Source organism: Vibrio sp. YT-19(2023), assembly GCF_033337395.1.
In genome coordinates this window covers 1-48316 of record NZ_JAWOQN010000036.1, presented here as the reverse complement: position 1 = coordinate 48316, position 48316 = coordinate 1, and the positions used below count along the sequence as shown (strand labels likewise).

38 protein-coding genes and 5 pseudogenes are annotated in these 48316 nt (G+C 45.0%); 21 read left to right on the top strand and 22 right to left on the bottom strand.

Features of this window, described 5'->3' with window-relative positions; translation table 11 throughout:
• Positions 1-76: 76 nt before the first annotated feature.
• From R7E78_RS20490 to R7E78_RS20470, 5 genes and pseudogenes are all read left to right on the top strand, one after another.
• Positions 77-145: pseudogene (locus R7E78_RS20490) on the top strand (helix-turn-helix transcriptional regulator); the annotation flags it as partial.
• 210 nt (positions 146-355) lie between these two features.
• Positions 356-946, top strand: a complete 591-nt coding sequence (locus R7E78_RS20485) for a calcium-binding protein (RefSeq protein ID WP_005375168.1) — start codon at positions 356-358, stop codon at positions 944-946.
• A gap of 152 nt (positions 947-1098) precedes the next feature.
• Positions 1099-2816, top strand: a pseudogene (locus tag R7E78_RS20480) (type I secretion system permease/ATPase).
• Positions 2791-4131: an HlyD family type I secretion periplasmic adaptor subunit gene (locus R7E78_RS20475; protein ID WP_005375170.1), complete on the top strand. Its 1341-nt coding sequence runs from the start codon at positions 2791-2793 to the stop codon at positions 4129-4131. Before R7E78_RS20480 ends, R7E78_RS20475 begins: the two are co-directional and overlap by 26 nt.
• 95 nt (positions 4132-4226) lie before the next feature.
• The gene (locus tag R7E78_RS20470) at positions 4227-5075 is read left to right on the top strand and encodes a mechanosensitive ion channel family protein (RefSeq protein ID WP_005375171.1); all 849 of its coding nucleotides are present in this window, start codon (positions 4227-4229) and stop codon (positions 5073-5075) included.
• Between the two features lie 95 nt (positions 5076-5170).
• Here R7E78_RS20470 and fhuB read toward each other — a convergent pair whose 3' ends face one another.
• From fhuB to R7E78_RS20450, 4 genes are read right to left on the bottom strand one after another with little or no spacing between them, the layout of a single operon-like run.
• Positions 5171-7138, bottom strand: coding sequence for a Fe(3+)-hydroxamate ABC transporter permease FhuB (gene fhuB / locus R7E78_RS20465; protein ID WP_318058186.1), 1968 nt, complete (start codon positions 7136-7138; stop codon positions 5171-5173).
• The gene (locus R7E78_RS20460; RefSeq protein WP_318058185.1) at positions 7135-8064 is read right to left on the bottom strand and encodes an iron-siderophore ABC transporter substrate-binding protein; all 930 of its coding nucleotides are present in this window, start codon (positions 8062-8064) and stop codon (positions 7135-7137) included. Before R7E78_RS20460 ends, fhuB begins: the two co-directional genes overlap by 4 nt.
• Entirely contained in the window at positions 8055-8840 is a 786-nt protein-coding gene (locus R7E78_RS20455; RefSeq protein ID WP_005383893.1) for an ABC transporter ATP-binding protein, read from the bottom strand. The genes R7E78_RS20460 and R7E78_RS20455 overlap by 10 nt, the downstream gene beginning before the upstream one ends.
• 51 nt (positions 8841-8891) lie before the next feature.
• Positions 8892-10994 (bottom strand): TonB-dependent siderophore receptor, encoded by a 2103-nt coding sequence (locus R7E78_RS20450; protein ID WP_318058184.1) that lies wholly within the window; start codon positions 10992-10994, stop codon positions 8892-8894.
• A gap of 145 nt (positions 10995-11139) precedes the next feature.
• Here R7E78_RS20450 and R7E78_RS20445 point away from each other — a divergent pair, with 145 nt between their 5' ends.
• The 6 genes and pseudogenes from R7E78_RS20445 (at position 11140) to R7E78_RS20420 (ending at position 18305) form a co-directional block, all read left to right on the top strand.
• A complete protein-coding gene (locus R7E78_RS20445; protein WP_042521744.1) occupies positions 11140-12993 on the top strand; it encodes an ABC transporter ATP-binding protein in 1854 nt (617 codons plus the stop codon).
• Between the two features lie 237 nt (positions 12994-13230).
• A pseudogene (locus tag R7E78_RS20440) lies at positions 13231-14265 on the top strand (ATP-binding protein).
• Entirely contained in the window at positions 14262-14960 is a 699-nt protein-coding gene (locus R7E78_RS20435) for a response regulator transcription factor (protein WP_258484126.1), read from the top strand. Before R7E78_RS20440 ends, R7E78_RS20435 begins: the two are co-directional and overlap by 4 nt.
• Positions 14961-15111: 151 nt before the next feature.
• Positions 15112-15765, top strand: a complete 654-nt coding sequence (locus R7E78_RS20430) for a potassium channel family protein (RefSeq protein WP_005375180.1) — start codon at positions 15112-15114, stop codon at positions 15763-15765.
• Between the two features lies 1 nt (position 15766).
• The gene (locus R7E78_RS20425; RefSeq protein WP_318058183.1) at positions 15767-17131 is read left to right on the top strand and encodes a TrkH family potassium uptake protein; all 1365 of its coding nucleotides are present in this window, start codon (positions 15767-15769) and stop codon (positions 17129-17131) included.
• A 247-nt stretch (positions 17132-17378) separates the two neighbouring features.
• Positions 17379-18305: a LysR substrate-binding domain-containing protein gene (locus R7E78_RS20420; RefSeq protein WP_005385892.1), complete on the top strand. Its 927-nt coding sequence runs from the start codon at positions 17379-17381 to the stop codon at positions 18303-18305.
• Positions 18306-18399: 94 nt separating this feature from the next.
• Here the strand turns inward: R7E78_RS20420 and R7E78_RS20415 are convergent, their stop codons facing one another.
• A complete protein-coding gene (locus tag R7E78_RS20415; protein ID WP_138939664.1) occupies positions 18400-20136 on the bottom strand; it encodes a BCCT family transporter in 1737 nt (578 codons plus the stop codon).
• Between the two features lie 319 nt (positions 20137-20455).
• Here R7E78_RS20415 and R7E78_RS20410 point away from each other — a divergent pair, with 319 nt between their 5' ends.
• The 6 genes and pseudogenes from R7E78_RS20410 (at position 20456) to R7E78_RS20385 (ending at position 26333) form a co-directional block, all read left to right on the top strand.
• A complete protein-coding gene (locus tag R7E78_RS20410; protein ID WP_054577059.1) occupies positions 20456-21643 on the top strand; it encodes an aromatic ring-hydroxylating oxygenase subunit alpha in 1188 nt (395 codons plus the stop codon).
• Position 21644: 1 nt separating this feature from the next.
• Positions 21645-23081, top strand: coding sequence for an aldehyde dehydrogenase family protein (locus R7E78_RS20405; RefSeq protein ID WP_054577060.1), 1437 nt, complete (start codon positions 21645-21647; stop codon positions 23079-23081).
• 142 nt (positions 23082-23223) lie between these two features.
• Positions 23224-23385: pseudogene (locus R7E78_RS20400) on the top strand (rubredoxin); the annotation flags it as partial.
• Entirely contained in the window at positions 23374-24657 is a 1284-nt protein-coding gene (locus R7E78_RS20395; protein WP_318058187.1) for an NAD(P)/FAD-dependent oxidoreductase, read from the top strand. The pseudogene R7E78_RS20400 and the gene R7E78_RS20395, both read left to right, overlap by 12 nt.
• A gap of 12 nt (positions 24658-24669) precedes the next feature.
• Complete coding sequence (locus R7E78_RS20390; RefSeq protein WP_005385877.1) at positions 24670-25986, top strand: NAD(P)/FAD-dependent oxidoreductase; 1317 nt, start codon at positions 24670-24672, stop codon at positions 25984-25986.
• Positions 25983-26333 (top strand): ethanolamine utilization protein EutQ, encoded by a 351-nt coding sequence (locus tag R7E78_RS20385; protein ID WP_017635301.1) that lies wholly within the window; start codon positions 25983-25985, stop codon positions 26331-26333. Before R7E78_RS20390 ends, R7E78_RS20385 begins: the two co-directional genes overlap by 4 nt.
• A gap of 226 nt (positions 26334-26559) precedes the next feature.
• On the opposite strand, the gene azu is transcribed toward R7E78_RS20385, so the two are convergent.
• From azu to norR, 4 genes are all read right to left on the bottom strand, one after another.
• A complete protein-coding gene (gene azu, locus R7E78_RS20380; RefSeq protein WP_005375211.1) occupies positions 26560-27012 on the bottom strand; it encodes an azurin in 453 nt (150 codons plus the stop codon).
• A gap of 335 nt (positions 27013-27347) precedes the next feature.
• Positions 27348-27998 carry an HAD family hydrolase gene (locus R7E78_RS20375; protein ID WP_005385872.1) on the bottom strand — a complete coding sequence of 217 codons (651 nt, stop codon included), beginning with the start codon at positions 27996-27998 and terminating at the stop codon, positions 27348-27350.
• Positions 27999-28267: 269 nt separating this feature from the next.
• Positions 28268-28786, bottom strand: coding sequence for a hypothetical protein (locus R7E78_RS20370; RefSeq protein ID WP_053307894.1), 519 nt, complete (start codon positions 28784-28786; stop codon positions 28268-28270).
• Positions 28787-29183: 397 nt separating this feature from the next.
• Entirely contained in the window at positions 29184-30716 is a 1533-nt protein-coding gene (gene norR, locus R7E78_RS20365; protein WP_005375220.1) for a nitric oxide reductase transcriptional regulator NorR, read from the bottom strand.
• Between the two features lie 190 nt (positions 30717-30906).
• Between norR and norV the strand changes: the two genes are divergently transcribed.
• The 4 genes from norV (at position 30907) to R7E78_RS20345 (ending at position 35012) form a co-directional block, all read left to right on the top strand.
• Positions 30907-32409 (top strand): anaerobic nitric oxide reductase flavorubredoxin, encoded by a 1503-nt coding sequence (gene norV, locus R7E78_RS20360; RefSeq protein ID WP_005375223.1) that lies wholly within the window; start codon positions 30907-30909, stop codon positions 32407-32409.
• Between the two features lie 10 nt (positions 32410-32419).
• Positions 32420-33568, top strand: a complete 1149-nt coding sequence (norW, locus tag R7E78_RS20355; protein WP_054577063.1) for an NADH:flavorubredoxin reductase NorW — start codon at positions 32420-32422, stop codon at positions 33566-33568.
• 42 nt (positions 33569-33610) lie between these two features.
• The gene (locus R7E78_RS20350) at positions 33611-33949 is read left to right on the top strand and encodes a DUF1971 domain-containing protein (protein ID WP_005375231.1); all 339 of its coding nucleotides are present in this window, start codon (positions 33611-33613) and stop codon (positions 33947-33949) included.
• A 184-nt stretch (positions 33950-34133) separates the two neighbouring features.
• On the top strand, positions 34134-35012 hold the full coding sequence (locus R7E78_RS20345) for an NAD(P)-dependent oxidoreductase (RefSeq protein WP_005375233.1): 879 nt from the start codon (positions 34134-34136) through the stop codon (positions 35010-35012).
• Between the two features lie 195 nt (positions 35013-35207).
• Here the strand turns inward: R7E78_RS20345 and R7E78_RS20340 are convergent, their stop codons facing one another.
• The 13 genes and pseudogenes from R7E78_RS20340 to R7E78_RS20280 all read right to left on the bottom strand — a co-directional run.
• Positions 35208-36647, bottom strand: coding sequence for a catalase (locus R7E78_RS20340; protein ID WP_033906756.1), 1440 nt, complete (start codon positions 36645-36647; stop codon positions 35208-35210).
• A 281-nt stretch (positions 36648-36928) separates the two neighbouring features.
• Positions 36929-37546 carry a glutathione S-transferase family protein gene (locus R7E78_RS20335; protein ID WP_005375238.1) on the bottom strand — a complete coding sequence of 206 codons (618 nt, stop codon included), beginning with the start codon at positions 37544-37546 and terminating at the stop codon, positions 36929-36931.
• Positions 37547-37560: 14 nt separating this feature from the next.
• Complete coding sequence (locus tag R7E78_RS20330; RefSeq protein ID WP_005385860.1) at positions 37561-38595, bottom strand: NADP-dependent oxidoreductase; 1035 nt, start codon at positions 38593-38595, stop codon at positions 37561-37563.
• A 151-nt stretch (positions 38596-38746) separates the two neighbouring features.
• Positions 38747-39346: a TetR/AcrR family transcriptional regulator gene (locus R7E78_RS20325; protein ID WP_005385858.1), complete on the bottom strand. Its 600-nt coding sequence runs from the start codon at positions 39344-39346 to the stop codon at positions 38747-38749.
• A 50-nt stretch (positions 39347-39396) separates the two neighbouring features.
• A complete protein-coding gene (yqfB, locus tag R7E78_RS20320) occupies positions 39397-39717 on the bottom strand; it encodes a N(4)-acetylcytidine aminohydrolase (protein ID WP_005385855.1) in 321 nt (106 codons plus the stop codon).
• Positions 39718-39784: 67 nt separating this feature from the next.
• Entirely contained in the window at positions 39785-40180 is a 396-nt protein-coding gene (locus R7E78_RS20315) for a VanZ family protein (RefSeq protein WP_053350073.1), read from the bottom strand.
• A 2-nt stretch (positions 40181-40182) separates the two neighbouring features.
• A complete protein-coding gene (locus R7E78_RS20310; RefSeq protein ID WP_258481730.1) occupies positions 40183-41490 on the bottom strand; it encodes an oligosaccharide flippase family protein in 1308 nt (435 codons plus the stop codon).
• Between the two features lie 8 nt (positions 41491-41498).
• Positions 41499-42530, bottom strand: coding sequence for a glycosyltransferase (locus tag R7E78_RS20305; RefSeq protein ID WP_206953501.1), 1032 nt, complete (start codon positions 42528-42530; stop codon positions 41499-41501).
• Complete coding sequence (locus tag R7E78_RS20300) at positions 42527-43360, bottom strand: putative capsular polysaccharide synthesis family protein (RefSeq protein WP_005375258.1); 834 nt, start codon at positions 43358-43360, stop codon at positions 42527-42529. The genes R7E78_RS20305 and R7E78_RS20300 overlap by 4 nt, the downstream gene beginning before the upstream one ends.
• 15 nt (positions 43361-43375) lie before the next feature.
• Complete coding sequence (locus R7E78_RS20295; protein WP_104980115.1) at positions 43376-44623, bottom strand: O-antigen ligase family protein; 1248 nt, start codon at positions 44621-44623, stop codon at positions 43376-43378.
• Positions 44589-45641, bottom strand: coding sequence for a glycosyltransferase (locus tag R7E78_RS20290; RefSeq protein WP_005385849.1), 1053 nt, complete (start codon positions 45639-45641; stop codon positions 44589-44591). The genes R7E78_RS20295 and R7E78_RS20290 overlap by 35 nt, the downstream gene beginning before the upstream one ends.
• A gap of 2 nt (positions 45642-45643) precedes the next feature.
• Positions 45644-46453, bottom strand: coding sequence for a putative capsular polysaccharide synthesis family protein (locus tag R7E78_RS20285; RefSeq protein WP_005385848.1), 810 nt, complete (start codon positions 46451-46453; stop codon positions 45644-45646).
• A pseudogene (locus R7E78_RS20280) lies at positions 46431-48245 on the bottom strand (GumC family protein); the annotation flags it as partial. The pseudogene R7E78_RS20280 and the gene R7E78_RS20285, both read right to left, overlap by 23 nt.
• Positions 48246-48316 lie beyond the last annotated feature (71 nt).

Below are 48316 nucleotides of genomic sequence, written 5' to 3'. Positions count from 1 at the left end.
CTACGACGATTAATGGGTGTAGCCGATCAGATCGTAGCTTCTTGATTTAGTTCCATCGATTTAAGCAACAAAGCCCAATATTTTTAGAAAGTTAGAAGTAAAGAACCGTACGCAAGCTACAAGTTGGGCTAAGAGAAACCTGTAGTACTAGTATTAACTTGCTGTAATAAAAAGAAAATACTCTATAAAGTACTAAATTTTATATTTATTATTAAAATGTCAGTCTGAAATATCATGCCATATTCAAACTTATTCCTATTCAGTTGACTATTAGACTTCTCATGTCGTGACGAATCTAGTCAGACGTGGAACAGACAGAAGGTCTATTCAATTAATAAGCTAAGAGGGAATAAAAATGAGCGCAAGTGACAATGACACGTATTTAGGCGATGCAGGTGTAAATAACCAATTTGCTGATTTCGATGGCGGCGATGATTTGTTTATCGGTTTTGGTGGTAATGACTCGTTTGTTGGCGGTGGCGGTAATGATTATGTGATCGGCGGCGACGGCGACGATCGCCTAACTGGTGGTGCTGGAGATGACATCCTTAGGGCTGGTACAGGAAACGACTACCTCGGCGGTGGTACCGGTAATGACTTGCTGTTGGGTTTGCTGGGTGACAATAAATTAAATGGTGGTGTCGGTGAAGATATTCTTGTTGCTGGTTCTGGTGACAACGTTTTAGTTGGCGGCAGCAATGGCGATAAGTTTGTGTTCACGGATAAGTTTGGTGGCCATGGCGAAGCCAAAGTTGTTGATTTCACCATTGGTGAAGACTCTTTGCACATCATTAGCGACTCTGTCACTGACTTTGGTGATTTAAGCTTTAGCTACGATGCAGTTGGGAATGCAGTGTTTACCGATGGGGCTGATCTAACAGTGAAACTTATTGGCGTGACTGAAACTGACATCAACACCTATGGTGCAGATCTGTTCGTAATCTAAACGACTGAAAATAACTCTGGATGGGAATTAGTTTGCGTGGCTCTGCCATGCTGAGGTGAACTAATCGGACACTCTAGAGCGATTTGAGGTTACCTTAAGCTAGGCGCTAGTATTTCTGGCGCCTACAATTTTCACGTTAAACGGAAGTAGTCGTGCAAAAAACGGTTTTCAAAGAAGTGAAACAAAAACTATGCACGCTTGCGGGCTTGCTGATCGTTTTTAGCCTTTTTATCAACTTATTGGTTCTCTCGATTCCGTTGTACATGCTTCAAGTGTACAACCGAGTTATATCCTCCTACTCAACCGATACTTTATTCTTGCTCACTGTCATCGTAATTGTCGCGCTGTTAACCATGTCCATCATCGACATTGCACGAGCACAAATGAGTAAATCTTTTGGTTATTGGATGGACACAAAACTCTCCGCTTTCATGCTCAAGCGCACGATTCAATATCAATCACATACTGGGAAGAGTTATACCTCGCAAACTCTGAGAGACATTCAGAACATCAAAAGCTTTTTGAGCAGTCAAGCACCTTATCCACTGTTGGATGCGCCCTGGACACCGCTATTTATTTTATTTGTGTATTTATTGCACCCGATACTAGGTCACATCGCGTTACTTGGATCTATCGTATTGTTTAGCCTAGGTCTGCTTAATGAGCTAATGACGCGTAAAACAATGCAAGAGAGCGAAGTCAGAGCGATTTCTCATATCAACAACGCAGAATTAGCCACGCAAAACTCCAATTCAATTCTCGCAATGGGGATGATGAATGCATTTTTAGAGAAGTGGCAGTCGCGCGTGAGCGAAGTGAATGTGCTTGAAGAGCGAGTTGCAGGTAAGTCTATCTACATGGCTAACTTTTCTAAGTTTGTGCGTGGCTCATTACAGATATTTTTACTGGGAGGTGGTGCATGGTTAGTTATCCAACATGAGATAACGGCAGGGGCGATGATCGCGAGCTCCATATTAATGAGTCGGGCATTATCGCCGATGGAGCAGGCGATAGGCACGTGGCGAAGCGCGATGTCTGCTAAAGGCGCCTATAAAAGGTTGAAAGAAATCGATGCGATCGTGCGCCAAGATGAATCAGATATGCCACTGCCTAAACCAAAAGGACACTATGAGCTTACCGGACTGGCCTATCGCCATCCTGGAGCAACCGAACCAGTGCTCTCATCGCTCAGCTTATCGATTCCTCCGGGTGTTGCTGTTGGGGTGATTGGCCCTTCTGGTACGGGTAAATCGACGTTTGCTCGGCTGTTATTAGGTACGGTTAAGCCATTAGCGGGTAAAGTGACTCTTGATGGAATGGAAGTCTCCGTATGGGCATCTGAAGATCGCGGCGTGCATTTTGGGTATCTCGCTCAAGAGGTGGAGTTATTTCCTGGCACAATTCGAGAGAACATCGCGCGCTTTAAAGAAGAAGACCCCGCTAAAGTCATCAAGGCGGCTCAACTAGCAGGATGTCATGAATTAATACTCAAGAAAAACAAAGGCTATGATTGCATTATTGGTGAAAATGGCCGTGGTTTATCTGGGGGGAAAGGCAGAGAATCGCTCTTGCAAGAGCCGTTTATGGCGACCCTTCTATTGTGATTTTCGATGAAGCGAATGCCAACCTCGATGGTGAGGGAGAGGCTGCGTATCAACGTTTGATTGCCCATTTAAAAGCACAGAGTACAACGATTATCGTCATTGCTCACAATCCGAGCACGTTACGACAAATGGATAGGCTCTTGTATTTGGCTGACGGCCGAGTCAAGTTATACGGCGCTAAAGATGAAGTATTAAAACGTTTGATGGGCGAAGAAAGAACAGATATCCCAAGGGTAAGAAATGAGCAATCAACTGCCAACCGTTAATCAGAGTTCTACCGAGATCGTATATCGTTTTAGCCCCAAAGCGAGACTAAACTTTCGAAAACCAATTTTACTCGGTGTGGTGACCTTAAGTGTTTTTCTTGGAGGCCTTGGCTACTGGGCTGCAACAGCCAAATTAGAAAGTGCAGCGATTGCTTATGGTGATTTGTCAGTTCTCACTAAGCGACAAGAAATTCAGCATTTAGAAGGCGGTATTATTGAAAAGCTATATGTACAGGAAGGGGATTTAGTCGAAAAAGGTCAGTTATTAATTCAACTTTCTAAGCGTCAAGCTATGGCTAAGTTGGACTCGTTAAGTGGTCGTTTTATCCATACTCTAGCAAAGGAAAACCGTTTAAGTGCGGAGCTTGATGAGCTTCCAACGATTGTATGGTCTGATGATCTTGAAAGCATTCCCCGTGTCGATATCGTACAAGAAGCACAACTGGTTCAAAACAAGATCTTTGAAGCGAGAAAGCGATTCTTTGATAGTAAACTGAGTATCATTGAGCAGAGTATTTCTGGAGCAAATTTAGAGCTTGAAAACCTTCAGCAAACCAAAGTGATTGAGACGGAACGGCTCAACTTTATTGCTGAAGAAATAGACAGCAACCAAGCCTTGGTGCAAAAAGGTTTCTCGGGAAAATCTACTTTACTTCAACTCAAGCGCTTAGCAGCGGAGGTGAGAAGTACCTTAAGCCAGTTAGATAGGCAGTCGCTCACCGTTAGAAAAAGGTTAGATGAAAACCTAGCGCAAATTGAAGAGTTGAAGCTTGAAAGGCTGAATGAGATTGTCGAGGAACTACGAAATACCAAAACGGAAATTGTCGCAATTCGGGAAGAATATCGCTCCGCTCAAGATATTGTCGCAAGAACAACGATCAACGCACCTATTTCTGGTCGCGTAGTCAACATGCAAGTGTTTACCGAAAAAGGTGTGATTGGCTCGGGTGAAACGTTACTAGAACTGGTCCCGCAAGACGATAAGTTGTTAGTCGAGGCTCGTGTTAATCCTCAGGATATTGATTTAGTGAATCCAGGCCAGCAAGCGCATGTTCGTCTGACCGCTCTGAATGCACGGACGTTGGCACCTTTAGACGGTACTGTGCTGACGATTTCTGCCGATAAGCTCTCGCAAGAAAACCAAGAAGATTTTTATCTCGCTAGAATTGCAATTTCACCGGAAGATGTGACAAAACATCGTTTAACCTCAGGCATGAATGCCGAAGTGCTTATTTTATCTGAGCCACGAACGCCATTGAGCTACCTAATAAAGCCAATTACAGAAAGCATGAATCGCGCCTTCAGAGAGGAGTAATTTCAAAAAGACTTGAGTGAGCACGGACAACAGACAAAATAATTTGTTATCGTTAGCTGTTACTGGGCCGTATTTTTATTCGAGGGAGCCGTGGAATGGAGAAAGTGCAGTTAGTTGTCGATTTTCTTCTCACTCATAAATTGATTTTTACCGCACTGATCTTTGCGATTATGTGGTTAATTCGTCGTGCAATTTTATCGATGATTCGTGGTGATCACGCTTTTCTCTCAGAAGATCAGCGTAGTTGGATGTCCAGAACTAAAAATGGCACCTTTGCTGTTACATTACTGATTTTATTTATTTTATGGCAATCAGAAATTAACGAGTTTGCTCTGAGTGTAACGGCGATTGCCGTTGCCATTGTAGTGGCATCCAAAGAAATCATTTTGTGTTTTACGGGTTCGATTCAAAGAGCAAGTTCGCGTTCTTTTCGCGTTGGAGACTGGATTGAGGTCGGAAAGTTGTGTGGTGAAGTGATTGAGCACAATATGATGGCGACGGTGATTCAAGAGATCGACCTGCATCACGGGCAATATCATTACACCGGCAAAACAGCGACATTGCCTAATAGTATGTTCTTTACCTATCCAGTAAAGAACCTCAACTTCATGAAGCGGTACGTTTACCACAACTTTTCTGTAGTGGTGAAAGACTTCGTCAATTTGTATCCACTGTTACCGATTTTAACTGATAAAATTGAAGAACATTGCAGTTACTTTGCTGATGTTGCACATCGTTACAATGCGATGATTGAAAAACATGCCGGTGTTGACCTTCCTGGTTCTGAGCCACATATGCATATTTCTAGCAACATTAATGGTGAACAAATTCTGCACGTGATGATTTTCTGCCCAACCGATAAAGCGAACCACTTAGAGCACTTAATTCGTAAGGACTTTATGGAACTTTATGAGCAACGTTTTCCTGTAGTGCGAGAAGAATAGAGCATCGTACTTCGCCTTTAATTTCAAACCCCGCTATCAAAATAGCGGGGTTTGTTTTTCTTAGCGTATTTTTAGGCTGTAACAATATTCCCAACTTAGCTGAACTTACTCTTCAGCATTAAAAATAGGAAGTAAGTGCTGCCTATAATAGCGACCAACGTGCCAGCTGCGACCTGACTTGGATAAATAGCGATTTGTCCTAGCCAATCTGCCCACAACATTAGGGTTGCGCCAATTAAGGCACCGACACACAGTTGCTCTTTCACTTTTCTTGCTCCTAACATCATCGCCATATGGGGAGCGACCAAGCCAACAAAAGATATTGGACCAACTGTAGCGGTAGAAAAGGCGCATAACAAAGCAACGATGGTGAGCATAAGCGTATTGGCTACGGTAGGGTTAAGCCCTCGTGCATTTGAGAATTGTCGCCCGATGGAAATTAGTGTTAGCCAACGAGAAATCGAGAATACAGCGGCAAGCATAACTATTATGGCCAAACATAGCATCAGTGCGGTGTCGGCTGTGACTCGATAAATAGAACCAGTTAGCCACAATAAAATTTTGTAACTGTCACCTGAGCCTTGAGCTAGCGAAAATTGAACGAGGGCTTCTAATAGTGCCGTTAGTGCGATGCCGGACAACACGAAGTTAGATGGATTAAAATGGCTTCGTTTACCGATAATCAGCAATAACATCAATACGGACATACTTCCGAAAAAAGCGATACCCCAGCTAAATGCGGAGAGAAGCGACCCAGCGATGACTCCTGTCGTTATAATGGCAAACGTGGCTCCGGAAGACACACCGAGAATATCGGGACTTGCCAGAGGGTTGTAAACAATGCGTTGCAAAATGATTCCTGCAACGGATAGCGCAATACCGACAGAAAGTGCGGTTAACATTCGCGGCCAACGCAATTGCCATTGGAACTCACCTGGCACAGACCATTGAATTCCGTTTATACCATGGGTAACGAATGAGTAAGCTAGAATCCCAATCAGACTGAATAGCGCAATGCTGCATACCGCGCGTTTAGAAAGCGCCGTTTTTCCTTGGCTCATTGAAAGGTTAAGTTGATCGGTTGCCGTCAGCTTTTTACGAGTAAACCAAATTAAAGCGGGAGCGCCAATAGCTGCAGCCGCTACACCGCTAGGAATGGTTTCCTCTAACCATAAGCTCAGCGAGATAGCGGCAGAGTCTGTGATGATTAGTAGCATTGCGCCCAAAAGCATGCTGCTGATCAATTCGTCGCGCGGTGTTCTTGTCCCCATCGCTCTGGCAATATTGGGTGTCAGTAATCCGATGAAGCTGATAATACCAACTGCGGTGATGGAGGCTGATACCAGCCAAATACCCATCACCATTAATGCACCAAACGCGGGTAATACCGCTAAGCCTCGGGCTGCTGCGCCTTCTTGTCCCAGTTTCATTAAGGTCAGAATACGTGGTGCGACGATCAAAATTACGATTGCGATAGCGCAGCGAGGCAATAACCACTCAAACCAATCCCAGCTGTATTGAGAAAGGTCTCCTGCTCCCCACATAAAAATATTCTGTGCGAACTGGGCGTTTAAAATAATAATGGCTGTGGCGATAGAACCGAGCAAGATATTGATCACCATCCCCGAAACGACCAGCGGCAAACCTGTCATATTACGCACACCGGCAATTGATACGATCAGGCCAAACGCCACTAAAGCCCCAACCATTGCGGCTAATGCAGAGTAATCGGCGACCCAATCGACGAACCAAATGTTTACCACGACTAATGCAAGCCAAGCACCAGAAGAGGTGCCAAGAGTCAACGGCGAGGTGAGGTTATTCTGCGTTAATTGCTGCATTAAGCTGCCGGTGAGACCAAGCATGGCACCAACAAGCAGGGTCATACTTAACCTAGGAAGCTGCGCTTGCGTAAAGAATACGTCACGAAACTCGGTTGCTACCTCTGGTTTTGTTAATAATTGCCATTGTTCGAAAAGTGATAAATTAGTATCAATTTGTAGGCTAAAGACGCTAAGTAACGTAATCAGCGCCAGATAACCAATATAATGTTTCGTTCTCATTGTTCTGGTGCCAACTCTATTAGACTGTCGGTAATCGCTTCAGCGGTGTATTGCAAAGACATGGCACCGCCATACGCCCACACTGCTCTGACTGAATTTACCCGCTGCTTTTTCACAAACGGCATCGCTTGCCAAAGTGGCGACTCTTTCAGTTTTCGTTCTTCTGGGAAAGGCTGTACGTAGAGAACGTAGCTGTTTTTGAGGCCCTGAAGCCGATTGATTCGATCTTGCTTTACTCCCCACGCACGTGGGTCCTCTTTAATTGGAGCCTGTAATCCCAGTTTTCTAACCACGTAGTCAGTGGTGGAGTTTTCGGTTGCAAGTAATACAGTATTCGGGGTTGAAAATCGCATCACAAGAACGCTGAGTGGAGCAGAGTAATAGTGGCGAATTCGCTGGCGCATCTGCGCAAATGAAGCATCTAATTCTGCCAGTTTCTGTTCAGCAAGTGCCTCTTTATTGAATAGCTTGCCGAGCGTACGAAAGTGACGAATGGCCGTTTCAGCTGCGGCCTCATTTTCAGAAAAATTAGGTAAATAGATTACCGGAGCAATTTGTTTGAGTAACGGAATCAAGTCTTGCTGTGGAGACGCAGCAAGGATGACATCTGGTTTCAAACTGGCTATTTTTTCTAAGTTGGGTTCTGCTCGGGTCCCAATATCTTCAATTGACTCTGGTGCGGTTGGATTGACGACCCATTGGCGGTAGCCTGGTAAATTTGGGGCTGCGATTGGTTCTACGTTTAGCGCCAAAACTTGTTCTAAGATGTCCCAGTTTAAGGCAACAACGCGTTGAGGCGCTTGCTCAAAACTATGCTCACCATATTCATCGGTAACGGTGATGACTGCATGTGCATTGGTCATAAAAAATGCGAGGAGAAAAGCAGATTGTGTAACCACAGTAAGTAAACGAGCTATTATGCGCATACAACAGCCACCTTTTGGCTCGCTAATGTGTTAGCCGGGCTTGGGTGCTCAATCAGCTTAATTGGTGACTCATATAGTTTAGAAAGGCGTGCCTCGTCTAACAACATGTCGGCGTTGCCTTCGAAGGCAATTTTACCTTTTTTGAGCGCAACAATGTGGGTGGCGTAGCGCAGTGCTAAGTTCAGATCGTGCAGGATCACGATAATGCCTACATTTTCGGTTCGATTCAGTTCTGCCAGCAGCGCCATTAGTTGAAACTGATGGTGAACATCGAGCGCCGAGGTTGGCTCATCGAGAATTAAAATTGGCGATTGTTGAGCCAGTAGCATAGACACCCAAGCACGTTGGCGTTCGCCGCCCGATAAGTCATCCGCCAAAGCTTGAGCAAAAGGTGTAACTCCTGTTCGTTCCATAGCCTGCGTGATGATCTGTTTGTCTTCGGTTTTCCAACGACCAAGTGCCCCACGCCACGGAAAGCGACCTAAGCGCACTAGCTCTTCTACCGTTAAACCAGCCGAAGAGGGCAGCTTTTGTGGCAAATAGGCGATCTGTTTTGCCAACTCTTTGGTTTTGAGTGATGAAAGGGAAGTATCGTTTAGTGTTACCGTGCCTTTATCTGGTGGCATTTGACCAGAAAGCAGGTTCACCAGTGTCGACTTACCTGAACCGTTATGGCCTAAAACGACCGTTAGCTCATTTGTTGGGATGTTAAGTTGTTCGATGCCGAGGATCTGACGTCCACCTCGTACGATCTCAATATTAGACAGTTGAAACATGGATGGCTCTTAGGAGAAAACTCCCCTCAATAGAGGGGAGTAGAAGTACAATTACCAGCGGTAGTTTGCGTTTAGCATAACAGAGCGAGACTGGCTGTAGTAACACCAGTAATCGCAACCTGAAACAAACTCTTTATCTAGGATGTTGTTCACGTTTAGCTGTGCTTGCCACTGTGAAGTGATGTCGTAAGTGACTGACGCATCCCAAAGAGTGACAGAAGGAACCGTTAGGTTCGAGCTCTTAGGGTTATCTTTTGACTCACCTACGTAGCGCACACCAGTACCGATATTGAGGCCTGGAATCAGGCTGTAGGCGCTGTAGTCTACCCATGCAGAAGCTTGGTGCTCAGGAATAAGTGCGGCTTGTTTTTTACCTTGGCCAAAGCTCTCATCTGTTTTCGCTTTAGTGTAGGTGTAGCTTGCCATCAGTTTTAGATCGTCTGTTAGCTGCGCCGTGCTTTCTAGCTCAATACCTTGAGATGTCACTTCACCTGTTTGTGTCGCAATCCATGTTGATGGGTTAGTGACCAATGCATTCTTTTGCGTGATGTCGAACCATGCAAGGTTGATAAAGCCATCCATAAAGCTTGGCTCATACTTTACACCCACTTCTACTTGCTCGCCTTCCAGTGGTTTGTAAAGTTCATTGGTTGCCGCATCAATAGTGCTGATCACTTCAAACGACTGAGAGTAGTTTGCGTAAGGTGACAGGCCATTGTTTGCAAGGTACATCACACCCGCACTTAGAGAGAGCTGACCATCATCACGAGATTCACTTTGATCAACGGTAGCGCCTTTGCCAGAGTTTTCTGTTTTCACCCAGTCGTAACGAGCACCGATGTTACCAATCCACTGTTCATGCAGTTTCAATTGGTATTGTGAATAGAGACTTGCTTGAGACTTCTCAATCTCACGTTTCACGTTGTTAGCAGGATCAAGAGGGGTGAAGTTGCCGTAAACTGGGTTCCACGGATTGATGGTGCCAAATGCGTAGTTGTCCTGCTCGTCGCCATCGGTTTTGTGGAATTGCAGATCCATACCGATAAGCACTGTGTGCTCTGCGTTGTCTGTCATCCAGTTGCCGACAGCATTGTTATCGAACGTGATGCTCTGGTTTTTTCCGTCACGGAATACGATGCCTTGCGTTAACTCTTCTTTCGCTGGATCGTTGTTTGAGAACGCGTAAGAGCTGCGCAAGTACAACTCATTCGAACCGTAGTTGAGGTTTTGCGAGAGTGACCACGTGTCATTGATGTCGTGCTCTAGTAAGTAACCTAGAGAAAACTGCGTGCGTTCGTATTTATCGTAGTTTGGCTGACCAAGGTTAGTCGAAGGATCGATTTTGCCAAAGTTAGAACCAATCAGAGTACCTGCAGCTGGGAAGAATGGGTTAGTTGGTACACCGTCATCATGAAGGTAAGTTGCCAAAACGGTCAGCATTGTACGGTCAGAAATGTCGAACTCGACACTTGGCGCTAGGTAGAAACGCTCGTTGTTTGTGCCGTCCAGTTCACCATCTTGGCTTGTCATCAAGCCAACCAAACGATAGCGCACAGTGCCTGCGTCGTTTGCTTCGTCAGCAATGTCAAAACCTACGGATTGGTGTTGGTTGTTGCCAACTTCGACTTTTACTTCGCCTTGAGGCGTAAACGTTGGTTTTTTCTGAACAGCATTCACGATACCGCCTGGTGCCGATTCACCAAACAGAATAGCCGATGGACCTTTAACGACTTCTACACTTTCTAGGCCGTAAGGTTCGACCAACCATGTGTAGTAACCATCGCGGAATAGGCGGTTGCCGTTTAGGTAAGTCGCTGCATCAAATCCACGAACTTTGAACCAATCAGTGTCGTTGTCTGCGCCATAAGGCTGAGCGGTTACACCAGACGTGTAGCGTAATGCTTCATCTAGCTTTTTCGGTGCACGAACACGAAGTTCATCTTCAGAAATGATAGATACGCTGCGCGGCGTTTCTGCTGCCGGGGTTTCTACTTTAAGTGCTTGCGCGGTGACCGTTATGGTCTCCATGGCAATCACGTCATCTTGTACGACGTCTTCTTGAGCTTGTGCTGTGAATGCAACCACTGCTGTAGGTGCTAAAGCACAAACCAACGCGTTGCGGATAGCGATGGTCAGTGAGTTATTCTTTTGCATAAATCTATTCCCGATAATTATGATTAACGCTAAGCTTAATTGTAATTATTATCATTTGATCTTTTGTTTCGGTATTTTACTGACTTTTGTATCAAAAGATAGTAAAACGTTCGCAAATTCATTCGCGGTACCTAAAGTCATTGTTATGTTCAATTGGTTTGAAAAGCTGACCCAACCCTTTCCCCAGATGGAAACCGAAAAGCCACCGAAGACGCTATTTGGCTTTTGTCGTTTTTACACTCGTGGCTTTGAAGCCCCTTTACTCGTTATGGCTGTGTTCAGTGCGCTTATTGCTATTACTGAGGTGACGCTGTTGCGTTATATGGGCGAGCTCGTCGATATTCTCTCTAATCAAGATCGCGCAACATTCTGGCAAGACCAGGGTGATCGCATGCTAATGATGCTGTTCTTAGTGGCGGTTGTGATGCCAGCTCTCGGTTTTGTCCACTCAATGGTGATGCACCAAACGTTATTGGGTAACTACCCGATGTCTATCCGTTGGTTGATTCACCGTTACTTGCTAAAACAAGCGGTTGGATTTTTCCAGCGTGACTTTGCAGGCCGAGTTGCGACCAAAGTGATGCAAAGTGCGTTAGCGGTACGAGAAACGGTCATGAAGCTGGTGGATGTACTGGTTTATATCAGCGTTTATTTTCTTTCGATGCTCTGGATGATGGGCGAAGCCGATGGTTTGCTAATGTTGCCTATTGTGATTTGGATAGGAATGTACGCGGTTATCCAGTTCTACTTTATCCCTAAAATGAAACAAGTAGCGACAGAGCAAGCGGATGCTCGTTCTGTAATGACTGGGCGCATTGTCGATTCTTACACCAACATATCTACCGTAAAGCTATTCGCGCACTCGCAACGAGAGTTGGAATACGCAGAAAGCAGCATGAAGCAATTTTTGGTGACGGTTTACCGCCAAATGCGCATGGTGACTTGTTTACTGTTTAGTGTGGATGCCATCAACTATTTGCTGCTGATGTCTATTAGTGCCATTTCGGTTTATCTATGGCTAGATCACGCTGTAACAATTGGTGCTATTGCGATTGCCATCAGTATTGCGTTGCGCGTACAAGGTATGTCGAAGTGGATCATGTGGGAAGTTAGCGCACTGTTTGAAAACATCGGTACAGTAGTAGACGGTATTAATACGATTTCAAACGATGTTGAAGTGAAAGACGTACCAAATGCTAAGCCTTTGCAAATCTCTCAAGGTGAGATCTGCTTTGATCACGTAGGTTTTAACTACAGTGATGAGAAGGCAGTATTTGAGAACTTGAATCTGACTATCAAACCGGGCGAAAAAGTCGGCATTGTCGGTCGCTCTGGGGCAGGTAAATCCACGTTGGTCAACTTGTTGCTGCGCTTTTACGACGTAAATAGCGGTAAGATTTGTATTGATGGACAGGACATTTCTCAAGTTGAACAAGAGTCGCTTCGCCAACACATCGGTATGATCACGCAAGACACCTCTTTGCTGCATCGTTCAATTAAAGAGAACATTCTTTACGGTGATCCAGATGCTTCAATGGATGCCGTTATCGCAGCTGCTGAGAAAGCACATGCTCATGATTTCATTCAATCTCTACGAGACGAGCAAGGTAACGTTGGCTATGACGTTGAAGTGGGTGAACGCGGTGTGAAGCTGTCTGGTGGTCAGCGTCAACGTGTGGCGATTGCTCGCGTTCTGCTGAAAAACGCGCCAATTTTGATCATGGATGAAGCAACGTCTGCACTTGATTCAGAAGTGGAGTCGGCAATTCAAGAAAACCTTGAAGTTCTGATGGAAGGAAAAACAGTGATCGCGATTGCTCACCGTCTATCAACGATTGCCGCGATGGATCGTTTGATTGTAATGGATGACGGCAAAATCATTGAGCAAGGCTCGCATTACGAGCTGCTGCAATTGGGTGGTGTTTACGCTCAGTTGTGGAAGCATCAAACCGGTGGCTTTTTGTCTGAGCAAGGTGATGCTCAACTGCAAGTCATCTAATATGACGCTACACGAAAGAGGAGCAAATGCTCCTCTTTTTTGTGTCTGTCGTTTATACCGAGTAAGTAGGCGTTAATGGGCAACGTTAACTTGTGATTATTCATTAAGTTAGGCCAACTTAATGATGATTATGTTTATAACTCACTGTCGTTATTGAATTTTTTACGCTTTTTTTACGCGAACTCCGAATGGGCTTTTGCTAAAGTTTTCTACATCGAATTTTGGTTGATGTATTTTATGTTTGTTCAATGGCGAGATAACACCTTTCTCTTTTCTACTACCGTGATTGTTGGCGCGGTTGTCGTCTCATGGTTGTTAGACTAACTGTTTGGCTCTACAGCCGCAGTCCTGCTGATTTTACAGTTAGCAGTCGTGGTAGTGGCGTTTCAATGCAACTCGCGATTCGCTTATGCGGCGGCGGTGATCGAAGCGTTGAGCTTCAACTTCTTTTTCACGACGCCTCGTTACTCTTTGCAGATGTTTCGTCCGGAAGACATTTTTAATTTAGTCGTGTTTATGGTGGTGGCATTTATCACCAGCACCTTTGCGGATCTTTATCGTCGCCAGCAGGGAGAATTAAAACAAACCAAGCTGCAAAACAGCATCCTGCTATCGGTGTCCCATGACCTACGCACGCCGCTGGCAACCATTATTGGAACACTGACCACACTCAACGAGTACATGCCCAAGCTCAATGACTTAGAGCGCAAAGAATTGCTCGACAGTGCGACTTCAGAAAGCCATCGCTTGCATCAATATATCGAGAACCTCTTACAGGCGACTAAGCTCCAGCACGGCACATTAAAAATTACCAAAAAAGATGAGCTGATTGCAGATATTGTGCGGGATGCGGTTTCTCGTTTGCCGAATTACACCGAGAAAGTGTCCATGAATATGGATGATGCCGTTGGTTATTTATCAGTAAGTCGTTCGCTCATCGAACAAGCGATTTTTAATGTGTTGGATAATGCCATGCGATTTTCACCAGAGAATGAATCTGTTGAGGTTTCACTTTCTAAGCAGAGTTCGTCGTGCGTGATTGATGTTCGGGACATGGGAATTGGCATCAAAGCTGAAGATGCGGAAAAAATATTCAACCTTTTCTATTCCGGCGCGAACAGCAAATCGGCCGATTCAGGCACCGGAATGGGACTCGCGGTTGCCAAAGGCATCATCACCGCACACCAAGGATATATTCAATCTATGTCAGTATCAGAAGGGACGCTGATCCGCATTCGACTTCCACTCAATGAAGGAGCAGAGCAGGCGTGAGTTACAAAGTTTTAGTCGTGGACGATGAGCCTCGCATTCATACCTTTATTCGAATTTCGCTGTCTGCTGAAGGGTTTGATTACATTGGCGCGAGTACCATTTCAGAAGCCAAAGCGTGTTTCGAAGCGCATTCGCCGCACGTCATTTTGCTAGATTTAGGCTTGCCCGACGGCGATGGGGCGGAGTTTCTCACTACGCTTCGTCAGACCTATAAAACGCCAGTGCTAGTGCTGACAGCTCGCGATCAAGAAGAGGAAAAAATCCGCCTTTTAGAAGCGGGCGCGAATGATTACTTGAGCAAGCCTTTTGGCGTAAAAGAGCTCATCGCGCGCATCAAAGTGCTGGTTCGAGATTTGGTGGATGAGCAAACCGTCGCTGATGAGCTGGTGGCTGGCCGAGTCAAAATCATCAAAAGTACTCACCAATTTTGGTTGGATCAGAGGGAAATTCCACTCACCAAGAAAGAGTTTTCTTTCATTGAACAGTTGATTCTCAAGCCGGGAAAACTCATTGAGCAAACTCATTTGCTAGCGGTGATTTGGGGAAAAAGTCATGTCGAAGATACTCACTACTTACGTGTGTTAGTGAGTCAACTACGCAAAAAACTGAACGATAGTGCTGACGAACAGCGGCTATTAAAAACCGAGCCGGGGCTGGGTTATCGTTTAGTGCTAGAGGCGTCCAAGCACCACTAAATTCCAAATTTAATCAACGTTAATGCCAAGGTTTAGTGCTGGTTATCGGCACTCGAACAGGATTCGTGTTGCCTATTTTCCGTGACGGAAAATCAGTCTAACCCTTAACGCATTAGCATTTTCTATACATAAAACACAGTTAGGTATTGATATGGCTCACTTTACAGTAATTGGTCTAGGGCGATTTGGCGTTGCCGCCAGCTTAGAACTTATTCATCTTGGACACACCGTAACGGGGGTGGATAGCGACCCGAAAATCGTCGAAAAATACGTCGAAGAGTTAACGCAAGCGGTCATATGTGACGCAACAGACGAAGGTGCACTCAGAGAGTTAGCGTTAGCGAACAGTGATGTGGTGTTGGTGGCGATTGGCGAAGACATGCAAGCCAGTTTGTTGTGTACGCTGGCGCTGAAAAATCTGGGTGTGAAATCTATTTGGGTCAAAGCGAGCACCAAAGCACACCACACCATCGTGTCTAAGCTTGGTGTACAACGCATTATTCATCCGGAAGAGGAGATGGGCGTAAGAGTCGCGCAGGCACTCAACTATCCGATGGTGAACAACTATTTGGAAATGGGGCATGGTTTGTATGTGGTGGAAATCCACGTTAAATCCAATCTGCACGATACGCCGCTTTCTAAGTTGATCAGCCGAGGCAGTTACAACATTCAGCCTATCTTGGTGAAGCGCGAAGAAGCCGTCTACACCAATATCAATGATGAGTTTGTGCTTAATGAGTTCGACACGCTGTTGCTTTGCGGTAGTCGCGCTGAGCTGAAATACGTCGCTCCAAGGTTGGTGTAACATGGTTTTGTGGCATCCCTCTGTTATCCCAATCGAGCGAAAACCCAAAGCGGGCAAAAAATTGTTGGGCGCACCGCCATTAATACTTAGCCTCAGCTTTGCGTGCTTGATCATGCTCGGCACGGTCTTACTCAAACTGCCGATTGCCACCACAGAGCCCATCACTTGGATTCAAAGCCTGTTTACAGCAACATCGGCCATTACGGTGACGGGATTAGTTGTGGTGGACACGGGCACGGCGTTTACGCCTTTTGGGCAAGTGGTTATTGCTTTCCTGATTCAATGTGGTGGCCTAGGTTTGATGACGTTTGCTATCGTGACCTTGCTGGCTCTGGGCGGAAAAATTGGCTTTTTGGAGCGAGCAGTCGCGAGAGAGGCGTTCAACCAGACTGATTCATCGACACTCATTGCCACTGCTAAATCTGTATTGATGTTCGCTCTGCTCGTTGAACTTATTGGTTTCACTATTTTGAGCGTTTATTGGAGTGAAGAGCTGGGCTGGGAAACCAGTTTGTTCCATGGTTTCTTCTACACCATCAGTGCGTTTAACAATGCAGGTTTTGCGTTGAGTGCCGATAGCTTAATGCCTTACGTGGACGACCCGGTCGTTAACTTCACCATTACCAGTTTGTTCATTATTGGTGGTTTAGGCTTCTCGGTTTGGATTGACTTAAAACGCAATCGCCGTTGGCATCGACTCACCGTTTACAGTCGAATGATGATCTTAGGCACGATGATCATTAACGTGGTGGCACTTATCGCGATTTATCTGATTGAATATGACAACCCCAACACGCTTGCCCCGTTGAGCGAAGCAGGGAAATGGTGGGCATCGTGGTTTCAAGCGGTGACGCCAAGAACGGCAGGGTTCAACACTTTAGCTATCGATCAGTTGGAAGATGCCACAACGGCGATCATTCTGGTGTTGATGTTTATCGGCGGTGGATCATTGAGTACGGCAAGTGGCATTAAAGTTGTGACATTTATAGTGTTAGTCTTGGCGACTTACAGCTATTTGCGTCGCGATGAAGCAACCTATGCCTTTCAACGCGAGATTCCCAAAGAGACCATCAGCAAGGCATTGGCGCTGACTCTGATCTCGGTGGGGGTGACTTGGTTTGCCATATTCACGCTGTTACTGACAGAGAAAGAGTCTATGTTAGACATTATGTTCGAAGCGGTCTCGGCACTGGGTACGGTTGGGTTATCGCGAGGCTTAACGGGCAGTTTGTCCGAACCGGGTGAGTTAGTGATCATCTTCATGATGTTTATGGGACGATTAGGCCCCCTTACTTTGGCGTACTTCTTAGCCAGTCCAAGAAAGAAAAAAGCGCGTTACGCGAGCACTAAACTGGCAATAGGGTAAATGGGCTAACTCGTACAAAGTGAGCAAAAGGCTAGACAAAAGAGGAGTAACTGCTCCTCTTTTTGTGCTCGTTGTAGCCACGAAACTGTATACGGCAGTCTCTCTCACAACAATTTATGATTCATCTCTATTTTTTATCATTTATAAATTGTCGTTTTTGAGGTGTTGTCCAGAATGGCATTATCCACGTGCAACATAAGATTGCCGGGAATAAAAATAATTACAATACTGCCTTACTGGAAGATACATGAAAATCAAACCCCTCCCACCTTTAAATAGCCTCGTTGCGTTTGAAGCGTCGGCGCGGCACTTGAGTTTTACGTTAGCCGCTGACGAGCTAAACGTGACCCAAGGTGCTATCAGTCGCCAAATTAGACAATTAGAAGAATACTTAGGCAAGGCTATGTTCACGCGAGCCAATCGAAGCATTAATTTAACGCCTACAGGTCTTCAATATTATCAAGCTGTCAGCCAATCTTTGCTCGATATTGCTCAAATCACGGGTGAAGTGAAGAAGTGGCAGGGCGAACAAAAGATCACGGTTGCGACGACAAATGCAATGGCAGCCTTGTGGTTGTTGCCTAAGGTTGCTCAATTTCAAAATGAACATGATGACATCGATATAAGAATATTGGCCTCAGATAATGTGTTGGACTTACGCCGATTAGATTGCGATCTCGCCTTGTTTTATTGTCGCACTCCACCTGCGGAAATGGATGTGACAACGCTATTTTCAGAAGAAGTATTCCCTGTGTGTAGCCCGCTTTATTTAGAGAAAATCGGCCAGCCTAGTGAGCCAGAAGAAATCTTCAATAAAACGTTACTCTATCTGGAGGAGTCTCAAAGAGATTGGGTGAATTGGGAGCAGTGGTTTGCGAGTGTAGGATTGCCAAATATTTCGCCTCGTAATCGCATGAACATCAATAACTATCCAATGCTGTTACAAGCGGCAATTAATGGTCAGGGCATCGCGTTAGCCTGGGGATCATTAGTGGACGACTATTTACAAAGCGGTGCTTTAGTTAGGCCAGTCGAACACGTGCTTTCAACACCTTCCAATTTCTCTATGCTTGAACCTAAAAATAGAGGTTTAATCCCAGCAAGCGTCAAGCGTTTTAGAGAGTGGCTTTTGCAACAGTTGCCAGATGAGGTGGGTGATCGAGGTTTAGCCTAAATCAATAAGCAGAGAAAATAACAGAGTTTGGTCATGTTAAAAAAGCGGGAGTACCAGTTCCCGCTTTGTTTTAATTGATTGATGAAACGACGCACTAACTTAGTACTGGTCCCTGATTGAGTGTGGAATCACTTTTTTGTGAGGATCTTGAAGCGATAGGCTCGGAAGCCACTGTTTTGCTTTCAACAAGCGGTTCAACAGGACCATCAAGTTTCTCTTGCTCTGGGTGAACATGCTCAGGCAGCATTGCCCATGGCTTAGGTTCGCGTCGAATACTATGAAACAGCGTTAAGCTCATCACCGCGATAAAAATGGCGATAGGGAAACCGGCAATAATGGAGGCCGTTTGCATTGCTTTTAACCCTCCTGCGTATAGAAGTACTCCCGCAATGGCTGCGATCATGATCCCCCACAATACGCGTATAGAGGTAGGAGGCTCACTGTGCCCAGCGGCATCGAGGGTACATAGAACCAAGGTACCCGAGTCTGCGGAGGTAATGAAATAAGTACCGAGCAATAGACACGCAAGTACGCTAAGTAGTTTACCAAACATACCTGTATCTAGATTGTCGAATAGCGTAAACAAAGCGCGTGTCGTATCGGCTTTAGTCGCTTCAAGAATCGGGCCGCCAGAAAAATCCGCAGGTGGTGTTTGTTTGGCTTCTTGTGCCGCAGTGACTTGCTCTTGATGAGCAACACGAGCGTCTTGCTCTACCTTCAACGCTGCACCACCAAATACTGAAATCCATAAGAACGTGATCAGCGTGGGTACGATGAGAGCACCGCCGATAAGTTCACGTATTGTGCGTCCTTTAGAGATACGAGCCACAAACATGCCAACGAAAGGTGCCCAAGTCATCCACCAAGGCCAGTAATAAGCCGTCCACCAGTTTTGCCAGCCAGAGTCATTCTGTGCATCGCTCCATAAGCTCATACCGACAATGTTTTGTGCATAAAGCCCCGTACTTTCGAGTAGCGTATTTAAGATATAGCGAGTTGGACCAATGTAAAGTACGACTAGCACGAGTGCGAGTGAAAGCAGCATGTTCCATTCTGATAAACGGCGAATACCTTTTCCTACACCAGATAGCACCGACGCAACCGCACAAGTACAAAGGGAAACGATAATAAAGAGTTGAATCCCCAAACTAATGTCTAGACCAAAGGCTTGATTCAAACCAGAGTTTATTTGGATAACTCCCATCCCCAAGGTTTGAGAGATACCGAAAGCAGTCACCGCGACTGTTAGGATATCAACCGTGTGTCCGATAGGCCCATAAATACGATCACCAATCAAAGGGTACAAGATAGAGCGTAGGGTAAAAGGCAGATCTTTACGGTAGGAAAAGTAAGCTAATGCGAGTGCAACAATGATAAAGACAGACCAAGGATGTAGACCCCAGTGAAAGAATGTCAGTTTCATTGATGTTGTTGCGGCTTCATTGGTCAGGCCTTGAGTAAATGGGTTGTCAGCGTAATGCCACATCGGTTCGGCGACCGACCAGAAAATTAAGCCTATCCCCATGCCTCCGGAAAAAAGCATGGATACCCAAGACAAATAACTAAACTCTGGTTTTTCGTCATCTTTACTCAAACGAATATGCCCATATCGACTAACCATAAGGTAAAGAAGAAAACCGACAACGAGTGAAACAAGTCCGATGTAAAACCACTTCATATTCTGTAGCAAAATGCCGGAAATCGTTTCGAAGTATTGGCCCGCTTGATTGGCGAGAATGGCGCAGAAAAGTACAAAACCGATAACGACGATCTTTGATGCGATTGTCACAGTCGGATTGAGTCCTTTCAATATCCCAGATGTTGCTCTCATAGGCATCCCTCACAGTGCGTTTGTTTTAACGTTATTGTTTGTTGCGTTATTGTTAATTTTTGAAAGAGAGTAGAGAGAGGGCTTTTGTGTTTCAACTGATTAATACTCATCGGTTAATGAGTATTAATCATGACAAGAAGATCATTGTTAATTAAAAGGTTATTTTTTTGTTCGAGATCAATGCATGAATGACAAAAACTCATCCAAGCCCGGCGAAAAAGTCGTTTGTTTGTTGCCGGGTTGTTAATCACAATTATCTCCACTAACACAACACGATGTTGTACGCACTGGATGCAACTCGACTCTCGGAGATAAGAATATGAGCAATGTCAACCAAACCATTATTCCTGTTGAACTTGTTGATAATGTACTGAACCCAATCAGTGAAGCAACAGGAATGCCGAATCAGGCCTACACCAGCGAAGAGTATTTTACTTTTGAGCGTGATCAGGTGTTTGGTAACACTTGGGTATGTATTGGTTTTGCATCAGACCTGCTTAAAAATGGTTATGTAATGCCACTTGATTTCATGAATCTTCCACTACTCATGATGAGAAATCGTCAAGGTGAAGTCCAAGTCTTCCACAACGTGTGTAGCCACCGAGGTATGAAGCTGGTTCATGAGGCAGGCGAAGTTCAAGGCATGATTCGCTGTCCTTACCATTCATGGACGTACGATCTTGACGGCAATCTAAAAGGCACACCACACATTGGTGGTATCGCAAAACACAAAGATGACCGATTTAAGTGTGAAAAACATGGCCTTAAGCCACTTCGTTCAGCCGTTTGGATGGACATGGTGTTCGTCAACTTATCGGGCAATGCAGAAAGCTTTGAAGAGCATATCGCGCCGCTAGAGCAACGTTGGCAGCAATTCTTAGGTGAAGAAGGATTAGGGCTTCTTCGCCGCGTGAACATGGGTGGCAACCTAGAGATAGAAGTGAAAAGTAACTGGAAGCTTGCCGTAGAAAACTACTGTGAAGCTTACCACTTACCTTGGGTGCATCCGAGTTTGAACAGTTATTCTCGCCTAGAGGATCACTACAACATCATGTTTGCAGAGCGTTTTGCTGGCCAAGGTAGTCTCGCATACAACCTCTCTGATACTGCAGGAACACACTTACCTAAATTTCCAAACTGGCCAGAAGATAAACTGCGTCATGCAGAATATGTTGCACTCTTTCCAAACGTGTTGCTTGGTATTCAAGCCGATCATGCCTTTGCGATGATGATTGAACCAATCACTGCGAATAAGAGTGTTGAGCACCTACGTGTTTTCTATGTGGGTGATGAAGCAACGAAAGATGAGTTCGCTGCGTGCCGTACTGCTACCGTTGAGTCATGGCGAGTCGTATTCGGCGAAGATATTGGAGCGGTCGAGGGCATGCAGGAAGGTCGTTACTCACCTGGCTTTGGTGGTGGTGTGTTCTCACCAGAAATGGATGTTCCGACGCATTTCTTTCAAACCTGGTTGGCAAAGCAAGTGAAAGCGGCACTGGAGCAGTAATATGATGCATTACCTTAATTATATTGATGGTGAGTGGTGCGATTCAGAGCAAGCGCTGACCGTCATGAACCCTGGCACAGCCGAAGCGTATGCGACGGTTGCAGAAGCCACTATCACCGATGCAGATCGCGCAATGGCAGCGGCACGTCGAGTAGTCAATCAAGGCGTTCTTTCGGACGTTCGTCCAGCCGTCAGAACCGAGTGGATGTTAAAAGCCGCCGCGGCTATTCGTGAAATGGCTGATGAAGGTGGGTTAGTTGCCTGCCGTGAAAATGGGAAATCTTTGCAAGATGCCAAAGATGAGTTTTTAGAATCGGCACGTTACTTCGAATACTACGCTGGCATGGCCGACAAGCTAGAAGGCACGTCAATTCCGTTGGGTAAAGATTATGTCGATTTCACCCAATATGTGCCGTTTGGTGTGTCAGTGCAGATTGTGCCGTGGAATTTCCCAGTTTCTATTTGTGCACGCTCATTAGCACCTGCATTAGCTGCTGGTAACGCAGTGGTGATCAAATCGCCAGAGATTTCCCCACTCGCTATGACGTTGTTGATTAAAGCGATTGAAAAAGCGGGTTTCCCAAAAGGCGCGATTAACTTGCTATGTGGCAAAGGCTCCGTAGTTGGCAGCCACTTGGTGCAGCATCAAGACGTTGATCAAATTGTCTTTACAGGTTCTGTGCCGACCGGCCAACGCATACTGAAAGATTCAGCGCAACGCGCCACACCATCTGTGATGGAGCTGGGTGGTAAATCGGCCGCTATCGCACTGAAAGATGTGAGTCTCGAAACGCTTTTACAAAGCGTTCAAGTCGGTATTTTCTTTAACGCTGGTCAAGTTTGTTCGGCAATGTCTCGTTTGCTAATTCAAAAAGAGCGTTATGAAGAAGTAAAAGCGGCGGTAGTGAAAATGGCGCAAGACCTAACCATTGGTCAAGGTGAAAGCCAGCCGGATATAACACCGTTGGTATCGGCTGATCAACAAGCGCGCGTGCTTGAAATGATAGAACAAGCAAAAGCCGACGGCGCGAACATCCTAACGGGTGGATACGCCCCTGATTTGTCGGGTTACTTTGTGGCACCGACGGTGATTGAAGCCTCACCAGATATGCGTATTGCTCAAGAAGAAGTGTTTGGTCCTGTACTGGTAATTACACCGTTTGAAACCGAGCAAGAGGCCGTTGAAATCGCGAATGGCACCGATTTTGGCCTGGTCGCTGGTGTCTTTGGTGAAAGCCTAAACCAAACATTGCGTGTGGCACAGCAACTGCGTGGTGGACAAGTGTTCATCAATGAATGGTTTGCTGGTGGCATCGAAACACCATTTGGTGGCGTGGGCTTGTCCGGGTTTGGGCGAGAAAAAGGACAAGAAGCGATTTATAGCTACGTCCAGACACGCAATATTGCCATTCGTTTGCAGCAAGACAGCAACGTATAGCTACCGTGTAACTGTATTTTCATCACCTCGTACCGGCTTGGATTTCAGACCACAAGCTAGGGCGAGGTTGATGGAATCACAACAAATCTGACAGCGGTTTGTAAACACGGAAATTCTGAACAAGGTAGTTGGAGTATAAGTGATGAGAAAGTGGCTCTGTATTATTTGCGGCTTAATCTATGATGAAGCACAAGGTTGGCCATCCGATGGCATTGCACCAGGAACAGCATGGGAAGATGTACCGGATGACTGGTTATGTCCTGACTGTTTAGTGGGTAAGGCCGATTTTGAAATGATCGAAATCACCGACGATGTGCCACTAGAAGAGGTTGCAGTGGTGTCTTCGGTGTCGGTAGAAGCATCTGTTCAGCCAAATACGGCTCAGCCACTTCCATCTGAAGTCACTCAACCTATATTTTCAGCTGACCCTATCGTTATCATCGGCAGTGGCCACAGTGGTTACCAGTTGGCAGCGGCACTTAGAGCACAATCTGAAACGGTTCCGATCACTGTCTTTACCGCTGATGATGGCGCACTGTACAGCAAGCCTGCCTTGTCTAATGCACTGGTCATGAATAAAGACGGCGACGCGCTACAAAGTGAGAGCGCGTTGGAGTGGGAAAGCCGTCTCAACATCCGAGTTTACCCGCATACCCGTGTTGAACAGATCGATCGTGCCAATTCAACGTTACATACCTCCATCGGTAAATACGCCTACAGCCGCTTGGTACTGGCAACAGGTGCATCACCGATTGAAATCCCAATTGAGGGCGATCGCTCTTGGGTTATGAGTGTGAACGACTTAGTTGATTACCGCCGTTTCAGAGCGGAGCTGCAAGACAAAAAGCGCATCGCGATCCTAGGTGATGGCTTAATTGGCTGTGAGTTCGCAAATGATCTGATCGAAAGCGGTTATGAAGTAACAGTTATCGGGTTGGGTCAATGGCCAATGGAGCGTTTGATCCCGCAACAGTTGGGTGAATCATTACAAAGCGCACTTGCCGATCGAGGCGTGCAATGGGCTCTACAAGACAGTATCACCAGAATCGAACCAAGGTCGGAATCTAGTGCGGTTTTACATCTAAACAGTGGCAAGCAGATTGAAGCAGATCTAGTGCTGAGCGCGGTTGGACTCAAGCCAAATGTTTCTCTGGCTGAGCGCGCGGGGCTTGAAGTTGGCCGGGGCATTAAAGTGAATCAATTCGGCCAGACGAGTGATGAGAATATTTACTCGCTAGGTGACTGTGTTGAAACTGAGCAAGGTTGGCAGCCCTATATTGCACCGATTAATCAAATGATCCCTTCTGTAGCGAAAAGCTTGCTAGGCGATGTCGCCCCTATCTCGTTAACACCAACTCCAGTGATTGTAAAAACGCCGATTCTTCCACTCACGATTTTCCCGGTAGCCGCTGAAGAACAGGGACAATGGTACATCGAGACCCAAGCAGATGAATTGACCGCTGCGTTTTATTCACCAGAAGGAGCAATGCTCGGTTTTGCGTTGCTAGGAAGAAAAGTACAGTCATTACGCGGCCCTTGGCTAGATCAATTGTCATTGAAACTGTCAGCAGCGTAGCGGAGAAAAAAGATGATTCATTTACCCAATGATGACGTGACGTGTGGTTGGTACCATGCGTTGCCAAGTATTCCAGAAAAATCGGCGTTAAAAGGTAAACAAAGTGCTGACTATGCCGTGTTAGGTGCCGGTTTCGCAGGCCTAGCTATGGCAAGACGTTTAGCTGAACTTATGCCTAATGCACGAATTATACTGATTGATGCGCAACGTATCGGCCAAGGGGCTTCAGGAAGAAATTCGGGCTTTGTTATCGATTTGCCTCATAAGTTTTCACTTGAGCATCCCGACCCTGAGCACAAACAAAAGTTATTGTCGCTCAACCGTTCTGCGATTGCTCAGCTAAACACTTTAGTGTCGAAGCACAGTATTTCTTGTCAGTGGTCAGCAAAGGGCAAATATCAAGGAGCCGTAGGGGCGCGCGGTGAAGCGTATCTCGATCACTTTGAGCACCTAATGAAAGACCTTGGCGAACCATACTTCCATGTTAATGGCAGTGAGCTGGCGAAAGTCTTGGGAACCAACTACTACAGCCGCGCAATTTACACGCCAGGTGGTTATTTAATGCAACCTGCTGCTTTGGTGCGTGGGCTAGGGGAAAGCCTTCCAGAGAACGTCGAGGTGTTAGAGAACTCGCCAATCCGCAAGCTCAGTAAAGAAAACGGTTGCTGGGTATTACATGGAGATAGTGGCTCTGTTGAAACCCCTGAACTGCTGCTTGGGACCAGCATTTTTACTCGGGAGTTTGGTTATCTTAAAAACAGACTACTTCCAGTGATGACGTTTGCAAGCTGGACGCGTCCATTAACCGACGCAGAAATGCAACGATACGGAGGTGAGCTGAATTGGGGGTTAACTCCAGCTGATCATGCGGGAACGACGTTACGTATGACCGCCGATCGACGTATTTTGATCCGCAATACTTACAAACACGTGCCGAAATATGGCTCAAGCATGAACGATAAAGTCAGAGAACAAATTCGCGACGATCATCGTCAGGTCTTTCTGGCGCGTTATCCCGAGCTGGCCGACGTACCATTTACTCACACATGGGGTGGGGTGTATGCAATCTCTCGTAACTTTACTAACTTTTTCGGTCAATTAGATGAAGGTGTTTATGCCAGCGCTTGTGACAATGGTGTTGGTGCTGCGTGGGGAACCATTTCTGGAACACTGTTAGCTGACTATGTCGTTGGTGCGACATCTAAATCATTGGATGACATACAGCAAGTGACAGGAATGCCTTGTTTGAATCCGCCAGAGCCTTTTTTAGGTTTGGGAGTAAAAACGCGTATCCAATTAGCAAAATGGCAAAGCCGGAGTGAATTATGAAGCCAGTCAAACTTGTTGATAGTAAAAGTCTAGATTTCAATGTTCGTGGTGATACGCCAGGAATGGCGTATGTTGCCAGGGCGTTAAGCCCAGAAATTTCACCAAACATAGGCGTAGGCTTTGCTAAATGGGAAGGCGCTAAAGTGGCTTGGACAGTGCTTTATGATGAGGTTATTTTCGTGATTGAAGGCTGTTTCGAGCTGACCGCAAATGGTGAAACACATTTTGTGCACCCAGGTCAGATGCTGTGGATACCGGAAGGGACTGAATTGGTTTATGGTGGGCATGCTCTGTTCGGCTATGTGGTTCATCCAGGAAACTGGAAAGAGTTACATGGTATTGAATGACTTTTATCATTTAGTTGTGTTTCGGAAAGGCAAAATAAAAATCTGATTTTTAACCATAACTTTTCGCAAAAGAACTTAATCTCAATGGAGCAAGGGTTTCATACTTGCTATGTTTCTTGGTCACGTTTCCAGACGTGTTAGACCTTTCTCAATTGCTATTTTATCTATCAAAAAGGGAAGCCTTGGCTTCCCTGTAATGAGTCTTCTTTTGGCTTGGCTAAAGCTTTTATTTTAGCTCAAATTTACCCTGCATGATTGCCCAGTGACCCGGGAACGAACAGAAGAATGAATAGTCACCGCCGGCTTTCATTTTCTCAGTACTGAACGTAATGCTGGTGCTTTCACCGCCACCAATTACTTTTGTGTGAGCGTAGACGCGATCATCATTTGGTTTTACGTAGTTATTTTCTGCTCCAGCTGCCATGCCATCAGTACCGACTGCTTGTAGGTTGGCTGTGTCAGAGATGACCACGTTGTGACCCATCGATTGCGCTGGCATCTTACCTGTGTGATTCAGCGTTAGTTTTACCTCTTTACAAGTGGCTGGTACGCTCAATGTTTTAGTAGAAAACTGCATCATATCGTTAGCATCTAATGACACTTCACACTCGGCACTGGCTTGGGCACCAAAGCTCATTCCTACTAATGCGAAGGTTGTTGCTAATAAACGTAAAGACATATAACACTCTCCATTTTGTATTTTAGGCTGACTTGGATTGATCTTATCCAATAGTTCTCATTATCAGCCAATTTTCACTCCAAAAACGTGCTTCAATCGGTATATTGACGTTTTGTTGCAAGCTTGTACTGGTCAGTTCCGCTATTTGATCACTCAAATGCCTTATTTCATGCGATTGCGTGAGTTAAATCAAAAGTCGTGATTAGCCAGAGTTAAGGTGAAAATAATCTCTCTAAACGGGTGGCAGAATTGTTTGGTTTTACGGTATTGGAGAGGTTTCAAGAAAGAAGCTCAGCTAAATTGCTGAGCTTCTAGAGAACAGACGACAAGTAGGCCTAGCGAGTTTGCTTTAACGTGTGCAACACATCATGCAGTGAAGGTGCGACAGTATGGCCTAATTGCTTTATTTCGTCACAAGGCTCAACCAAATCAGGAATTTGATAAGTGATCATGTTCGCTGCTACCGCAGCACGTACGCCATTATTTGAATCTTCAAAAGCGAGACATTTGGTTGGATCTACGCTTAGACGACTTGCTGCAAGCAGGTAGATCTCTGGATCAGGTTTGCCGTGTGACACTTCACAGCCTGTCGTTAAGTTGTCGAAATACTTGCTTAGGCCCGCTAACTCCAACTTCTTCTGTGCCACTTCTTTTGCTGTAGAAGTGGCGACTGCAATTGGCAACCCTTGGCCTTTCAACCACTCAAGCAGCTCAATCACCCCTTCTTTTACCGGTATCGCTTGGTGCTTAACCACAGCGTCGTAACGGTCGCGCCACTCTTGGTGTAAGCGGTCAAGATCATCCCCATAAGCTTTACGAAAAATCACTTCAATGCCCGCTGCATTGCGACCAATGATTGAAAGGTAAACATCTTTATAGAAGGGTAGATTCTGGGCTTCACATGCTTCTTGGAAAATATGCATACAGACGCGCTCAGTATCAAGGAGCAAACCATCCATATCAAAAATAGCAGCTTGGTAGTTCATTACATTAAGACTTTTTGGTTGGGATGGCGCATTTTGACACAAGCAGATCGTTTTTTCTTCTAAAAATTAGAACTTGATTTTGATCCTATGAGTTCACATTGCCTCTGAACACACTATACACAGAGTCTATAAATTAGGTGTGAAATATAATATTTTTAAAATTATAAAAATTTCAGTTAAATAGATAAAACTCTATCTTAATATAAGCTAGAGTTTTATTAATATTCTATTGTTATTTTAACTATTGGATAATTTATTAATAGTTAAAATTAATAATAAAATAATACCAAGTCACGATTGTTTACGACTGCATGAGTGTACCAGCTCTTGACTTCAGATATTTGTTGCTCTGATAAGCCTCCGAAGTCAACGTTATCTTGGTGAATATCTTGATTTTTTATCATAAAAACAACAGGGAAATCGTCAGGGAGTGGGAATTTTATGGGATAATCGGTATTAGTGAATGGAATATCGCAGAAATCGTTGACATCGCAAGGATACCAAGAGTTATTGGATAAGTAATAACCAGTGATCTTACATATAGCTTCAAGCAAGTAAGCATAGGCGTAACCCAAGTGACTGTATTTTATCTCTTCAGACAGCATCTGCATAAGAAGCTCTTCAGCTCGGATGCTTTCGCCACTACTTTCCAGCATTTCATTAATCACTTTAAAGGAGTCTTGACACCTTTCCATGATGGCTTTTTCTAGCTCTGGATTACGCTCATTCTTTAGTACGTTAAAAACCTTTTCAGTATCTAATGAATATACTGTCGCCCCATATCCCATATTTTATTCTCCTCACTTTTATACAGTTAAATTCATTTAAGTGTTTTTATCGAAGGGATTATATTTGGATGTTTTTTGAAGGTAAAGTGTATACATAGAGGTTGTATTTATTATGATGAACTTTGAAAGTTTAGATTCTTAAAATAAATACTATATATTTAATTTTATTAGATCTGGCTCATAAAAATACCTTAACTATTATTGTGTTTATTGTTAAGGGTTATTAAATCTGTGAGGTGGTTCAAGACAATAAAATTTAGAAGAAAATACCGTCAAACTTAGGTGGCTATTCTATCTGAGCACTCAGCTCACTACTTATAGTGGGCTGAGTGAGCGGTTGGGCATCGGCTCTTTATTTGGCGATGAATATGCCATATTAGGTGATATTCGTTAGTGTCTATTTTATCCCTAGCCGTTTTGCTAATCGGTGCAAATTGCCGTTATCTAATTCAAGCTGACGTGCCGTTGCTGCCCAGTTACCTTGGTTCTCTTCCAGAACTCGAACAATCATCGCTTTTTGGAAGGCGTCTGTGGCAGGCTTTAATCCGCCTTCTGGTAGCTCAAGCCGAGATTTTTGTTCCGTTTCTTCAACGTTCTTGATGTTCTGATTCGGCGTTCGGATGTCAAAATCTTGCTCAACTAACTCAATGTCCATGGCGTGGGTACGCGCTTTTGCCAAAACACCAGCACGTTTAATGACATGTTCAAGCTCTCGCACGTTGCCTGGCCATGAATAGTCTTTGAGTGCCTGCACCAAAGTGGGGGACAAACGAATGCTGTTCAATCCCAATTTGCTTCTTAAACGTTCGGCAAAAAAGCCTGCGAGTAACACCACATCGTCTTCACGTTCACGAAGAGGTGGAACATGAAGCGGGAAGACGCTTAGACGGTGATATAAGTCGGCTCGGAAGCGACCAGCAGTCACTTCTTCATGCAATATACGGTTGGTGGCGGCGACAATGCGTGTATTGACTCGAATATGGCGGTCATCACCCACACGTTGAATGTCGCCGTATTGTAGGGCTCGAAGTAACTTGGCTTGCAGCTCTAACGACAGTTCGCCGACTTCATCTAAAAACAGTGTGCCGCCATCGGCTTGTTCGAACTTACCCTTGCGATTGCTGATTGCGCCTGTAAATGCGCCTTTGATATGGCCGAACAACTCGCTTTCCGCGACTGATTCTGGCAGCGCCGCACAGTTGAGGTAAACCAAAGTATTGCTAGAGCGGCTAGAGCGATGGTGAATAGCGCTGGCAACCAACTCTTTACCTACGCCCGTTTCTCCCATCACCAGCACAGACAATTCCGTATCGGCGACGGCATCGATCTGCTCTTGAAGATTCTTCATACCCTGAGAGTTGCCAATGATTTCATTACTTAAGGTGCGCTTCTCGGCGTAAGAGTCACGTGGCAGGCTCGCTTGTGTTTCTAATTGCTCTAACAGGAGTGCAGTGTGTAGGCCACCTGCTGCCAACGCGCTGACAAAACGTAACTCTTGGTTGCGTAGCCCATCAAATTGATTGGGGTCGAAGGCGTCAATCGTAATGGCACCAATCAGTTGATCGTCGATCAGCAGAGGTAAACCAATGCAGGAATGGACATGCAGTTTGTCATCGTGGTTTGGAATCAAGCCATCGTATGGATCAGGTAAGTCGCTGTCAGAGGGAAAGCGCACGATATCGCCTGCTCGGGCAATGGCTTCTAATCTTGGGTGCTGCTCAATGGAGAAACGGCGTCCAAGCACTTCTTTCGCCAATCCATTGATCGCTAAAGGTTTAAAGTGTTGGTCTTCATACAAAAGAAGGGCAGAAGAGTCACACTTCAATACCTCTCGAATCGTGGTTAACAACGTATCGAAGCGAGCCTGTTGAGTGAGGGCCGAGTTAAGGTCTTGCGTGATGTGTAGCCATTGCGCGATTAAAGAAGTCATAGCCAATACCGATTGTGTCAATATGACTATTGTAGTGTCTTAATGACAATTTTCAACTGTGTCTAAATGACACTTGTTAAAGTTGGATTTCAATTAAGATATTGAAATATATGGCAATTAAAAGTTGGCATGCCCAGTGCAATACAAGAAGAAATTAGTTTTGTTTATCCCGTCATTCAAGGTAGTAATTATGACAATTCACGTAAAAAACAACATCCACTGGGTAGGTCAACGCGATTGGGAAGTCCAAGATTTCCACGGTACAGAATACAAAATGACAAAAGGTACCAGCTACAACAGTTATCTAATTCGTGAAGAGAAAACCGTATTGATTGATACGGTCGATCATCGATTCAGTCAACAATTCATCCAAAATTTAGAAATGGAAATCGATCTTAAGTCTATCGACTTTATCGTGGTAAACCATGCAGAGGAAGATCACTCAGGCGCATTGTCGGCATTAATGGAGAAGATTCCGAACACGCCAATTTACTGTACAGAAGCGGCGATTGATTCCATCGTTGGTCATCACCACCATCCTGAGTGGAACTTCAAAACCGTAAAAACAGGCGACAGCATTGATATTGGCAACGGTAAGCAATTGGTGTTCGTGGAAGCGCCGATGCTGCATTGGCCAGACAGCATGATGACTTACCTAACTGGCGATGCAGTATTATTCAGCAATGACGCATTTGGTCAGCACTACTGCGATGAACGCTTATTCAATGATGAAGTGGATCAAAATGAGTTGATGGAACAGTGTTTGCGTTACTACTCAAACATCCTAACGCCATTCAGCAGCTTGGTAACCGCAAAAATCAAAGAAGTGCTGAGTTTCAATTTGCCTGTCGACATGATCGCAACGTCACACGGTATTGTATGGCGCGATAATCCGGTTCAAATCATCGAGCAATACTTGGCGTGGGCAGACAATTATCAAGAAGATCGCATTACGATTTTCTACGATTCAATGTCAAACAACACTCGAATGATGGCCGATGCAATCGCGCAAGGCATTCACGATGTCGATCCTGGTGTGGCGGTCAAAGTCTTTAATGTCTCTAAGCATGATAAGAATGAAATTCTCGCCAACGTATTCCGCTCAAAAGGCATCTTGGTTGGTTCTTCTACCATGAATAACGTCATGATGCCGAAGATCGCAGGCATGCTAGAAGAAATTACCGGTCTGCGCTTTAAGGCGAAGAAAGCCGCTGCGTTCGGTAGCTACGGTTGGAACGGTGGTGCGGTGGATCGTATCCATGCTCGATTGACTGACGCAGGCTTTGAAACCGCGGTGAGTTTGAAAACCAAATGGCGACCAGATGGTAAAGCGATGCGTGAATGTCGCGAACATGGTCAAAACATCGCGAAATTGTGGGCAAAGCATGACCTGACAAGTCCTGTTACTTCGCTGGCGATTGCTGCGTCTGCACCACAAGTTCAATCACAACCCGCTGCACAAGTAGCAACACAAGCGGCAGTAGATGCTGCTTCTAGCAACCCTAGTACTGAGGCGCATCCTGCAGGTTGTCAATGCATGGTTTGCACCGTTTGTAATTGGGTATACGACCCAACTAAAGGCGAGCCTAATCAAGGCGTTGAACCGGGCATGGCATGGTCTGAAGTGCCAGATTACTTCTTGTGCCCAGAATGCCACTTGGGTAAAGACGTCTTTGTCGAATACAACGGGTAAGGGGGAGAATATGCAAGCATCTATTGTGATTATTGGTAGCGGCTTTGCGGCTTACCAATTGGTGAAAACAGTGCGTCGAATGGACGCACATATTCCGCTGCAAGTGTTTACTGCTGATGATGGCGCGGAATACAACAAGCCCGATTTGAGTCATGTATTCAGTAACAAGCAAACTGCCCAAGATTTGGTAGTTAAAAGTGGTGAGGCGTTTGCACAGGAACACAACATCGAACTGTTCGCCCATACCATGATTGAGCATGTCGACGTGCAAGCTCAGCAAGTGGTCGCCAACGGCCAAACCTATCCTTATTCCAAACTGGTGTTTGCGACAGGCGCGAAAGCCTTTGTGCCGCCAATATCTGGTGGTGCAGCACCTGAGGTGATAACGCTGAACTCGCTACAAGAATATCAATTAGCGGAAGAGCAAATTAGCCGCGCGGAACGAATTCTAGTAATGGGTGGTGGTTTGATCGGCGTCGAGATCGCCATGGATCTCGCAACCAGTGGTAAAGCCGTTACGGTGGTTGAGCCAAATCCCCGTTTGCTCGCTAACTTGATTCCTGAATTTGTTGCATTGCCGCTGGAGAATCAACTTAAGCAGCAAGGTATTCAACTTGCCTTAGAGACTGGAGTTGTCGCGATCAATCACTCGGATGATTCGCTGGTGGCAAGCTTGAGCAAAGGTAAGGAAATCGAAGCCGATGTAGTGATTTCAGCGGCGGGTTTACGTGCTAACACTTGGTTAGCGAAGGCTTGTGGGTTGAGTGTCAATAAAGGCATCGAGGTGGATGCTCGATTACAGACATCAGCAGCCAATGTGTTCGCATTAGGCGATTGTGCTGAGATCCAAGGTCGAATGATGCCGTACCTCCAACCGATCGTGCTAAGTGCCAATGCTTTGGGCAAACAACTACTGGGGCAAGAAGCAGAGTTGAAACTACCGCCCATGATGGTAAAGGTCAAAACGCCGAGCTACCCAATTCAATTGGCAGGCGATTTTAGTTCGGTGACGAACTGGAGCGTGCAGATTTCTCAAACAGGCATTGCCGCGAAAGCAGAAGATGAAAATAGCCGACTCATGGGCTTCGTCGTGACGGGAGAACAAGTTACGCAAGCATTTCCATTGCTTCGAGAGTTGTCTCAAGCCGGTCAGGCTTAACCGATTTAAACGAAAAGAATTGTAATTAGAGAGGGTATTATTATGTCGCATCTACGAATTCCTAAAGACTGGACTGTTCAACGTTCAACGCCTTTCTTCACTAAAGACAATGTGCCACCAGCGCTACTGACTCATCACAATACCGCTGAGGGTGTGTTTGGGCAGCTGTGCGTCATGGAAGGGCAAGTGACTTACTACGGCTTTGCTGATGAAAATGCCACAGAAGCAGAAGTAGTGGTGGTGATTAATGCAGGCCAGTTTGCTACAAGTCCACCGCAGTACTGGCACCGCATTGAGATGAGCGATGATGCTCAGTTCAACATCAATTTCTGGTCGAACAAGGACAAGAGTGGGCAAGCGATGTTCCACGCTAAGCAGTAGTGAACCTTTGTAAGTGCTTTGACTGTTACGCTAATCGTCAAGTAAAGGGGTGTAGAAGGCGCAATAAACGGACTGCAATGCAGGATCATCGAGACCGAGGAAAGAGAAATCACGAGTAATGATTTCAATTCTTTAGTAGCATGTTACGAAACATTTCAGTCAGGTGAACTAAGGGAAGCGTGCAATGGAAAAACAACGAGTAGCATTTATTGGTCTGGGTGTGATGGGATACCCAATGGCTGGTTACCTAAGTAAAGCGGGCTTTGAAACCAAAGTATACAACCGCACAAAAGCGAAAGCCGACAAATGGGCTGAAGAATACCAAGGCGTAGCTTGTGAAACACCACGTGAAGCGGCAGAAGGCTGTGACATCGTTTTTACCTGTGTGGGTAATGATGATGACGTTCGTAGCGTTGTTTACGGTGAAGAAGGCATTCTGGTCGGTTTGAAAGCAGATGCAGTGTTAGTCGATCACACGACGACTTCTGCAGACCTAGCGGTTGAGCTGGCTGAAGCGTGTGCTAAGTATGGTAATCACTTCATTGATGCGCCAGTTTCTGGTGGTCAAGCGGGCGCAGAAAATGGTGTTCTAACCATCATGTGTGGTGGTGAACAAAGCATTTTTGACCGTGTGTCTCCGGCGATGGATGTGTACGCGAAGCAGATGACGCTACTGGGTGAAAACGGTCAGGGTCAACGCTGTAAGATGGTAAACCAAATCTGTATTGGAGGCGTTTTACAAGGTCTGAGTGAAGCTTTGTTGCTGGCACAAAAATCAGGCTTGGACATCGCTCAAGTTGTAGAAACGCTTAAGCATGGCGCTGCAGGTTCTTGGCAGATGGAAAACCGCGCAAATACAATGGCTGAAGACAAGTTCGATTTTGGCTTCGCTATTGATTGGATGCGCAAAGACTTAGGTTTCTGTCTGCAAGAAGCTGAGCGAGTGGGTCTAGAACTTCCACTGACTAAGAAAGTGGATGAGCAATACGCAGACCTTCAACGTGATGGTTTAGGTCGCATGGATACATCAGTACTGATCAAAGCGGTCGCTAAAAATCAGTAGTTGATGAATCAGTAATAGATAAACAGTTCTTTGGTATTAAAGAGCTTAAAGAAATCTAAGTTAATCATAATGAACCTCCTTGAGCATGGTTTATGACTTGTGATTAAGGATTAGTGATTTGAAATCAGGAGGTGCTGTAGAGCACCTCCTTTTTTTCGTCTTTAAATCACACAGTGTAATGATTACAGCGTTCGCTTACTTGTTTAAGCCTAGTGCAATTTCAAGACCTTTGCCGTACGCCTCGTCCGCTTGGTATGCGTGTTGAACGTGGCGCTGTTGGATGAACTCTGGTACACCGTCCATTGCGCGAGCTGTGTTATCGAGCAGAGTTTGACGTTGCTCTTCGCTCATCAGACGGAATAGGTCACCCGCTTGGCTGAAGTAGTCTTCGTCTACACGATGATCGTAGTGATCAGCGTTGCCGTTGATGCGTAGAGGTGGCTCAGAGTAATCTGGTTGCTCTGCCCATTCTTGTTTGTAGTTTGGTTCGTAACCTAGTGTTGAACCAAAGTTGCCATCAACGCGCATTGCGCCATCGCGGTGGTAGCTGTGAACAGGGCAACGAGGTGCGTTCACTGGGATTTGATGATGGTTCACACCTAGACGGTAACGCTGAGCATCGCCGTAAGCAAACAGACGACCTTGTAGCATTTTATCTGGAGAGAAGCCGATACCAGGTACAACTGCTGCTGGGTTAAACGCTGATTGCTCAACTTCTGCGTAGAAGTTTTCTGGGTTACGGTTCAGTTCGAACTCACCAACTGGGATCAGTGGGTAGTCTTTTTGAGACCATACACGTGTTAGGTCGAATGGGTTGAAGTTGACTTCATCCGCTTCTAGCTCAGGCATGATCTGTACGTACATCTTCCATTTAGGGAAGTCTTGACGCTCAATCGCTTCGTAGAGGTCACGGTGATGGCTTTCGCGGTCTTTACCTACGATTGCTTCTGCTTCTTGGTCAGTTAGGTTTTTGATGCCTTGCTGAGTTTTGAAGTGGAATTTCACCCAGTAACGCTCGTTTTCTGCGTTGATGAAGCTGAATGTGTGGCTACCAAAACCATGCATATGACGGTAAGAAGCGGGGATACCACGGTCACTCATTACGATAGTCACTTGGTGGAATGCTTCTGGTAGTGATGTCCAGAAATCCCAGTTGTTGGTAGAGCTACGCATGTTAGTGCGAGGGTCGCGTTTTACTGCGTGGTTTAGGTCTGGGAATTTTAGTGGGTCACGTAGGAAGAATACTGGTGTGTTGTTACCAACCAAGTCCCAGTTACCTTCTTCAGTATAGAATTTTAGTGCGAAACCACGGATGTCACGTTCTGCGTCTGCTGCACCGCGCTCACCAGCTACGGTAGTGAAGCGAGCGAATAGTTCTGTTTTTTTGCCGATGTCAGAGAAGATCTTAGCGCGAGTGTATTTTGTGATGTCGTGCGTTACTGTGAACGTACCGTAAGCACCAGAACCTTTTGCGTGCATACGACGCTCTGGGATCACTTCGCGGTCAAAGTGTGCCAATTTTTCAAGGAACCAAACGTCTTGTAATAGTTGAGGGCCACGAGGACCTGCAGTCATAACGTTTTGGTTATGTGCGACAGGGCAACCTGCTGCTGTAGTCAATTTCTTGTTTGTCATTTTTCTTCCCCCTCCAGGGTTCAATACCTTAGAAACTGTAGAGGAGGTTATTACGGAAAAGCTGGGGGAGAAAACTGATATTGCTTATCAATTCAATAGATGGTGACTATGGTCGAAACTATATTAGAATCAGAAATTTACTACATTAGCTTGATTGACATAACAATCGACGTTCTCGAAAGCGATTGACTGGGGGGAGCGCTATCCAGTTAGCGTGTCTACGATGTTAGTAATATCGCCCCTTAAATGAAGTTTTACGCGTCATCAAAGGGGCGAAGTAATTAAGAGTACTTCACTTCAAGTTGTTCAGCTTTTGCAAATGCTGGGTGTGTCGCGAGCTGTTTCCCATAACGTTCAATATTAGGGAAGTGATTAACTAAACCAAACTTTTGAACCAATTCGACAATGAAAGACATCATGATGTCTGCGCCAGTCAGACGCTCTTCTACTAGGTAAGTTTTGCCTTCTAAAGATTGCTCGAAGTAGCCTAGTACATTCATTGCTTCCTTGTCGGCATAGCCTGATAAAAACTGAGTTTCATTTGGCTCTTTGCTTACGAAGATTTTTAGCAGCATAGGTAAAATTGCAGAGCTTTCTGCAAAGTGCATCCATTGCAAATATTCTGTGTGTGCTTTTGTACCACGCTCAGGAGCAAAGGCTCCGTCACTGTATTTCTCAATCAAATATTCGGTCATTGCACCTGACTCAATGATAATCTCGCCGTTATCTTCAAGAACAGGTGACTTCCCTAATGGGTGAACACTTTTTAGTTCTGGCGGTGCCATGAAGGTCACGGAATCACGGACATAGGGTACAATCTCGTAATTTACATCTAGCTCTTCAAGTAACCAAATGATGCGCTTTGAACGAGACTGATTGAGGTGGTGAAGTTTAATCATTTACATATCCCTTTTTATAATGGGTCGTTAATCTGTACTACAAGTTTGCCGAAATTCTTACCTTCCAACAGACCGATGAATGCTTCTGGCGCATTATCCAGTCCTTGTACTAGATGTTCGCGGTATTGGATCTTTCCTTCTGCCAACCATTGATTAATATCTTGCGCAAATTCACCGTAACGATGTCCGTAATCATCAAAAATGATGAAGCCTTGCACCTTGATTCGTTTGGTCAGGAGCTTACCCATTAGTAATGGAAGGTGGTCGGTACCTTCAGGCAGCTCTGTCGCGTTGTACTGAGAAACCAAACCACAAAGTGGGATACGCGCATTTGTATTCAGAAGTGGCATTACAGCCTCGAATACTTTGCCACCTACGTTTTCGAAGTAAACATCAATACCTTTGTCACAGGCATTTTTCAGTTGTTCTGCAAAATCTTCAGCTTTGTGATCAATACACTCATCGAAACCAAGCACCTCTTTAGCGTAACGGCATTTTTCGTCTCCGCCTGCTATACCAACAACTCGGCAACCTTTGATTTTACCAATTTGACCAACTGTTGCGCCTACAGGCCCCGTAGCAGCTGCTACCACGATGGTTTCCCCTGGTTTTGGCTGACCAATGTCGAGTAAACCCATGTACGCGGTAAATCCTGGCATACCTGCAACGCCTAGCGCGTAAGAAGGATTTTGCGGTTCTTTACCAAGTTTAATGACCATCTCACCAGTTGAGATAGCGTAGTCTTGCCAGCCAACAGTGTAGGCAAGAACCCATTCACCTGCTTCGTAATCTGGGTGGTTTGATGCTTCTACCTGACAAACTGTACCACCGACCATTACGTCATCAATTGCAACAGGGTCAGCGTATGATTCGGCATCACTCATGCGACCACGCATGTATGGATCTAGAGATAAATAAACCGTTCTCAATAGCATTTCACCCTCTTTCGGAGTCGGTTTCGTTACCTCTTCTAAACGAAAGTTTTCTTGTGTCGGTGCACCATGGGGACGTGACGCGAGTACTATTCTGCGATTTGTTGCGTTAGTCATATCTATCTCACTTGTTGATTAGACCGGTCGTCTAGTATTTATTTCAAAATATCCCGCTTATTTAAAGCGGGAAGGTTTACTGTGTTAACACTGACGCTTTTTCTGACAGTGAAACGTGTGTAGGGTGTTCATTCTGCTTCCACGCCGCCTGTTATGGACAAGTGCGCGTATTCTGCAGTAAGTGTTGAGTATAGGTCAGACTTTGCGTCAATGCTGCCTGATCTTGATAAAGTTTGTTCAGCAAGCTAGCGCCATTCCAAAGGTAGTATATCTGCCTTGCTAATAACGCACTGTCACCATTGGGGATTGAGCCATCTTGAATGCCGATGTCTATGCAATCCGCTATCGCTTGAATGGTTTTGTCTGCTCCTTGGCGTAATGCCAAGCGCATTGACTCAGAGAGATCGGAGACTTCTGCACTTAACTTGACCAATAAACATTTGTTCGCATTACACACGTCGTCTTCTACTTTGACCATTTCTTCGAAATAGCTCATTAGGCGTTGGTAGCCACTCAGTTCAGTATTGGTAAAGCGTGCGTTTAAACGCTCAAAATACTTAGTAAAGTAGTCTTGAATCATCGCTTCACCAAATTGTTCTTTGGATTTGAAGTAATGATAAAACGAGCCTTTTGGCACTGCGGCCTTTTTTAATAGCTCTGAAAGACCAACACTCGTGAACCCTCGGTTTACGATCAACTCGTATCCGACGTCGAGAATATGTTGGCGTGTGTCATTCGTCTTTGCGTTCATGAAGTGTACTATAGAATGAATTAGACCAGTCGTCTAGTATTTGTTGTGGGTTATTTAATCAGCTCATACTCAATAACAAAGAGCGTGTCGGTATTTGGGTAGATTTCTCGAATTAACTGCTTGAGTTTTGGTAGTTCGATGGCTTCTTGTTCTGCATGAAACTCATTAATATCTTCAAAGTGAAGTGGTTCTACAGAACGTATCTTGATATCGCAGACTTTACGATCCGTTTCTAAGGTAAAAACTTCGACTTCTGTATTGGGAACGTAATGGCTTTCTGATTCATCTCGAATCGTTATCGTCTTTTTGCCTGACGTGATCAACGGGGTTAAGAATTCAAAAAAAGTAATCTTGGTTGGATGAGATGGCATGATGTACTCGTTAGTCTGGATGTTTGGCGCAATTATATACCCAAATCCCCCAGAGATTCCTGTATTACTAGAACGATCGAGTGCGGATGAAGCGAATTAACTTGGCACTAAAGTAACCTGAGATAACGCCTATCCAGTTGGTGCTGAGATCATCAAAACTAAATGATCGATTTGGAATAAAAAGTTGGCTTATTTCTTCCATTGAAACGATAGCCAACAGCAGTAGCAAAAGACGAATCCCAAAAACGTCGGTTTTATTCGAGCTCACCAGAGAAGGGAACGTGAAAACCGATAAAAAGCCGATCAATAAACTGAAAGTAAAGTGAAGCGTACTCGATCCGCCTAAGTAGGTTTCCATTTGCAGGTAAGCAGTATGGTGTAGGTCAGAGCTTTTCCACAAAGAGAGTGAAGCGGTTAGCATCAGGACTAAAACAAAACTCGTGCGTGCCAGTATTAAAGCCATAATTAACCTATTGGAAAGAAGCCTAAGTAACGTTTTACAAAGTACAGTGCAGCTAAATTCTGGATAGCCATGCCAATTGCCATTGCCCACGCTGCACCAATCACCCCAAACATTTGGCAAAGCGTAACAAGTAGGCAGATAGACACCGTACCGGAGGAAATTGTAATGTATTTCATGGTTCTCTCATGACCGCTCATTAATAATAAAAACCCTACTGAACCAGTCGCAACATTGACTAACTGCCCCAGAGAAAGGACGACTAATAGTGGCGCCGCGGCGAGAAACTCCTCACCAAAAAACTGCATTACAAACTCGGGGAAGAGGGTGCAAATAACTACGGGTACAATCGCTAAACCAACATTGGCTCGGCACGCCAAGCGGCTCAGGTTCTGCAGTTTGAGCATTTGACGCTCTTTGTAGAGAGAGGCAAACATCGGGGCGACCACAAAGTTAATGGTAATCAGCACAAAGCCAATCAGTAGTGATGTGCGTTGGGCTGCGGCTAACAAACCGATTTCCGCTGTTGAGATAAAAAAGCCCGTAATAACAAGGCTTCCCCATTGAAGAACATTCGTGAAGATACTGCCAACCCAGACTTGCTTGGCAGAAGCGACCATTTTTTTGTTTGGTACGAAAGCCGATGTTTGATATTGATCTGAGCCAAGCCAATTGGCACTAGATATGACCGCGACACCTATGCTCGCTAAAAGCAGTGCGGTCATTAGATTGTTGATATTTTGCTGACCGATATAGTCTAGGGCAAAGACAAAAATGACCATCAACATGCTTACCCCAAGCTGCAACGCAAACAGAGATGATACAACTTTTCTACATGCTTGAAGCACCCGACTGTTGGTTTGCGCAAGCACCAAGAAAGGTATGCAAAGCAAGCATAAAGTAATCGCATACATTGGTGATTGAGTCTGGTTTAGCTGTTCTGGAAACAGATTAAACGCTGCCAACAAAACGCCTATGGCGAGCAAGCAAAATGCCATACTTCGATAAAGTGCGGTTTTATAGTTTTGGCTTTGTTCAAGCTTCTCTTTGTTATTAAAAGCGATCGCATTGTAACGAACTAACGAGACATCAAAACCTAGCTGAGAAACGATGGCGAGTAGCGAGACTAGGTTGAATAAAAAGAAGAATTGACCGGCCGTCGAAGCGTCACTGGTCTTCGATACAATCAGAGTCAGTAAAAAAGCAAATAGCGCACTCAACACACGCGTGATTGCGGTTTTTAATCCAGTAGATAACAAGCTTTTTTTACCGCTGGGCATCAACAGTAATTTTTGTTGAACAGTGTGAAACATAGGGGCATTTAACCGTAAATATTATTGAGTGCGAGGCGCTGCTTTTCTTCACTGAAGGCATCGTTTAATTCTGCTGTATATTGGCGAAAATCGATCTCTTCATAATGATTGACACAATGCGCGATCTGCTTGGCCATTTCTTCAGGTGTGAGCGCTAAAAACGGGTAGTTGAGATCTTTGGTTGCGCCGATGGTCCGAATAACCATAGGAAGATGTAACTTGGATGCTTCTAGAATGGTTAACGGCATCCCTTCCCATGCTGCAGTGTGTAGATAAAGGTCTGAACCTTTGAGCTTTTCAACTACCTCATCGCGAGGCAGCATACCCGTTACATCCACATTTTCAGTACGTAATTTCTGTTCGAGTACTTGGTCACCGCCACCTATCCATGTGATCTCTATCGGGCGGTTAAGCGCATACCGATTAAGGAACTGCAATGTGCTGATAAGAAACTGAGGATCTTTTTGGGGCGCGACACGGCCAAGTACAACGAGCTTCAGCGCTTCTTGCTTGTCTCGCTCTATACGATCTTCACTTTGATAAGACACGTAGTTGTTGAGCAGTTCGGCATGTTTCGCACCAATGCTAATGGCTAGGTCACACTCTCGTTGGCTACAGCCTGCAACCACATCAATTTTGCTCAGTTTTACTTTCTCTAGTGCTTTATAGATCTGGCGTGCAAGCTCTGAGATATCTTCACGTTCGAAGGCATAACAGTGCGGTGTGTAAACCAAGCGTGCCTTGCCAAGCTTTAGAAATCGGCCGAGAAATCCTGCTTTACTCGAGTGCAAATGCACGACGTCGGGACCAAGTGATGCAATCATGTGGTTTGCATCGCGAATAAATTGAAGCAAGCCGCCTTCTACCCACTTTGTCTGTACGAAAATGTGGTGGTTGTTCTCATTGGTTAAGTCGTTTTCTCGGGCTCTGGCTAGCAAGAAATGCTGGTAAGGCTCGTCTCTGGATGAGTGAACATAACTATAGAGGGCGGTTTGAACGCCACCTCCAAACGCTTCTGTAACATGGAGCACTTTCTTCATGATGATTTTGTCCCTGGTGTTTGCATCCATTTGTGTTTAAAAGCATCACGCTCTTGCTCTGAATAAACGTGGCGATACAAGGGAAGATCGTACATATAGAACAGTTTTGAGAAGTCGTAGTGATTCTTAAAGTGTTGGTGGATATTGGAGTACCACTTGTTTTTCGCTTCGTTGCTGTTTTTCAGCACGAAGTCTTGCAACTCAAGAAACTCACCGATTTCTTTATCAAGAGAACTGAGCTGTTCGCATTTGATTAGCATGACGTTGGCCTGATCGTTCTGGAATGTGAAGAAAGGTTGAGTGTTGTCCAGCTCTTGGCGCATCACATCGATATTGAAATTACGCTTTAACTCGTTGTCGAACCAGTCCGCAAAATAGTTGAGATTGATATAGTTATCAAAGCAATGCTCGAGGTGCTGATACGTGACTTCCATATCTCGGTGAATTGCATCGTTCTTTTTGCCTTCGATAAATTGCAAATGGAGATCTTGAAAGAAGCGAGAAAAGACAGTTGCGATTGGATCGCGGACCAGCGTAACGATTTTAATCTGCTCGCGTTTTTGTAAGATACGTTTTCGCTGCTTGAGCACTAAGCGATAGAGTGCGCGGTTTCGGAAGTCGAAGAATTTACTCACGTCTTTTTTATTGTGATACATGTGAAATTCTTCGTGATCATCAAAGGTGTGGATGTGATAGCTCGGGATATTTTTCTCCCCTAGCGTGTGCTCAATTGATGAGGAGCCAACTTTGCCCATTTGGTAAACTAAAACAAAATTATCAGCTTGGAGTTCTCGGTTCTTTTCAAATTGTCGAGAGATTGAATACTTCATCTATCCTATCCTTGATTATTCATATTCGTGGTGATGGTTTACCGGAAAAGTATGAGCAATGGCCCTTGAGTCGTTGCTCATGCTGATCATGACGGGTAATAAGAGTATTAAAATTATGGTGGTGTTTACCGCAACGAAAAACACCATGATGAGGGCGTATATCGCAAGTAATAGGCTTTTTCTGTTTTCATTAAGACTACGGAAGCAAAAGCGAATAAAAAGAAAATAACCACCAAACAGCAGACCGATACCAAGCAATCCGTATTCAATTGCGGTATCTAACACAAAGTTGTGGGTGTAGATCGCCAGCTCATCATAATTAAAGTAACTGATCATAAAGTTGGGTAACATTTTCGCGCCGACACCTAACACTGGGTGTTGAAGTAAAATATCTAGCCCATTGGCAAGTAAAAGTTTTCTATGAAGATTCGATACCCAGCGCGCTTCACTTTGGTTGGCAAATAAGACGTCTTCTTGGGTTATTTCCAATGTGTCTGCTAGCGTTTCAAACCCAACGTAGAGTGTGGTTGTGACGGCAGTAAACACAGTGAAGCTTAAGGCTAATAAAATCGTCCACGTGTACGTTTCGCTGAGCGATTTTCTCATTAAGTTTTTTACGAGCAGTTGGTCAAAGAAGAAAAGCAGACAAAAACCAAGTAGCGCTTTTCTTTCTTGTGACAACACCAGTAATACTAAAGCTACGAGCATCAAAAGGTGGAAAGCGCGAATTTTATCTCGATAAAGGTACAGTAGCGAGCACAGTACACCGAACCCGTATTTACTTACCCCGAGTAACTTAAACCCGCTTTGATAGCCCTGAGCAAAGTGCCATAAGGCAACGAGCGTACAGATGAAAAACAACAGATACGTGAAATAAACCATTACCCGTTCGTCATCAAACACGCCATAGGCGTACATCAGGCTCAGTAGGCACAAAATCGCTAACCATTGCACAGTTTCTATAACTAGCGGCATTAAAGGGACGCGATTTAGCAGACCATTTATGAACACATACCCAGTGAACAATACGAGGAACCCCATACAGGGATGCATGAGTTTTTCAGCTTTTCCTTCCAATACCACTAATGCAGTAAAACCAATGGACAAAAGGCTTGCGATGTCAGATGGGGCTAGCGCTATTCCTCCAGCACGAAACTTCATAGGAATAAAGAACAATGCTAATAGGCATGCTGCAAGCAATGAGGCGCGATGGCTCGATGGCGCGGAACTATTTGTTGGCGCAAAGCTGCTGGTAGATTCCATAGTAACCTTCACGAAATTTATCGATGGTGTAGAGAGAGGCCCTATTGACTGAGTATTGACTTGCAGCGTCATACCGCTCAACACTTTCACACAGCTGGAGAACTTTTTGGCTCAGTTCAGTGACGTTACCAACTTGAAATAAATATTCGGCACGTCCGGTGACGTCATCCAAACCAGGTACGTCCGACGATAGTACGGGTAAGCCTGCTGCCATCGCCTCAACCGCCGCCAAACCAAAGCCTTCGACGTGCGACGATTGCACGTAAATATCCATGTCGTTCAAAAAGGCTGGAACGTCAGAAACTACGCCATGAAAGTGAACACGTTGCGCGACGTTGATTTTTGTTGCCAATGCTTGCAGTGACGATTTTTTTTCTCCATCTCCCGCAAGGTGGAGTTCGTATCGTCTTGGTAAATGGATAAGTGCTTGGATAAGCGTTTCATGATCTTTATGTTGGTGAAGTCGGCCCACCATTCCAATCTTGATAACTGGTTTGTCGATTAGGTGGCTGGCGCATCTTGGCGTCATAGAAAACCTTTTTAAATCAACGCCATTGTGCACCACGTGATATTTGTGTTGGTAGCGAGGCATGAACTTCACCAGTTCATCTTGTACTTTTTCACTAATACTGACCGTCAAGTCGTGGCCCCAATACAAGACGTATTCCATGAACTTAAACAGCGGATAGTCACGTCGACGGTTATAAGAACAGTGCTCAGTCTGGATTCGTTTTTTACCTACCGCCAATAGCGCTAGGTAAATGGAAGGGTAGAGGTGCCCGTGAACGACATCCGGCCAACGCAGCAAAGAGAATTTCTCACTCAATGACAATGTGCGCCAGTTAAAACACTCTATCCCTTGGGCGGATAGCATTGGTAAGTAATCATTTTCATCACACAAGACCAAAATTTTGATTTCGTATTCAGGCTTATGTTCTAAAACAAGGTCGACTAAGAACTTCTGAGCACCGCCGTTCTGAGAAAGATCATTAATAATATGTAGAATCTTGGTTTTCATGATTAATTGGTCAGATATTGCTGTTTAAGGTCGGTGATTTCTGCATTTGAGAAAAAGTGCTTCGTCAATTTAGAATTCAGCATTTCTTCAACGTACTCGGGTGTAGGTTGAAATTGCGTTTTGAATTCTTTCATTAGTGGCGAGTACCATTTGTTGTCTGATTGATTTTCATAAACAACATCCACGGGGTAACCTAAAAAGTCTTCAACTGCGGAGTTAGCCTTCGTTAGCTTGTCACTTCGAATGACCAACAGTGAGAAGTTATTGTTATGGTATGTTTGATAGCCTACTTCGTGATTAAAAGACTCGTTAAACACATCAATCCCTGTTAGTTGTTTGATCTCGTTGTCAAACCACTGCAGCGCATATTGATGATTCATGTGCTTATCAAATGCTTCTTGGAGTAATTGCGGTCGTTCGGTACGTATTGCGCTGTCATCCTTTAGATATTTGTCCGCCATCCAAAAAGGAAGTGCTTGAAAGAACATTGAGACATTTCGTCCGATCGGTTCACGCACCAGCGAGATAATTCGAACTTTTTTTTTGCGCTTTAACATATGGCTCATCGTTATACGCTTTAGTCGTCGCTTTAACGCATTGATCTGAGGCTTATGCAATTGCGCTCTAACGGGGGATATTTGTTTTTGCGCATCGACGGTCATAAGGTCGTGCAAGTGAATCGAGTCAGGAATGGAATGCTCTAATGCACTCGAACCTACTTTGCCCATTTGATAGATCAATACCGGCTGTTCTTGGCTTTTCAACGTTTGGTACCAAGATAGGTTTACGTTAGTAGGCGTATTTCTGGACATAAAGCGTCTCTCCTTCCTTGGCCTTGGCTTGTGTGATTAAGACGCCAAGAGATGGAACTGAGTGTTGTATTTGTTTAGATAACGCAAGGTTAACCAGTGATGATTTTGTTGATTCTGAGCGAATGACGGTAATCAGACCATTGGCATACTGACCAAGAATAAGTGCGTCACTCACTGACAGTAGGGGCGGTGTATCGATAATGATCCGGTCATACTTATTTTGAAAATGTTCGAGCAACTTTTTAAAGCGATCAGAAGCCAGTAATTCCTGTGGGTTTGGCGGAATTAGGCCGGCCGATAATACATCTAAGTTGGCTTCTTTTATATGTGTAACACAATCTTTGATTGGCGTATCCATCGTCAGGATATGCGTTAAGCCAGGGCTTGATTCAGCAATACCGAATCGCTTTGCGATGGAAGGTCGACGTAAATCGCAGTCGATGATCAACACCTTTTCCATTTTTGAAAACGACACCGCCATATTGATACTGGTCGATGTTTTTCCTTCTTCTGGAATAGCAGAGGTAAAGGGCAATATCTTTTGCTTCGTGTTGGTTAATCTGAGCAGAAGCGAGGTTCTGACCGAGCGGCAAGCTTCACTAAATAGCTTTTCTTCATCATCTAAATACGCGGTATAACTGACGCCGTTTTTACGCAAATTGCGTTTTTTGACCATAGGAATCACACCTAAACACGTAACACCAAGTTTTTCCTGCACATCGGCTGTGCTTCGGATAACTTCTCGCATCGTTTCTAAGATGATGACTAGAGCGCAAGCAATGGCAAAGCCAAAAAAGGTGGCAATCAGTACCAGTTTGATTCGTTGTGGTGCCACCGGGAACAGAGGAATGATGGCTTTATCAGTAAAGCGAGCCGTGACATTCTTGTAGTCGCTGGTGGCGTTGGTCTCTTTCTCACGATTTAAGAACGCTTCATAGAGTGCCTTATTAGATTCAACCTCGCGTTTTAACTGTTCGTAACGCGCTTTTTGTGACCCTAACGATTGGAAGTCTGACTTTTTGTTATCGAGTTCTGCTCGAAGCATGTCCTCTTGCGCTTTTGCAGCAAGAAGGTCTTGTTGCTTACTGAAGGAAATGTCACGAATGAGTTGCTGGGTTCTTGATTGAATTTCAGCAAGCTGTGCTTTCGCCTGAATCATTCGATCATGTTTAGGTCCGTAGCGCTGTGCCAGTTCAGAGAGATTTTTGGCTGCCTGTGCTTCCGACAATTTTAGATCGCGGATTTGCGCTTGATTAGCGAATTCATCAATTGACAACAAGCTGTCTAAACTTTGCGAAGATTTACGTCGTAACAGTTGGATTAACGTCTGCGCTTCAATACGCTTATTAACAGCGATATTCAGCTTGCGAGTGAGTTCTTCTAGCTCATTTGCGTAAATTTCATCAATACCGTTTATATCGATCAACCCTTCTTTTAACAAGAATTCTTGCAGCGCTTGCTCCGAGTTACGTAATCGCTCCTCCAATTTTTGAGAGTTATTTGTCAACCAAGTAGCCGCATTTTGTGTAACGACCAATTTGGCTTCAAAATTTGCGTCAATGTAGGCTTGGCCGACCGCGTTGGCGATTGTCGTCGCAAGCTTAGGATCGGTAGAACGAAAGCGAATTCTGACTAATTGGGTGTTACGTACTGGCTCAATATCGAGTTTACTTCTGAAAGCTTGAAGTGCCTGATAATAGGACTCTGAAAACTGGGCGGTTTCTTTTGGGCTTGGTGCCACATTCAGTAGGTCTTGAACAAAAGGAATCGACTTTATTTGGTCGATTTTTTTATTTTCAGCCCTAAACCACCTACTTCAGTAGGTGGTTATCATCCGCTTCGGCTTTGCCTGTAAAACTACTC

What these genes read in the sequence shown, in the direction of transcription:
- R7E78_RS20375 (WP_005385872.1), bottom strand. Translation starts at nt 27,998, where the DNA reads ATGAACTACCAAGCTGCTATTTTTGATATGGATGGTTTGCTCCTTGAT.
- R7E78_RS20325 (WP_005385858.1), bottom strand. Translation starts at nt 39,346, where the DNA reads ATGAACGCAAAGACGAATGACACACGCCAACATATTCTCGACGTCGGA.
- R7E78_RS20350 (WP_005375231.1), top strand. Translation starts at nt 33,611, where the DNA reads ATGTCGCATCTACGAATTCCTAAAGACTGGACTGTTCAACGTTCAACG.
- yqfB (WP_005385855.1), bottom strand. Translation starts at nt 39,717, where the DNA reads ATGCCATCTCATCCAACCAAGATTACTTTTTTTGAATTCTTAACCCCG.
- R7E78_RS20395 (WP_318058187.1), top strand. Translation starts at nt 23,374, where the DNA reads ATGATCGAAATCACCGACGATGTGCCACTAGAAGAGGTTGCAGTGGTG.
- R7E78_RS20445 (WP_042521744.1), top strand. Translation starts at nt 11,140, where the DNA reads ATGTTCAATTGGTTTGAAAAGCTGACCCAACCCTTTCCCCAGATGGAA.
- R7E78_RS20310 (WP_258481730.1), bottom strand. Translation starts at nt 41,490, where the DNA reads ATGTTTCACACTGTTCAACAAAAATTACTGTTGATGCCCAGCGGTAAA.
- R7E78_RS20470 (WP_005375171.1), top strand. Translation starts at nt 4,227, where the DNA reads ATGGAGAAAGTGCAGTTAGTTGTCGATTTTCTTCTCACTCATAAATTG.
- norR (WP_005375220.1), bottom strand. Translation starts at nt 30,716, where the DNA reads ATGACTTCTTTAATCGCGCAATGGCTACACATCACGCAAGACCTTAAC.
- R7E78_RS20315 (WP_053350073.1), bottom strand. Translation starts at nt 40,180, where the DNA reads ATGGCTTTAATACTGGCACGCACGAGTTTTGTTTTAGTCCTGATGCTA.
- norV (WP_005375223.1), top strand. Translation starts at nt 30,907, where the DNA reads ATGACAATTCACGTAAAAAACAACATCCACTGGGTAGGTCAACGCGAT.
- R7E78_RS20385 (WP_017635301.1), top strand. Translation starts at nt 25,983, where the DNA reads ATGAAGCCAGTCAAACTTGTTGATAGTAAAAGTCTAGATTTCAATGTT.
- fhuB (WP_318058186.1), bottom strand. Translation starts at nt 7,138, where the DNA reads ATGAGAACGAAACATTATATTGGTTATCTGGCGCTGATTACGTTACTT.
- R7E78_RS20295 (WP_104980115.1), bottom strand. Translation starts at nt 44,623, where the DNA reads ATGGAATCTACCAGCAGCTTTGCGCCAACAAATAGTTCCGCGCCATCG.
- R7E78_RS20455 (WP_005383893.1), bottom strand. Translation starts at nt 8,840, where the DNA reads ATGTTTCAACTGTCTAATATTGAGATCGTACGAGGTGGACGTCAGATC.
- R7E78_RS20345 (WP_005375233.1), top strand. Translation starts at nt 34,134, where the DNA reads ATGGAAAAACAACGAGTAGCATTTATTGGTCTGGGTGTGATGGGATAC.
- R7E78_RS20340 (WP_033906756.1), bottom strand. Translation starts at nt 36,647, where the DNA reads ATGACAAACAAGAAATTGACTACAGCAGCAGGTTGCCCTGTCGCACAT.
- R7E78_RS20450 (WP_318058184.1), bottom strand. Translation starts at nt 10,994, where the DNA reads ATGCAAAAGAATAACTCACTGACCATCGCTATCCGCAACGCGTTGGTT.
- R7E78_RS20460 (WP_318058185.1), bottom strand. Translation starts at nt 8,064, where the DNA reads ATGCGCATAATAGCTCGTTTACTTACTGTGGTTACACAATCTGCTTTT.
- R7E78_RS20300 (WP_005375258.1), bottom strand. Translation starts at nt 43,360, where the DNA reads ATGAAGTATTCAATCTCTCGACAATTTGAAAAGAACCGAGAACTCCAA.
- R7E78_RS20330 (WP_005385860.1), bottom strand. Translation starts at nt 38,595, where the DNA reads ATGACTAACGCAACAAATCGCAGAATAGTACTCGCGTCACGTCCCCAT.
- norW (WP_054577063.1), top strand. Translation starts at nt 32,420, where the DNA reads ATGCAAGCATCTATTGTGATTATTGGTAGCGGCTTTGCGGCTTACCAA.
- R7E78_RS20290 (WP_005385849.1), bottom strand. Translation starts at nt 45,641, where the DNA reads ATGAAAACCAAGATTCTACATATTATTAATGATCTTTCTCAGAACGGC.
- azu (WP_005375211.1), bottom strand. Translation starts at nt 27,012, where the DNA reads ATGTCTTTACGTTTATTAGCAACAACCTTCGCATTAGTAGGAATGAGC.
- R7E78_RS20285 (WP_005385848.1), bottom strand. Translation starts at nt 46,453, where the DNA reads ATGTCCAGAAATACGCCTACTAACGTAAACCTATCTTGGTACCAAACG.
- R7E78_RS20370 (WP_053307894.1), bottom strand. Translation starts at nt 28,786, where the DNA reads ATGGGATATGGGGCGACAGTATATTCATTAGATACTGAAAAGGTTTTT.
- R7E78_RS20305 (WP_206953501.1), bottom strand. Translation starts at nt 42,530, where the DNA reads ATGAAGAAAGTGCTCCATGTTACAGAAGCGTTTGGAGGTGGCGTTCAA.
- R7E78_RS20475 (WP_005375170.1), top strand. Translation starts at nt 2,791, where the DNA reads ATGAGCAATCAACTGCCAACCGTTAATCAGAGTTCTACCGAGATCGTA.
- R7E78_RS20335 (WP_005375238.1), bottom strand. Translation starts at nt 37,546, where the DNA reads ATGATTAAACTTCACCACCTCAATCAGTCTCGTTCAAAGCGCATCATT.
- R7E78_RS20390 (WP_005385877.1), top strand. Translation starts at nt 24,670, where the DNA reads ATGATTCATTTACCCAATGATGACGTGACGTGTGGTTGGTACCATGCG.
- R7E78_RS20425 (WP_318058183.1), top strand. Translation starts at nt 15,767, where the DNA reads ATGGTTTTGTGGCATCCCTCTGTTATCCCAATCGAGCGAAAACCCAAA.
- R7E78_RS20415 (WP_138939664.1), bottom strand. Translation starts at nt 20,136, where the DNA reads ATGAGAGCAACATCTGGGATATTGAAAGGACTCAATCCGACTGTGACA.
- R7E78_RS20405 (WP_054577060.1), top strand. Translation starts at nt 21,645, where the DNA reads ATGATGCATTACCTTAATTATATTGATGGTGAGTGGTGCGATTCAGAG.
- R7E78_RS20485 (WP_005375168.1), top strand. Translation starts at nt 356, where the DNA reads ATGAGCGCAAGTGACAATGACACGTATTTAGGCGATGCAGGTGTAAAT.
- R7E78_RS20420 (WP_005385892.1), top strand. Translation starts at nt 17,379, where the DNA reads ATGAAAATCAAACCCCTCCCACCTTTAAATAGCCTCGTTGCGTTTGAA.
- R7E78_RS20430 (WP_005375180.1), top strand. Translation starts at nt 15,112, where the DNA reads ATGGCTCACTTTACAGTAATTGGTCTAGGGCGATTTGGCGTTGCCGCC.
- R7E78_RS20410 (WP_054577059.1), top strand. Translation starts at nt 20,456, where the DNA reads ATGAGCAATGTCAACCAAACCATTATTCCTGTTGAACTTGTTGATAAT.